Source organism: Paenibacillus sp. FSL M8-0228 (assembly GCF_038007385.1).
Taxonomy (GTDB): Bacteria; Bacillota; Bacilli; order Paenibacillales; family Paenibacillaceae; genus Paenibacillus; species Paenibacillus polymyxa_D.
On the sequence record NZ_JBBOXA010000001.1, the window covers coordinates 3,228,676 to 3,286,346 of the forward strand.

A 57,671-nucleotide genomic window follows, 5' to 3' on the forward strand; every position below is an offset into this window, starting at 1 on the left:
CCGGTCGCCGAGTTGACCGGAGAAGGGGACTATCAGGATGTGAAGGAAGCAGAGAGTCTGGATGTCTTCAAAAAAACCTCGGCCCCGCTCAAACTGGCATTGACTAAATTGGCGGTATTCCAAAAAGGAAAGCTCAAAGGGTTTCTCAACAAGGAAGAGAGTCTGGGTGTATCTTATCTGTCTCAAAAGATTAACAACAGCGAAATTTCGTTCCCATGCAGCAAACAGCCCGGTAGGGAAATGTACTCTTCCATACTAGTAAACTCTGCTAATGTAAAGCTTACACCCAGAAAAACCAGTTCTCATTACACTATGCAGGTTGGAGTGAAAATTAATGGGACTTTAAATGAAACTACATGCACTAAGGATATTTCCAAGACGAAGACCATACATGATCTGGAAGAAGAGATTGCAAAAGAAGTGACCAGTACGATAAATAAGGGCTGGGCTAAACTTCAGGAACTTGGTGTAGACGCAACTGGTTTTGCTGACCGGATTCACCGGAGGTTCCCAAGGGAGTGGGGAACGGTGAAAAAAGACTGGGATCAGGAATTCAAGAAGATAGAACTGGACATTCGAGTGGATGCACGGATTCAGCGTCCTGGCCTCCTACAGAAGCATATCGGAAGTCAAACCTAACCCATTTTGTATAAAGGGGCTTAAAAAGTATGAATAAAACCGTCACCAGGGTATCCGGGTTAGCTATCGCTTTTTCCTTGTTTCAGGTTGGCAGTACAACCTTATTCCTCTTGGGAGCTACAGCCAAGCAGGATGCATGGCTAGCCATGCTGATCGGCGCACTTGTAGGCTTCGTCTTGCTAATCATGTATTTATACATGCATAAACTTGATCCACATCGAGATTTGTACGAGCTCCTATGCCATTATTGGGGAAAATGGATAGGTAGTCTGGGTGGTCTTCTGTTCATCAGTTACTTTGCTTATGAAGCTTCCAGGAGTGTCAGGGACATTGGTGAGCTCGGCGCATTGACATTACTTAACAGAACTCCTACCGAAGTTATTACGTTTATAGCGTTAATTGTCTGTGCCGATGTAGTGTGGTTTGGACCGAGGGTCTGGTTCCTTCTATGTCATATCTTCCTTCTTCTATTGGTTTTTGGTTATGGCATTTTATTATTGCTTACTCCTTTTACAGGACTCATTCACTTTGAATTTTTATTTCCTGTATTGGAGAATGGTCTAACTCCCGTAGTGAAGGCTGCCATTCCCGAGATCGTGTCTTTTCCCTTCGGGCAGACGGTTCTTTTTCTTGTGCTGTTCAAGATTGTTACGGATAAACGTAAATTACAGCGGTCAATCGTCATTGTTTACTGGATCACTGCTGTGTTCCTTATTGTAATGAATGAACTAACAATCCTGGTTTTAGGTCCGGAATGGGCAGCATCAAGCACCTATCCCTTATTTGAGGTTACACAACTAATTCAGCTACCGAAGATCGTTGAGAGAGCTGATGTCCTGTTTTCGATGATTCTATTTATTGGAATCGGAATCAAAACGGCTGGTTTTATGTTTGGTGCCGTCATTGGGCTTCAAACGATAACCCCCTTTAGATATAAGCCTGCTTTACTGTTGCTAAGTATCATCATATACGCCCTTACGTTTCTCTCCTCTAGGTTAACCGAATTTTTGTGGTTCGGTCTTCATGTAGCCTTGGTTCGAGTTTGGCCTATCTTTCAGATTGCTCTGCCTGTCCTCCTTTTCCTGACCATGCTAATTCGGAAGAAAAAGAGAAGGACTTATAGTTAGCTATAGCCTTCTCAACACTGTCTAATTTCTTCTTTGTCTTAGCCACATTGGATTCTCTAATGACTAATGTTGAAGAACTTACTGATGTTTTCGACAATTTGTCAGCAATCTTTAGCTTCATGATTCGATTGCCTTTGCTGTTTTACTATGCTGTGCCTTTACGCTTACCACTATGGCATTTTCAGAAAGAGAATTTCCATTTACCTTGAAGGTGTCTTGGTTTATCTCACCAATGGGCCATATCCCTTAGAGCCCCAAGGGGTTTCACTATTTAGTAAAGTACAGATATTGATCACGTTCCCACTGGTGAACTTGTGTGCGATACAGATACAAGTAGCTCCGGCAAATCTCCATTAGTGTGATTCAGGTCAATTATTTACGCCCGCTGATGCTTTTTTGACAGCCAGTTAAAAATGCCTCACTGATTGGAGTTACTTGGAACTGTTCGCCCTACCAATGTCCATCTTTGACGCTAACCGATGCCGGATGGACTACATTCGCAAACTACTATAAATACAGAATAACGTCTGACTTATCCAGATTTACTATTGATCTTCGTTCGAATAAATTTCTTTTTTAAATGCCACAACAAAAAGAAGGTAGGAAAAGTTTCCTAACCTTCTTAGCATTCATATTTCAATGTTTGAATAATATCATTGTTTTTTTTACAATGTTACTGCGGATTTACCATTTTAACTTTAAAGATAGGCTTTGGAGTAGTGATAGTGTTTAATGGATCTTATTACTGCCACTACGTTCTCTTGCCATGCTATACAATCCCTCCCCCATAAATTCGTCTGCTTACTATAAGTGAATTAGACAAACTGACGATATGAAATCGTACAGTCTTTTCTAAAGCGGCTACATATAATGTTCTATATATCATTAAAAATGGCTTAAACGGTCAACTTTAATATAGTAAGAGTAGTATTGGTAAAGTTATGAAGTTGGGCTGGGGTTGCATTTGCATTTACCAATTGAATAGTTGTAGGAACGACCCCTACAGTAATAATGACTTCTGCCGAAATTGGTCCGCCACCGTTACCCGTGAAGGGAACAGGAGTAACAGGGATTCCATTTACGGTAAGGTTAAAAGCAGCATCACCTTGGTTATGAATTGTAAAATCTATTAGATAGCTTCCCGTTTCGTTGATTGTTATCGTTGTAGATGGAGGAGTGAAAGTAAATGCACCACCAACATTAGCCAAAACTCCAGTAAAGGTAATTGGTGAGTTACCCGGAACTGTGTCCGTTCCCGTACCAGGATCTGCTCGGAAGACACTTAAGAAGTCTGATATCCCGCCGCCTGCTGGCCCTGCTGCCCCCGTTGCTCCTGCGGGTCCTACCGCTCCTGCCGGTCCCACTGGTCCTGCTGGCCCCACTGCTCCTGCTGGCCCTACTGCTCCTGCGGGTCCTGTTGGTCCGGGAATTCCTTGAAAACCTTGTAGCCCTTGCTGGCCTTGAGCACCTGGAACTCCCTGTGGACCCGGCACTCCCTGCGCTCCCTGCGGTCCCTGAGGTCCTTGAGGTCCTCGGATCCCTTTAACAATAACTTTCGGTAAAACTTTGACTTTTTTAACTACACATCTTCTAAATTTTCTCCGATGCATTTTCTTTTGCCAATAATAATGTCTAAACATAATTAATGATCACCTCCAAAGTCTAGTCAAAGTAGCTTATTGTGCAATTAACCAAAAAGATTGGGCTGTTGACTTGATCTTGGGAAAATAGGCATAGGTCTGACCCTATCGTGTTAGATTATTACTGCTTATCCTTCTAAAGCTTAATAGCCCTACTATCAACCGATCCAGCCCCTGCACAGTATGTATCTTTCTATTCCAGCTTGCAAATTCTTTACCCAAAAAAGGAGATGAGATAATGACTAGATTGTTAGATGCTCGAACATCTCAAAACGCAAGTTACGGTAATACGATCTCAATCTCCATGCCAGCCAATACTCCTGTTGCCATCGCAGAGCTTGGCTTAGACGTGACGGGCGCTGGGGAAAATATGCGTGTACAATTATCAGGGATTGCTGAGCTTTCATTTCCCACTACTCCACCTTTTGACTCCGTTATTGCTATTTCTATTGTTAGAGGCACTCTCGACTCTCCTGTTGCATACGCCCTTTACTCTGTTAGTGTCTCCGAAGCAAACCCAAACGCTGTACAGGTCGTTACCATTAATGCATCCGATTACAATGTCCCTCTACCACCATCAAATGAATTAGTGTATACCTTATATTTATTTTGCACAGCGGATGCCACCCGAATAGGAATAGAAAGTTTTAATGCGGTTGCCTATTCAGATTAACATTACACCATCATATGGAGGGCAAAGCCCTCTTTTTTTCCATCTATCCTTGAGGGACGACACTTTCCATCTGTCGTTCTTTTTTGGTATAGTTTACTTAAGGAGTTGATCAAATGGGATTCATGCTTATTTTTATCGCGATTATTTTTTTCTCACTTGGTATTTTAAGTAAACGAATTCCCACTTGGGGATGGCGTGCAAACGAAGCCTGGAAGATCAAAGGTGACTCAGAACCAAGCGACGCTTACATTGACGACATGAAATTTAGAGGCTCTGTATCTATACTCTTTGGGTCCTTCTTTTTAGTATGTGGACTTTTGGTTATCTTCCTATAAGTTCCACTACCTGTTACCAATCACCAAAACACCATATCGAAACGGAATTTGCTGTTTGGCTGATGCTCCTCAAATATCATTTAGCATATTTTCAAAACAGAAATCTGTCTCTCATCCAAAGCTTCCAGTAATCGAATTTCCTTAATCTTCAGAGACCGACCTGCCGCTGTAGTAAGTAGTAAAGATCATTTTTCTCGCATAGTATTTATTCATCAAACCAGCCATCCTATAAGGAAGAACAATGTAAAACTCGACTCGTCACTCTCGAGAGTGAGTGGTTTAGAAGTGCCAGTATACCCGGGTGTAATGACTTGTTTTCTTTCTAAGGCTTCAAGGCATCCAACACCAACACATATGGATTGTAAACACTAAACTAGACAATTTTTTTGTGGTGTCTCTGCTTGAACTCAGCTGGACTCAAGTAATCCAGAGAACCGTGAATCCGAATATGGTTAAACCAGTGTACATAGTCATGTAATTCTGTGGTTAGCTCAGCAAGACTTTCAAAATGACGTTTCTTCACAAACTCCGTTTTGAAAATTTTAAAAGTGGCTTCCGCAACGGCATTGTCATAGGGACAGCCTTTCATGCTCAAAGAACGCTCAATCTGAAAAGCCTCTAGCGCATCGTCGATGAGCTTATTCTTGAATTCATTGCCTCGGTCGGTATGGAAGAGTTGAATGTCATTCAGGTTGCCCTTAATTGAAGCCAAAGCACGGTCAACCAGCTTGGCATCCTTGTGAGGGCCTGCACTGTAGCCAATAATCTCGCGGTTAAACAGATCTACAAAGAAGCATACGTAGTTCCAATATGAACCCACTCGGACGTACGTCAGATCACTTACGACGACAGACAACGCTTGCTCTTGTTCAAATTTCCGGTCCAGTACATTCGCTTGCTTGGCTTCATTGCATCTCGTGGGATGAGGCTTGTACTGAGCAACCGTATACGAGGAAACCAACCCGTATTCCTTCATGATTCGTCCAATACTCCGCCTGGATACCGTAAAACCTTGCTGGTGTAACACTTTTTTAATCTTACGCGTACCGTAGTTTTGAGTGCTGCTTTGAAAAATGTCCATAATCAGGGAGGGAAGCTCACCCTCCGATGTCACTTCTACTTTGTTTGCTTCATAATAATAGGTGCTTCTCGGGAGTTTTAGGACGTCGCACATTGCCGATACCGAGTATTTATGTTTATTCTGGCGAATGACATTTACTTTCGTCCCATGATCAGCGCGGCTTGCTTTAAAATGTCATTCTCCATGAGCAGTTGCTTGTTCTGTTTTCGAAGTTCGATCAGTTCTAATTCCTCTGGAGTCCGGTTGTCTTTCTCTTTGAAGGATCCAGATGTGGAACTCTCTTTCACCCATTTATCCAACGATGAAGGATTCATATCATATTCTTGAATGATATCCTTTCGTGCTTTGCGATTTTGATAGAGCTGAACCATCTGCGCTTTAAATTCAGCGCTAAAGGTACGTCTTTCTTTTTTAGTCATGATCCGTTTGCTCCTTCTAGGTTGGTCTGTAGTCTACTATATTAGACCACAATTTTTCTGTCTAGAAGAGTGTAGCCGATCCATCCCATCCAAATTGCTTTCTAAGCGTCAGCACCTTGGAACAAGAAAAGACGAGCCAGTAGTAGCTCGTCATTGTTACTACTGATTTTAAATTGTTTGGCCAATTACACTGTACTCATAAAGTCGAATCTTCAGTAACCTGTGGCTGAGTCCTTTAAGCATTACAACCCCCAAGTATCATAAGCAGTATAAATAGTACGAGAATAACCCCGACACTGGTAAACATGCCGCCATAACCAACTCCATCAGTCCCACTATTTGTATGGGGATGAGTTTTTCAAATTGATTAATATCGGTAGTCTTTCTCATCTCCAGTATTTCCACTGTACCTATGGGCGTGAGGAATTCTACCGTTTACTGTTGTATACCCTTCAAAATGATGGTAATGCCCACCACCTGTCAAGTGAATGGCTGGTCCTGTAGTACCTCTAATTAGATGCGTATGTTGATCGTTAAATGATGTTTCTGCATAATAATTATGAACATGCGGAACACCACTTGGAGCTGGTTCTGTTACTCCAGCGTAATGGTGGTAGTGTCCTACATCAAGTGATGTATTCCCACTAAAAGGATGTACGTGAACATTAACTGGTCTACCGTCCCACGAACTAATAAAAAGCTTATGCGAATGGTTAGATTCGGAATCACGGGAATGAACAACAAAACCTGTTATTGGTATTTCCATCAGTAGCCACCTCTCTTTATCAACTGCCATATACTATGAAAGAGGTAGTGTAAATGTTCAAAAGGCTATTTGAGTTAGAGTTGGTTTCCACTATTCGGGTAGCAGGGCATCAGGATAACAGGCTGTCAGAGCGTATGTATGCCCTCTCTCTGCTCTTTGCTGTACTCTTTCCGGTAATTCGTCCGGATAACGGAAAAAGTGCTTAGAACAACTCACATATTGGCGTATAAGAGCAAAAGAAAAAGCACCTCAATGGGTGCTTAACATTCTACCACGATGGTCGATGACCACATAAGGAACCAGCAGGTCCGACCTCGTCAATGTTTTGTGTATTATTTGATAAAGAAACGAACTTTCCATCAATAATTCTTACATAAGTCATATCTCCATAGTCTGGTTGTGTTTTATCTGTCTGCGGAGACACATACGTAATAAAGACGTTACAAAGACGGTGTCCATTACTCATCCTCATATCAACGGCTTGATTCAGGTAATTTTTAACCTGATTTGGATTTATAATATGCTGTTGTGGCGGTCTACCTGCTGGGTAATACTGTATTCCCCCGTGGGTATAATACATTTTTGTCACACTCCTCAGTAAAGTTTTTACTTCCTGATAGCCTATGCATAGAAGTGTAACGTTGTGTAAGGCAAGATATTTTAGATGGGATTAATTCATTCTTTCACACAAGCTGTACGGGAACAAAACTGCTTAACTCCGTTCCACCTACCCCATAGACAACCTTTGCATTTTTTCGGCTGTTTTGGTGGGCCTTTCATGTATAGCAAAATTCCTTTCTTCTGCTTCTTCTTCAAACCAAAAATCCTTTCAAGGCAATAAAAAAGCCACCCAAATGAGTGACTTGTATCTGCCTATGTATTTAGAGCACCAAATGAACCGAGGCGCTTATTTAAAACCCGAAAAAAGAAACAGCGATAGGTTCTATTCCCGCAAGCGGGATGCAAAACGCTACGTTGTTGCATAAAAGCATTTGTACTTAGTAACAAACAAGACCATTTTACTGATATTAGAAAATGGCCGTCAAAGAACTAAGACCGGACAATACCGGAAAATGGGCAATTAAACCATTATAAGCTGGCTTTTGCTCACTTTCTCGATATTACTCGCTATTAAGTAAAAATAAAGTCTTAGACTGCCGCTGTTATCATTCTATTAACGTTCTTCGTTAGCGTAGCGCATACTTGACCAAATTCGATATGTTACCGGCCAATAACCTACGTTTTCGTATGATTACTCAGCATAGTGATGTGTAGGTGCACTAACATCAACAGTCTCTTAAATCAAAAGCTTCTTCTAGTGCGGCAGTATCTTCGAAGATTTGAAAAAACATTATCTTCTCCTGTTCTACTTCACAAATAATTGCCCAATCACTCTCGAACACTTTCCCGGTTACATTGACCTTGATGCGGAAATTCCCCCATGCACACGCTGCTTCCTTATTACCGATGAGTTTGTGAAGGACAAAACTCTCTATTTGTTCTGCTTCTTCTAATAAGTTTAAATAATTTCTAACACCTTCTTTTCCATGAAATGTGCCGTATAAAGGAATTTTATTAGAAGGCTCTTTTTTAAGAATAATAAATTTCGCTTCATCATGAACCAATTCGATCACTTTATCAATCTGTTTGCTTCCTAATGCTTGAAAATAATTTGTTAGCACCTGTTGAGCACTTTGCATTTCTACTAATCTCCCTTCGAATAGGCGGAATAAACTTTGCACAATCCAATAATAACATATTTTATCTACCATCCTGCCCGTTGGCTTAACGCCGCAGCTGCCAGTCTAGAACTATATTTTCACGGTCTAACACTTTATTTCCATCAAACACTCGTCCCAGACAATTCTCTCACCCAGTTTATCCTCATCACCGGACTTCATAGTTTCCCAGCACGTATTACAAAAGGATGCGCCCATTGTTGTGTTCTCCCGGTTCGGATTAGGGTCATTGCAAAGCATACATTTTCCTGTTTTCGGACTCTTTTTCACAATACCTCTCCCATCGATGGAAAAATAGAAGACACGCTGCGGAATTGAACCGCGCAAGGGTTCTGACCAGGCTGTTTCATGTTTCCGCTGGTTAACTGGTTCCTTGCCGCCTGCGCGTGCCATAAAACCCCGGAATAATCCGAGGAGTAATTCTGGAAACTGCTCAATTACAGAAGCTCTGCTGCGAGCTGCTTGAGCACTGGCGGTGTTGGGATAAGCTGACCATCTTTCTTGTTACCCTTAACATAAGCCTTATCATCATTGGCATAATACACAACGCCCTGACCCTCAACGACTGGATAGCCGCTCTCGTCGTCAGTCAGGCTTGTTTGTACGTACTTGCCGTGCTGCGAAGCGTGCTCCTCATCGTGTAAGTGCAAGATTCCCTCCTCACTCAAAAATGCGAAACGTGGTTTTGCAGACATGATCATGTCCTCCTAATATATTTTGTTGAAAAACCAAAAAGGCCGGCACATTGGCCGACCTGATCACCGAGGCTGAAAAGCTGCGGTTCGTTCCTTATTTGATTTTCCATGATACAACTTCACCATATCAATGGTCCAATGGCAGGTCATAAAGCCCTCAATTCTTGGTCAAATAACGGGCAATATTTTTAAAATTATCAGGTAGTTGAATCCTCTTTTTGTTGTAGTTAGCTTTCCTATCTTCTAATTGTTTTTGCTTAAGTTTCTTATCTAATTGCTCCTGTCTTTTCTGGTGGTCTTTAGCTTCCTTTTCTTCTCTTTCCTTTTCCTCATAACTTTGAGCAACTATATTCTCTAAAGAAGATAAAAATCTCGTTCTAACATAATAGTATGCTAATAAGATAATCATACATAAAGCCAAAAAATAAAGAATCCATGAATAAATATGACCAAAGAAGTAGCTGGCGGACAAATCATTAATTTTTTTCAACGTATACTCCCCAAATGTATTAACTTTATCTTGATGTGGATATTGTTCCGTAACAATATCCATAAATTTCATTCTTAAAGTATTCAATTGATTGTCTAAGCTTGTATTCAAGGTAGTATTGTTACTAAGCGTACTCACTAGTATTGTAATTACAATAGTTATCATTGGTATTGAACTTGCAAGAGATTTGTGCTGATCTAGTTCACTTTTTATATCAGATTTTATGGTGCCAAGTTCAATTAGAGAATGTTCTTTTTTTAAAGTTGTTTTAACAACTTCAAGTTTTTCTAGCGTAAATGTTTTTTGAAATCTCAGCCATTTCCTCTTTAATTCAAATCTTTCCTTTAAGTATTCCCTTGTGCTCGAATAATCTGTGTATTTCTTAAACATAGTATTCCTCCTTTTTTGTTATATATCGGAATTTTCCGCAAAAAAAGTAGACCGACATTATGCTATCTGCACAATATTAAAAAAGAGGGCACCTTAATAGGCACCCTCTGATATGTTAAAGTATGGAAGAAATTATTAATTCATTATTTTTAAATCTCTCCAAAAATTTCTTGCCGTCAATCAAACCTTTCTCTACCATCTCTTCATACGTTTCGAAAGTAGGAGTTATCGCTTTGTTTTCACAAACAAGCACGAATCCTCCATTGTAAGAAAGAAAGGCATACAACTTATCGCGATAATAAAACTCTATTTCCCTGTGCTGTTGAAAAAATTCTATAATTTCTTGATGGGTAATTTCATTCTCGCTCATTTTATATCTCACCTACATTCTTCGTCCGTTTACCCATTTGTGTCGATGTGGGAAGGTGTGTGATCCATCTGCATTCGAATGATCATAATCTATATCCTCATCTGCATTACCATTTTTATCATAATATCTTCTTTGTTTCAATCCTTTACTATCATACAAATCTTCAGAGGAACGAGATTTCCCGTTTATACCTAACTTATTAAAAGGAGGATGCTTTTCAGAATGTGTGCCAGCAGGAACGCCTCTTTGTTTAGCGTCTTGATAACTTTTTTCTTGCGCTGCTTCTTTTTCTGCTGCTTCTTTTTCTGCAAAGTAAACCCGAACCTTTTCATAAACAGCAGAACCAGCATAATAAGCTGCCCCTCCGACAACCACTGCTCCAGTAGCTATCAAAGCTACTTCACCAACACCAGGAATAAAGTAAATTCCTGCTGCCGCTGGTATGAACATTGGCTGAACTTCTCCAGGCTTTTGTTTCTTAGGGAAATACTTATCAGGTATGTACTGAATCTCTCCATAAGTCACAGACGTTACTGAATTAACATTAAATTCATTACTTTCGAGAACAATATCATTTTTTGCCTCAGAATCACCTAAATCATTCTCAGCAAATACTTGAGGACCTGCCAAACCTAGGGTTATAGCAAATGCAACTGATAAAGATATAATTTTTTTAAAATTCATACCCTCACTCCTCATTAATAAATTTCCATTAAATTGTAACATTTAGGAATTTCAATTTACATAGTCTATATTTCATAATTTACATAATATAATTACAGTATTAATAAGAGTGTCTTAAGTACCTTTCATTCGACAAACAGCGACACTGAAAATCGACAAGTTGACAATAAAGGTCGACATCAGCCGACCTCAACCGTTACACCTTTTATTTCCTGAGATACTGTCAGCTTTAAAGCAGCCGCTAATATTCCGATTGCTTCAGCCTTAATCCGGCTGAAGGAACTCTGGCTAATCCCCATCTCCCCACAACTGAAGTAATCAAATTCACCCTCATCGTCCAATTAGCTCGAAGAATTACCTTCTTCTGAATGCAAGACAGTTTACTCATGCTAGATCAATCAGTCGATCCTTAACTGCCAGCTCTGCTTCCTTGACCACGTTGTAAACGGCGATGTTCTCTGTTTACTGATTGCGTTAGTAGATTGATGCTCTCCATATGAACGCCTGTGTAACCGCTATCTTTTGTCTTATAAAACCGCTCTACCACATTATCTTTTTACTGCTACACTACCTATTGAAGGAAGCATAATATGTGTATGTGTATCTGGTTCCATCAAATATTCCCCAAATGTCTAAACAAAAGCGTCAGCTCGGTCTGGTGACTTGAGCCCACGCTTTTTCATATCCTTCTTACTTTCAAGCAGCATTTTACCCTTGCTGGTCATGTTCCATTTACGTGCTGTAAGTTGGGTTATTAGTACATCATCATCAGGCAATTGTAGAACGCTCACATCTCCATTTATGAAATTATTCATATTCTGTTCCAATTGATCCTTAATAGATGCCCACATTTCAGTAACTAGGTTCCCATAGTGCTCATCTAAAGATGAAGAACCATTGTTAATTGGAATGATTTCATATGGTAGCCCCTCTTCAGCTACGATTTCATTTAGTCGATCCGTTACACCTCCACCTACACCGCTATCATCAACTCTTATTCTGATTCGATTTAAATATGGATGAGCTATATGTAGCTCTTTAGCCAGACTGATTACCCAACCAGCAGTAACCATTGTGTCTTTCTTGAAATGATGGTGTTCCCCTACAACTCTTGGCCCTATACCAGCAAACATTGAGGTTTCATCATCACCAAACCGTGCAACGTCAACGCCTATGGTTAGCATTTCTCCGCTCGGTTCCAGCTTCACTTCTCTAGCTGCGAATTCCGCCACTTCCAACGAAATAAATGTATCTGATTCTCCCCGTGGGAATTCACCCAACATCCGAACGCGCCAAACATCACTACCCTCACCATATTTCGCCTTGAGCATTTCGATGCTCTCTTTACTGGTTCTCGGGCTGTCCAAGCAAGATACACGGTGTGTCCTGTATATCGCTCGATCTCTATTATGAGAATCAAAAAAGAACCCGCTCGTTTTAGTCGGGTTCCCGCACATGAAAAGTTTATTGTAATCTCCTGATAGCGTACCAAATATTGCAGCCATAATTCTGTCATCTACACCAGAAGCCTCGTCCACAATAAATAGCATATAATTCTTCGTGAAAACCCTGCATGTTCTCGGGCTTTGTGGCTGTACGTGCTGTTGCAAACCAGCGTTCCTCATAATTGTTCATGTATATCTTCGTTTTAGTCCATTTGAGGATACGTTTTAGTATCGGACTTTGGGACTGCCATTTACTGATCTCCGCCCACAGCACATCATTGAGTTGTTGCCTCGTTGGAGCTGTACAAACAACGCGCGGAAACGGGAAACAGCATAAAAACCATAGTGAGATTGCCGCTTCAAGCGCAGTCTTACCCACTTCCTGACCGGACCTTACGGAAACAAAACGATACTTTGCAATGTCATCTGAAACGTTCTCTTGCCACTTATCAGGGTTAAAATTCAAAATCTCTTTGAAAAATGTTTTAGGACTTTTTCGGTACACTGGCATCCTTTTCTTGAATGCCGCCATCCGTTTGGTCAAGCTCACCGTTTTCTTCGCCATCATCCATTATCGCCTCTACCCAATCATCAATAAGGTCTTCTTCCGAATCACCTTTTTCGTTTTTCAATTCTTCAATTTGAAGACGCGTTCTCGACCTGTGCTTGCATTTGATCAAGCTTCATACGACGTTCATCTTCCTCTGGAGCAATTGCTAGAAACTGCTTTATGGCACCTCGAAGTTCGGACATTGCTGCCGATTGAGCTTTCAGATAAGTAGCGTAACGGTCCCATGAAAATTGAAATTCATGTTCTTCTTTAATTGCTACTTGCTCAAGCTTCTTCTCTTTCCTAGTGCCTGTATTGTGTATTTCATATTCGACTTTTTTAAGTTCTTTAATCATTTCCCCCTTTATCCTCAACAAACATAATTCGTTGTGCCCATACGATGCCTTGGAATTGGGTTGTTATGTTGTACCAGATCATTTCAACTGGGTCCATTTCTTGAACTGCGTCCATGATTTCAAGAAACTCAGGATTCTGAGGCATAAATTTACGGAAGAATCCATGTGTGACTGCTTTGTCGTTCCCAGGAGGGCCACCACTTCCGCCCTTATTCCCTTTTGCATTCCTATTACCTGTTTGCCCCCCGCGTTTTCTTTTTTCGGGAAGCTCGCTCCACTTGTCCAGTGCCTTCCATTTGCGGATGCTGGAATCGCTCACACCCAGCTTTAACGCTATATCCTTAAGTTTCATTTCACGTCCGCTATCCAACCACATTTTCAGCGCCTTTTTCCGGTTTGGATTTCGTTCTCTGCTCACTTAATTTTCACCACCACCAAAGTATTCGAGTTGGTTTTAACGCGGAGGCCTAAAAATAAATCTAGCGCTCCACTTGCATTTATTCGTGATGTTGTTCTAACTACTAGAAAACTAGCACTTGTTAAACTAAATAATGTAAAACTAATTCACTATACTATATATTCTCGGTAACTCATAAAACACGTAGATTGCTTGGTGCTATTTGTTTTGTTGTCCTTTTCCCATTTTGAATTCACGGTTACCCTATTGTAGAGAATTGCTACAACTCAAAATCCTTCAAAACATCGTCTAAAGTGTCCTGAAGGATACCTACATAACGTAATGTCACCTTCTGTTCAGTGTGATTGAACAGATCCATTAGTAACGCTATATCCTTCGTTTCGTTATAAAAATAGTACCCGAATGTCTTTCTCATAGATTTAGTTTTGAATACGCCCTAACCCTCCGTCATGCGCTTGCCACTGCCGCCCTTATTGATGGGGTATTATGACTCTCTTTACGGCTGTCTCGAATTAGTTGTAGTTAGTTTCGATGTGGGCGAGGCATGTATCACGGCCTTGCGTCTATTCCGCCACCACGTTTAAATCTTAACGATTACAGAAGTTGATCAGCTAGTGTTTTAAGGCCACTTGGTACAGCAATTTGTTTGCCATCATGTTCATTTCCGTTTACATAAGCTGTGTCTTTGTCTACATAGTAAACTACACCTTCACCGCCGATAATCGGGAAGCCACTTTCGTCGTAATCCAGATTTGTACCCATATACTTGCCATGCTTAACTGCTTCATCTTCCAACGGATGGAGATGGAGAATTTTTTCCTTGTCCAAGTAAGCGTAACTATGTGCCATGTTTATTGCCTCCTAGAATGGATTTTATTTGTTCCTGAATAGAGTGTAAATCCTTTCTACTCCGTACCTACTACGGATATACATAGTTCTTACTATCAGAAGAAAATAAAGTAGTAGACTGAGCCTAGAAATTGAAACAGCGACAGCAAAGGACGAAAAAAAGTCCTAGACTGTCGCTGTTCCATTGAACTAACGTTCCTCGTTAGCTTAATCCCTAAATCCCTCGGGCAGACCGAGGGGCGTAGCCCAATGTTTGAATATGGTGTTATCTGGTGAATACGCCATCTAGGAAACACTAACATTTCTTTTACTTAATTTCTTAAAAATCGAGTATTCCTTATTGGACTTAATAAAACTTAATATCTTTTCGGCACATTCTATTGGATTCATCTCTTCAGTATTTACTTCGAGGTCATATTCATCAAAGCAATATATTTTGCTAAACTGTGAAGCTACTAGTCCAATCTGTCTATCTCCTCTTGTTTGCTCTCTTTTTATGAGTTCTTCTTCCGAGCATATGACACCTATAAATAACGTAGGCTGATCGAAAAATTGATCAAGAAACTCATTAAATCTCTTGTCATTGTCGATTATGGTATCTGCTATTACATTAAAACCCAATTCTAATAACAGTTTAATTGTCGAATGGTACACTGAGAATATGGAATCATCAAGGATTTGTGAGACAACTTGATGATCTATTTCTTTTGGAGGATCATCTGGAAATTTATTATTAATAAAATCATAGTAATTATTAAAAAAATCATCAATTGATAAATGATAAAAAAGGATCTCTTTCTGATTTATGAGTTCAGTCGATATGGAGGTCTTTCCAGAACTTGAAGTTCCATTTAGAAAAACTAATATCCCTTGCTTCAATTTAATCATCCCTTCAAAAAATAATTATTTCGTATCTTTCAGATAACGTTATATTCACAAAGTTCATTAAATTATCCAACTCAGAAAATATTCGAGAAACGATTGAGCTATCCTGTCAGTTAGTTCAATAAAAAGAACGCTCGCGCGCCTTCGCTTGGGCTAAGTCCTCCTCATTTATATTCCATTTCCAATCACCTATTAAAGTACGTACGCGGGTAGCATGTAGTGCTTAAACAGGGGACTTATCTTAACCTAAGCACTAAGAAAATACTTTATTTTTCAGTCTAGACTTTAGACATCAACAATAAAGACCGCAAAGGCTTAAGCCCTTACGGTCTAATTTACTTCTGGCATTCTAAGTCCAATTTCTCCTTCCTTATTACGGCCCCGTCCATAGTCGATGATCACAAAATCCAAAGTTCGGTTGACTTTAAGACTTTTCGCTAAATTTTCTATGGCCTTACGTCTTTTATCAGCGAATGTCGTAGCTGATATACCATGAATCCCTTTTTTATACTCTCTGCTCATATACTGTTGAGCTTTTAGATACTTCATCCCATCTAGGAACAAAAGTTTTGCAGCAAGCTTTTCATGCGCATCCCTAATGTTAGAGATTGCAAAACGGATATTGTTTGTAATGAGGAGATAAAACCTGTAATTTATGTGACGCTGATCCTTGAGCAAAACAGTATTTGCCGTCACGTCTGCCGTCAGTTCTTGACCTGTTACCCTTTTTGCTACAGAGCCTTCGGCTGAAAGCAAGTCATAAGCCGACATTCCGTTTTCAATTTGCTCTAATGAATGTTCATAGTTTTTGATTACATCAATTAAGTCAGTATATTTGTTTAGCAGCCACTTTGTTTTTCTTATATCTACTGCATCTATATCATCAAAGAAGATAACTGAAGTAACACTTAGTATAGAGGTATAAGCGTAATTCATGAGTCACGCTCTACTGAATCGCTTATATTCCGCTGCTCTTCTAGACTGTAGAAACATCTTGGAGGCGAGCTTTCAGCCTGGCTATCTCTGCATCCTTTTGTTGTATAAGGGATTCAGCCTCTTCCAATTTCTTATATACAGCGTCCCGATCTCGGAGAGCAGCCTCATGCCGTTCTGTTGCTTTGTCAGCTCGTCCTTCCTCATATTTAGCCCAGTTGTAATTGCCAATAGCTGTTTTCTTCCATTCTTGTATGCAATTCCTCAAGCTGTTCATACGTCAATTTTGGATACTGTTGTTGTTTATCTGTCATTGTTGTTCCTCCCAAATACGGTATCATAGAGTCTTCCCGGCTTTCTTTCATGGTTGTCCTGTATATATTTCCAAAGCTTGCTGCATCATGGGCAAAATTCAAGCCCGCCATAAATAACCATGCATTCCGTACACATTTGGTTATTGCATGTTTCATGTTTCATGTTTCATGTTGCATACCGATCATTCGTCCTTTTTCATCCTTAGCTGTTGTGAGGTAGTGGTCAATTATGAAATCACAAAGCTGTGTCGCCTTCGCTTTTTACAGAATGCACATGGATACTTCGGCATTTTAAATACTTCCGGCATGTCCTTGCCCCGTTCTATCCATTATAGGTATGGTTATTGGCGTCCAATGTGTATGATAATCCGGCCAGTCTGCATCCAATGGTGTACCGCAATATGGTGGTTCTTCAATCGGGAAGTTCCACCAAAGAACGTCTCCATAATACGTTGAATCTTCATGAGTACAACATTGAAAAGCACATAAAACCCCACTTCAAAAAAATTACATTACAAAAATTAAAGCCGCTCATGTATCAAAAATTCATAAATAAGCTTTCTGAGAGTAAAGGTAGAGGGGATAAAGTTTATAGTAGACGTACAGTAGAACTCATACATTCCACTATGCATGACGCGCTAGAAAAGGCTGTTACGCTCGGTAAACTGGATAAGAATCCGTGTGAAGGTGTGACTATCAGGGGGATTAAGAAATCAGATAAAGTAAAATTTATTGAGTCAGAGCACATTCCTGAATTTCTAGCAAATGCAAAAAAATACGGATATATTTATTGGTTTTTCTTTATGTTTATGTTAGAGACAGGTATGCGAAAAGGAGAAGTTGGCGCGTTACAGTGGCCAGACATTGATCTAAAAAATGGCTTGGCAACCGTTAGTAAAACTTTAGATTACGATCTCCCTGAGAATCCTGATGATTTATTTGGTGATACAAAGACATTCAACTCAAAAAGAACCTTAAAAATAAGTAACACCTTATTGGCTGCATTAAGACACCACCTAAATGTTCAAAATCAAAACAAGATCACTTTAGGCGAAATGTATAGGCATGATCTTAATCTAATTATGTGTCGTACAGATGGAAGTTCGATCCCGAAATCGTCTTTGTTCAATTCATTTTCTAGGATATTAAAACGAACGGCACTCCCCCCCTTACCTATCCATTCTCTTCGACATACGCACGCAGTATTGCAATTAGAAGCTGGTGCTGATATGAAATATGGCAGGAACGCTTGGGACATGGTAGCATCCAAGTAACATCAGACATCTATGCTCATATTTCAAAAAAAATAGAATCGAATAACATGGGGAAATATGAGTCTTTTACTGAGAATTTATTTCGATAATAAAAAGTTTGGGGGCAATTTGGGGGCGCTTTATAATTCAACTTCATAATATCCATATACTACCCCCAAAGCAAAAATCCCTCAACGCTTAGAGCGCCAAGGGATTTCCCATTTTAGTAAAGCGTCAGATATTGATCACGTTCCCATTGATGTACTTGGGTGCGATACATATCCCATTCAATTTCCTTAAGCTCATAGAAGTAGGCCAATGCATGGTCACCCAGTGCGTCAGAGATAACTTCGCTCCGAATAAGTTCAGACAAAGCTTCTTTCAAGTCTGCAGGCAGACTTGGAATGCCTTCTTCAATCCGCTCTTCTTCAGACATCACGTAAATGTTACGATCAATCGGAGCTGGCAGAGCCAACTGACGTTTGATACCATCCAAACCAGCTCTCAGCATCACTGCCAAGGCTAAATAAGGATTCGCCGCTGGGTCAGGGTTACGAACTTCGACGCGAGTACTCAGACCACGAGACGCGGGAATCCGAATCATTGGACTGCGATTGCTTGCAGACCAAGCCACATAACAAGGCGCTTCATAACCAGGTACGAGACGTTTGTAGGAATTTACTGTTGGATTCGTGATCGCTGCCATTGCACGTGCATGTTTCAGAATACCAGCCATATAGTGGCGGGCCGTCTGGCTTAATCCGAGTTCGTCCGTTTCATCATAAAATACGTTTTCATTGTCCTTAAACAACGATTGATTGCAGTGCATACCGGAGCCATTTACACCAAACAAAGGTTTTGGCATAAAGGTAGCATGCAAACCATGCTGACGAGCAATCGTCTTAACAACGAGCTTGAACGTTTGAATCTGGTCCGCAGCTTTAATCGCGTCTGCATATTTAAAGTCAATCTCATGCTGACCAGGTGCAACTTCATGATGGGATGCTTCAATTTCGAAGCCCATCTCTTCAAGCTTAAGTACAATTTCACGACGGCAGTTTTCACCCAGATCCATCGGAGCCAGGTCAAAATACCCGCCTTGGTCATTCAGTTCTGTAGTTGGCTCGCCTTTTTCATCCGTTTTGAACAAGAAGAATTCAGGCTCCGGTCCGACATTCATCGAAGTGTATCCCAGCTCTTCGGCTTCCTTAAGTACACGTTTCAAGATGCCCCGCGGGTCACCTGCAAACGGGACTCCATCCGGCTTGTAAATATCGCAGATCAAACGAGCTACACGATCCGAGGTTACCCAAGGGAATACAACCCAAGTGTCCAAATCCGGATATAAATACATATCAGATTCTTCAATACGCACATAACCTTCTATGGAAGATCCGTCAAACATCATTTTATTATCCAATGCTTTTTCCAGTTGACTAACCGGAATTTCAACGTTCTTAATAGTGCCCAGCAAATCTGTAAATTGCAAACGAATAAAACGAACATTTTCTTCTTTCGCAATCCGAAGGATATCTTCTCTGCTATAACTCACTCTAACCTCTCCCTTTCTGTAACGACTATATACGAATCCGTTGTTCTATAAATTACTTAAATGATGAGACCTGGTTTTAATGTAAGGCGACCTTATACCAAGAGTTAAGTCAAGCATTATCTCTTATTAAAGAACCGTGATAATTCGCCTTGGATCAGGGATACCTGTCCTGGTCTTTTGCCTGCAACAAGTTGTTGTTTCAGCAAGCGGTGAAGCTGAGTATCAGACATTTCACGGCGTTTGACTTCCGTATCTGCAGTAATAACCGTAGCTTCCTCCGATTCCTTGGTAACCGGATTCATGACTTGTTTAATTCCCGCAATGTTAACACCTTTCTCGATCAACGCCTTAATTTCAAGCAGACGCTCTACGTCATTAAAAGAAAAAAGACGTTGGTTTCCAGATGTACGGGCAGGAACTATCAAGTTGTGCTGTTCATAATAACGAATCTGACGTGCTGACAAGTCCGTTAGCTTCATGACAATACCTATTGGAAATAAGGCCATATTTCTGCGAATTTCGTCGCCCATTTGTCATCAACCTTCCAGTGATCTATTATACACCTTATTGTACATTTAGCTGATGCAAAGTGTCAATGACATGTTAGAAAAACTCACAATAATTTACGTTCTTTCATCGTTTGCAGAGCCATAAGCACTCCAAATTTAACATGAGAGTAGGTTAACCCCCCTTGCATGTAACCAATATAAGGCTCACGAATAGGAGCATCTGCGGATAGTTCCAAACTTCCCCCTTGTATGAACGTACCTGCAGCCATGATAACTGGATGCTCATAACCCGGCATATCCCACGGTTCCGGCACCACATGGCTATCCACGGCAGCCGCACGCTGAATGCCCTGTACAAAAGCAATTAGATGCTCTGGTCCACTAAAAGAAATAGCCTGAATCAAATCCGTACGCTCTTCATGCCAGGCAGGTTTGGTCTCAAATCCCATCTCTTCAAAGACCGCAGCTGCGAATACGCTCCCTTTAACCGCTTGCCCAACCAGTGTTGGAGCAAGGAATAGTCCCTGAAATATGCCTCGTGTAGTACCTAGCATGGCTCCTACTTCTCCACCAATTCCAGGTGCAGTTAATCGGTACGATGCCAGCTCTACAAACTTTTGTTTGCCGCAGATATATCCACCCGTTTCTGCAATGCCACCACCGGGATTTTTAATTAACGAACCTGCCATCAAATCGACACCGACTTGAGTAGGTTCCAGCTTCTCGGTAAATTCACCGTAGCAATTGTCAACAAAGACAATAACGTCAGGTTTTATTTCCTTCACACGTGCTGTCATTTCTTCAATATCTGCTACACTAAAGGAAGCTCTCCAATCATAACCGCGTGAGCGCTGAATACCGATTACTTTGGTATTGTCATGGATCGCAGCCTTCACTGCTTCCCAGTCCACTTTACCTTCCGCTGTCAGTGAGGTTTCTCCATAAGTAACGCCAAAATCCTGCAATGATCCTGTTCCGTCGCCGGGCTTACCAATCACTTTATGCAGGGTATCATAAGGCCTCCCAGTAATGTACAACAGTTCATCCCCTGGACGCAGCACACCAAATAAAGCAGTGGCAATTGTATGAGTACCCGAAGCAAAATGCGGACGCACCAACGCTGCCTCCGCACCGAACACTTCCGCATAGACTTCTTCCAGCACCTCACGTCCCCGGTCATTGTAAGCATATCCCGTCGAACCCGCAAAGTGGAAATCGCTCACTTGCTTCCGCTGGAATGCCTGAATTACCTTCCACTGATTTGAATCTACAATATGATCTATGTGCTGTATACGTTCTTGTATTTTATGTTCTGCCGTTTCCTGAATTTGCTGTATTTCTGGACTAAAAACTACCATTTACTTTCTTGACCCTCTCTCTTACGCAGCCTTAGGCTATTCATGTTATATTATTGTTCACTTTGAACGATGAGCATTATCATTTTATTGACCCAAAAACATCATTAGATGTTAACCTTCTGTGAACTCGCTGAGCGCATGACCATACTTTTCGTACTCGCCTCTTTGAATTTCAACTTCATAAATGACATCATTGCCATCATACTCTGTCAGTAGTACATCTCCAATTCGATAAAGCACCGATGTTAAATCTCCACGTTCCGCAGGAATACGAAATCTCAGCGTATCACCACTCAGATGCTCTTGAATCAGTTCGCGAATGCCCAGCAAATCCCCTTCATCAAAAGCGCTGATTTTCAAATAACCCTCCCCGGAAGGAAGCATTTCGAGTTGCTCAGGAGTACAGGCATCTTTTTTGTTAAATAATACGATCTGAGGCTTGTCCGCAGCCCCTAGCTGCTGCAAGATCGTCTCTACAACTTTCATCTGTTCGTCTCGCATATCCGAAGACGCATCCACGACATGCAAAATGAGATGTGCCTCATTCGCCTCCTCCAAAGTAGCCCGGAAGGAAGCCACCAAATCATGAGGAAGATTTTGAATAAAACCGACCGTATCCGTAAGAATAACTTCTTTTCCACTCGGAAGTTCCATTGTTCTGGAGGTAGGATCCAGCGTCGCAAACAGTTGGTTCTCAATATATACATCGGCTGCTGTCAGTTGCTTCAACAGCGTCGATTTGCCCGCATTGGTATAGCCAACAAGTGCAACCTGAACAATACCGCTCTTTTGTCTGCGCTCCCTGTGCAAATACCGGTGACGGGTCACTTCCTCCAATTGGCGTTTCAGATCACTGATTCGGTCACGGATATGACGACGGTCTGTCTCCAGCTTGCTTTCACCAGGACCACGTGTTCCGATTCCGCCGCCAAGACGCGAGAGGTTTTTGCCATGTCCAGACAAACGGGGGAGTAAATATGACAACTGCGCCAGTTCAACCTGAATAATACCTTCCCGGGTTTTTGCACGTTGAGCAAAAATGTCCAGAATCAACTGTGTACGGTCAATAATTTTGAGATCCAGACTTTCTTCCAGATTCCGTACTTGGGCCCCCGAGAGCTCCTGATCAAAAATTGCTGTATTCGCTCCCAATTCTTCAGCAACTGCGCGCAATTCCTCTACTTTTCCTTTGCCGATAAACCATTTTGAGTCCTTGGCTTCCTTATTCTGTGTCAGAACGCTCAGTACTTCAACCCCCGCTGTCTCAGCCAGTTTCACCAGCTCATCCAACGAGTATTCCGTATTAATGCCAGATCGTTTGACTTCATCCGTAATCAGACTGACCAGCACCGCCTTGTCCTGCATTTCGGTTTGTGTATCATGAGTGGAGTTCGCCATATTGTTTGCTCCTTTATTTTCATGTCAACTCTCGAACAGAGACCGACCTGATGTTCAGGCCGGCCCCCGCTCGATGTCATACAATTCGATATGATTCAGATTCCTATTATCGCCTATCTTTTGTCCATTTTCAAATCCTCTGGACGCAGCGTCATCAATTCCTGTTTGCCAGGTTGCCCGCTCCGGTACTGATTGAGCAACCTGACAGCTTGGTGCCGAATCGCTTTTTCAATCACGTTACGAACATATCGTGCATTACTAAATGCATGAAGACTGTCATTACGCTCGTTTAGCAAATGCTCTTTCATTTTAATTATGGACTGAGGCATGAGAATATAATCCCGCTCCTTGGCCATCATCTCGGAAATTTGGATAAGCTGATCCACAGTATAATCAGGAAAATCCAACTGGATTGGAAAGCGAGAAGGAAGACCAGGATTTGTTCGTAGAAAAAAGTCCATTTCCCCCGAGTATCCAGCGAGAATCAAAATAAATTGATTTTTTTGATCTTCCATGGACTTTACCAAGGTATCAATCGCTTCTTTTCCAAAATCCTTTTCCCCTCCGCGTGCCAAACTGTAAGCCTCGTCAATGAACAACACGCCGCCAAGAGATTTCTTTACCAGATCTCGCGTTTTTTGTGCCGTGTGGCCAATATACTCACCGACCAGATCAGCCCTCTCCACCTCAATCAGATGACCTTTGCTCAGTACCCCCATTTTTTGCAGCATTTTAGCGATAATGCGGGCTACTGTCGTTTTCCCCGTACCTGGATTTCCTTTGAAAATCATGTGATATACGTGTGCATTACTCAATAATCCCGCATCCGTGCGCATATGAGCGATTTGCAAAAAGGCATATACCTCAAATACAAGGTCTTTGATGTTATCCAAGCCGACGAGATGATCGAGTTCTTTCTGAATTTCCTGATAAAGACTGAGATACTGCGGTAGCGCCTGTGACTTGGTTGAAGCCACTGCTTCCGTCTCGTCCACAGTCACCGAAGCTATCGGCTCCGGGCTACGCAGCACGACATTAATTTGTCTGGAAGGTCTCTCCTCCGACCGCTTGCCCGCGGCGATTCCCCGTCCGTTCATGCATCCATCACCTCAACATTTCTTCAGGCACAGCTTACCCTATTAATGTATTCGGTCTGGCATGTCCTTATTAGCATAAAAGCAACGGGAACGTGCACAAAGCCTTTTCTTTAATTCAGGCAACCCAAGTTTGAGCGCTGATCCACCACCGTTGCAGCGTCCATTTAGCGTATGCCAATACTTCTCTTGATTGATGAATTGGCATATTCAGCACTTTAGATTCCGTCAGAGCCATCTGAGGATGATCAAACTTTAAGAATTGAGCAATCTCCATCGCCCGAGGGCCATGATAGCTATGTGTGATGATCACGGTAGAGGTCCATCCATATTCCTTCATAATGCGCTGGCTATAGAGCAGATTTTCGTAAGTACTGGTCGCATGGTTTTCCAACACAATATGCTGTACAGGGACCCCTCTATCTACCAAATAGCGTTGCATGCCCTCAGCCTCCGTATACGGAAAATCGGGTTTATCCAGTCCACCACTTACAATTAGATGCTGTACCGTCCCGTTGCGGTATAAGCGCAAGGCTTCTTCCAGCCTTTCCTTCAATCCAGGACTGGGCTCAGCCCCCCACATAGAAGCACCTAATACGATACCAATTTGCACTTGCTGGAGCGGAGTGGTAGAGGCGGCCGTATTCATGTTCCACACTCGGATTCCTGCCCATACCAATCCGATCAAAATGAAAATTATCAAAGAAAGTACAAGACGCTTGGTTACCATAGATATTTTCTTAAGGCGACTCTGCCTGCTTTTCAACTCAGGGCGTTGGGGCCCGATGTCTTTAATCCACTGCAAAACTTTCACCGTTCTCTCTTGAAATCACCGTTGTGAAACCATTCTGATCGGTGTTTCAGCGACATTTTAAAATAAGGGAACACGTGGGCATCTATCTGATGTAACACATCAGCCGCTGTACGGTTAGCCAATTCTGCCTCTTGCGTTGAGATATGCCCCCGTTGTAATGCCTCCTCCAATTCATCCTCATCCACCAGGAAGATTTCACCGTTTTTAAGCACCACAACATCCAAATACAGATCGTCAAACCAAGGGACTCCTTGATCAGTCACACCCTGATTTCGGCAGGTATCAATATACCATTCAACGATTTGCTCCCGATTGTCAAACATAGCAGTCACCACATAGTGCTCACCTTTTGGATAATATTGCAGCCAGGAATATCCTTTATCGGCTATGCAAAACGTATGACCACCGTAACTCTTCCATAACGGCTCCTTGAGACTCAAAATGGTATACAGGGTCATATATCCTGTAAACGCGTCACTTTCTACATACCGGCAAGCAAACTTGCGATTGGTGATTCTGCGCCAGTTGGCCCGGTCTCCGAATTTGCGCTTCATAAATGATGTTCCTCTCCAACATTGGTAAAACCAGCTTACCATATTTAAACTGTACACTCAAAAAGAACCCCTGTATTACAGCAAAAAAGGTATTTTCAGACTGTCAAAACAGTCCGAAAATACCTTTGATTTGAAGCCAATATCATCTTACATAAAACATATTTGCTAATCCCGGTTGTGACGTCCACGATTGGAGTTTGAATGACCGTTGGATTTGCTTTCCTGACTTCCATCCATAATAGCACCTGTGGTAGATGCATCTGTATTTTCTGGATTGGTCATAGTATTTTCATCAGTTATACCTGAATCCGGCGTAGTCGTCTGACCATTCCCCGTATTTGTATCGTTTCCGTTCCCAAAATTGTCGTTACTGTTGCCTGTGCCTCCAGTACCATTTCCATTGTTACCTCCAGGAGACGTTGGTACTTGGTCAGAACCAGTACCGTTATCAGTACCTCCAGGAGTCGTATTCCCCTGGTCTGTGCCGTCCTGACCATCTATATTCTCGCCATTATCCGGTACAGTTCCATCCTGATTAGGATCATTTCCTAGCTGCGGATCTATCGGAGTAGTCTCTGTCGGAATTTCTACACTAATCGTATTCGAAGCTGCGGATTCTTTACCATCCGTTCCATAAGCTACGACATAGTATTGATACGTTTTTCCAGCTACAGGAGACGTATCTTCGCCACTCGTGCCTCTCATCGCCTCCATAATCGTCCTGAAGCTTCCTTCGGAAGACTCTTTACGATAAACACGGTATTGTACATTGTCTCCCTCTGCCGCATTCCAGGACAACGATACAATTTGGGTGTCCTGACTATAAGACCCGCTCAGTCCGCTTGGAGCGGTAGCCTGAACCGGCTCTTCTGGCTTCTGCTCAACTGGTGGTTCATATCCCTTCGGCTCGCTGAATTGCGTAACCGGATGCCCCTTGAGAGCTTCACCCATGACCCTTCCGAAAAAGGCTGCCGACTGCCCACTATAGTTTCTGAGCATATGTTTACTGTCCGGCTTATCATAACCCATCCATACTGCTCCGGTATATTCTGGCGTATAACCGACAAACCAGATGTCCCGGTTACCACTATTACCGCTAATTCCACTTTGGGTCGTACCCGTTTTACCGGCTACAGGCCAGTCAATGCGTGCTTTGCGACCTGTGCCGCTATTGACTACATTTTGCATCATTTGTGTCATTTCATAAGCCGTTTTTTCACTCATTACAGATTTAGTTTCCTCTTCATGAGTATAAACAACTTGATCATCACTATTGTTAATTTGCTTAATAGAATAAGCTTTTTGGAATTGTCCTTTATTAGCAAAAGCGCTGTACGCCTGCGCCATTTCAAGGGTATTCGTTCCTTTGCTTAATCCACCCAATGCGATAGCAAGTGAGTGATCGTTTTTGTCCATCGGAATGCCTACGCTCTCGGCAAATTGAACCCCTTTTTCCACACCGATTTGGTTCAGCAACCATACAGGTGGAATATTTTCAGACTTCGTAATCGCGTCGAGCATGCTGATGGTCGACGAGTAACCATGCAAGTTTTTCGGACTGTATCCGTTAAAGCTCTGGCGTTCGTTACTCAAAGGAGTATCCATCGTAAATTTACCGGATTCGAGAGCTGGCGCATAGGCTACAATCGGCTTGAAGGCCGATCCTGGCTGTCTGCGGCTCTGTGTCGCACGATTGAAGGTTCCCTTTTTGTAATCCCGTCCGGGTGCCATCGCGGCAATTCCACCTGTCTGGTTGTTAATAATGACCATCGAAGCTTGAACTGGCTGATCGTCAGGACTTTTTTCGAACATGTCATCATCTGCCATCGCCTGATCCAGCGCATTTTGAGCCTGGGCATCCATTGTGGTATGAATTTTGTAACCGCCAATAATCAGATCATTGCCGCTAACTCCTGGCAGTGCATCCTCTGCCTCATCCATGACGTATTCCATAAAATTTTGATACTTTTGAACTTTTTCTGGTTGTTTGTAATTGTAATTTACAGCCTTGGCCTCTTCCATCTCTTGCTTTCCAATCATCCCCTGCTCAAACATCAGCTGGAGAACCACCGCACGTCGTGCCTTCGAGTTCTCCGGGTTACTGATCGGATTATACTTGGAAGGCCCTTTCGGAATAGCTGCCAATGTAGCAATTTGCCACAATTTTAATTCTTTTAAGTTGGTTTGCCCAAAATAACCTTCCGACGCTGCCTTAATTCCAGAATAGGAGCGTCCAAACCAAATCCGATTTAAGTAGAGAGTAATAATTTCATCTTTAGTCAACCTCCGCTCCAGCGCCATTGCGATGGATACCTCTGTCGCTTTACGGAAAAAGGTTTTGTCACGTGTCAAAAACAAGTTTTTGGCCAGCTGCTGAGTTAGCGTACTGCCGCCCTCCACTGCCGAACGGGCCACGATATCCTTAACGGCTGCCCGACCGATAGACCAAATATCAACTCCTTGATGCTCCATAAAACGCTTATCCTCGGTTGCAATAAAAGCTTTTTTGAGCAAGTCTGGTATTTCTTCACTTTTGACAGGATCACTTTTTTGCACAGACAACTCACCCATGAGCACACCGTTGCGGTCATAAACCTTTGATGTCTCATTCACTGTAATTTTGTCCTTGTTCGCATCGTAAATTTTTTCGCCATTTACCATGACAAATAAATAGCCACCAAGTGCGCAAAATATAGCTACCGCCGCGGTAATAAACAGCGTCCATCCAATTCGCTTACCTGTAATTTTCTTTTTCTTGCCCTTCGGCTTCTCTTTAGATGTGTTTCTATTGCGATTGCCGGATCTGGACAATGAATCGTTTGGCATTCCCCTGACTCCCTTTCGCGAATAATCATATGGTACCTAACATAAGCTTAAAGCTTGCTGTCGGCAGCTTGAAAGTAAACGGAATGAAAAGAACAACCCTGATCAGGTTGCTCCCGGTCACATTCCTATACAGTTAGACGAGACGGACGCCTGAAAAGTTTCATGAACCCGGACGACCGTCAAGCCGTAATCAGTTATCGCTAGCGCTATCCTGCTGCTGTACAAGCGATACATTGCGTTGCGGTGTAAAGGTGGAGATGGCATGCTTGTAAATCAGCTGCTGCTTTCCATCCGAGTCGATCACAATCGTAAAATTGTCAAATGCTTTAATCGTCCCTCGCACCTGAAATCCATTGATGAGGTATACCGTTACAGGTATAGAATCCTTGCGCAATTGATTCAGAAACGTATCTTGGATATTAATGGACTTGTTCATTTTAGCCGTACCCCCAATAATCATTTGGATTGTTTTGAAGTATATTCAAGGTCTGTCCGGAACTTTCCTGCTATAATTTCGTGTATTTGGGCTGCATGAGCAGAAAAATTTCCGAAATCAGTGACATCTACCCACTGGATATCCTTCATATGGCGAAACCACGAGAGCTGTCGCTTCGCAAAATGACGCGTATCCCGTTTTAGCCAAGTCACCGCCTCTTCCAAAGACACCTCTCCCCGCAGGTAGGAGGATATCTCTTTATAGCCTAGACCTTGCATGGAGATGGCATCGCTTCGCACTCCCCGTTCCATTAAGGAGGTTACCTCAGCCACAAGCCCTTGATCGAGCATCCCGTCAATTCGGTCTTCAATACGTTTATATAGCATTTGCCTATCCATTGTCAAACCTACGATGCAGAGTTGGTAGGGAGATTCCTTTTTTTGACTGGCAAGTTGAGAGCTAAGTGTCGTTCCGCTAACATGGTAAATTTCCAGTGCCCGAACGACACGACGACGATCATTAGGATGCAAACGAAGTGCACTTTCGGGATCAACCGCCTGTAGTCGCGCATGAAGCGCGTCAGCTCCAAACTGTTCGGCATAGTCCAGCTGCTCCTGACGAAAAGCTTCGTCAGCCCCTACCTCGGAAAACTGGTATTCATAGCAGACTGATTCTACATATAAACCTGTTCCGCCTACGATAAACGGTAGCTTTCCTCTAGATTGAATATCAGGTATGAGACGACGACAGTCCTCCTGAAATTGGGCTACTGAATATGGGTATTCAGGCTCATGAATATCAATTAAATGGTGCTTGATTCCTTCCATTTCCTGTTCGGAAATTTTGGCAGTTCCAACGTCCATATGACGGTATACCTGCATGGAATCCCCGGAAATAATTTCCGCGTCAAATTGTCGAGCCATCTCAATGCTTAGTTTCGTCTTGCCAACCGCAGTCGGGCCAACAAGAACGAGTAGTTTAGGCTTAGGTGCCACTGTCAATATCGATCACTCCGTACACTGTTTTCGTTGTGCCCCGCTGCTCTACACGGAAGCCGAGGCGGGCAAATTCCCCGCTACCCCGTTTTTCTTTTAATACAATTGTTTTTCGTGCAATCCGTTTCGCATGAACAATACTTTCCTCACTCAACGCGTCTGGATTTGCCAACCCTCTCAATGGACCAATTGCGCTGGAATCGAGCAACGGATCACGAAACATAGGGTCAAAATAAATAATATCTATACTGCGATCCGGCAAACTACGCAAATAGTCCAAATGATAACCAAAACGAACGTCAATGTTGGAAAAGGCTTTATCTACTTCAGCGTTGCCGGAACGGTAATGCCTCATTCCATCCTTGATTAAAGCGTAGACGGGGAAAGAACTCTCCACAGCCGTGACTTGTCCAGAGCTTCCCGTTCCAATTGAAAATAGAAGAGAATCCGTACCAAGTCCTGCAGTGCAATCCAGCACGGTATCACCCGGGACGATCCGGGCAGCCGTCAACATCGGGTCAGGTTCACCCTTTAATACCCGTTTGGCGCGAATGAAGCCCATACTGGGGTGAAAAGCCATCGGTGGTTGTTCTGGGCTAATCAGCCTTACTCCGCCCTGCACCAGAACCAACGCTTGACGGACTCTGTGAGCCGCAATTAGCTTAGCTACCGATATGCCACGACGAGGGGCATACAGCGCCCCTAACTCGGCTGCAAGCAACTTCGCTCGCTCCACAACCTCAGCCGAGGGGGAATCCCCTGTCGTGACGAGTAATTCGACTTGCTTTTCCCGTAGGCTCGACTGCTCTTCTTCACGGTTTTCCCGATCCTGCAACATATATATACTCCCTTACATTACTCTTTTAAACAGCTTCTCTAAATCATATGTGGAAAAGGAAACCACAATAGGTCGCCCATGAGGGCAAGTATAAGGTTGTTTGCACGCTGCCAAACGCTCTAGCAGCACAATAGCCTGCCGATCAGTCAGCTTCTGGTTTGCTTTAATCGAAGCCCGGCAGGAGCACATGATTGAGGCTGCTTCCCGCAGCTTAGCAAGATCAATGGCTCTTTCCTCCAGCACCCATCCGGCCATTTCCTCAATGACATCCGCTTCTTCCCCTTGGGGAAGCCAGTACGGGTAAGAGCTGACACGGAAGGTTTGACCGCCAAAATGCTCCAGATACACCCCTGCCTGTTCAAACCAGTGCAGCCTTGTTTTCAACTTTTCCGTTTCGGAAGGCGTAAAATCCAGTGTAATTGGCAGTAGCAGCTCCTGCGATACTGACTCGGGATTGCCGAATTTTTCATAATAAAATTCATAATTGACTCGTTCATGTGCGGCATGTTGATCAATTAAATACAAGCCCTGGTCGTTCTGCGCAATCAGATATGTCCCATGGTGCTGACCGATTAAATTCAGTTCAGGAAAAGTAGGCAGCTCTGGAACTTCTCCCGACACTGCTGCCAATTGCTCCGCATCCAGACGTTGCTGGCGCGGCTTCTGATCCGCGAAATGACGGGAATCTGTAGCTTGTCCTGCAATCGGCGGCATAGAAGATGGGTAAGCAGCAGAAGCAGCTGTTTCCTGTATCCCTCCGCTGTATAAGGTAGTTGTGCCTATTGCGGCATTATCTCCTTCGGACGACTGTACGGTCGCCCCATCAGGAAGCGGCACTTCCCCTTTAACTTCACTCCCGTTGTTTTCTTCCACAAAATCTGCATCCAGTTCATCATCATTAATACTTTTACCTGAAAGATTGTTTGCCCGTCCAATGGCTGAGAGACTATCCCTGCTCGGACGTTGCTCACGCTCCTGGCTACCCCTGTTATTCTCTTCGTTCCTGTTCAAGTAATTGGATTGGCGCGATTCCTGGCTCTCCGGCGAAGTCACGGAAGGTGGCAGTGCTCCCCCCCGGTCTTTGCCGGAAGGAGCATCCCCTTCCGCACCATTTCCCTTCGAGAAGTGAAACTGCTCCTGCACAAACGAGCCACTGTCCTTGCCACCGATCTCGCGCTTGACTGCCTTCGGAATCAGCACTTGCTGCCCTAAGACAGCTTTTACCGAATCTTCAACCAGCTGAAACAGTTCAGCTTCTTTACTAAACCTTACCTCCAGCTTGGCAGGATGAACGTTAACATCCACCAAAGAAGGATGCATTTCCAGTTGGATCACAGCCAGCGGAAAACGATTGATCGGCAATAAGGTATGATATGCCTTGAGCAACGCCTGATTAAGCCCGTAGCTACGCACAAAACGTCCGTTCACTACTGTCGAGATCGCATTGCGATTTGATCTCGTCCACTCTGGGCGACTGACATAGCCACTAATTCGGTAATCCAGGCTCTCTCCTTCTAGCAGCAGCATGGATTTCGCCGCAGAAGTTCCGTAAATAGCGGCAATCACCTGCAGCAAATCACCATTGCCCAGCGTTTGCAGCAATGTATTGCCATTATGCCGCAATGTGAAGGCCACTTCCGGGTGCGAAAGCGCCATTCGGTACAATACATCCGAAATGTGTCCCAGCTCGGTCTGGATTGTTTTCATATATTTCAGCCTTGCAGGTGTATTATAAAACAGCTCCCGTACGGTAAAATCCGTCCCTTGCCTACTAGCAGCATCCTCGTGAAGCAACAGCTTACCGCCTTCAATCACTAATTTACGGGCACGCCCGTCATCTCCGGCTGCTGTAAGCAACTCTACTTTCGATACTGCCGCAATACTTGGCAACGCCTCTCCCCGAAAGCCGAGACTTGTGATCTGAAACAGGTCGCGACCATGTCCAATTTTACTTGTCGCGTGCCGATAGAATGCCGTTTCCACGTCTTCAGGCTCAATGCCACTTCCATTATCCGTCACCCGGATACTTTGCAAGCCGCCCTCTTCTACCCATACGTCCACCCGCGTACCGCCTGCATCAATCGCATTTTCCACCAGTTCCTTCACGACGGAGGCTGGACGCTCCACGACCTCACCGGCAGCAATCTGGTTCGCAATATGTTCATCCAGTACCCGAATTTTAGACATCCTTTTAACCTCCTCCTGACTTCAAAGTGCGATGAAAAATAAGAATAATGTCACTTATTTTTACTACAGGCCATTGGCCTTATTTTTAAGATCATTTAATAGCTGCATTGCCTGTAAAGGAGTCATATTCATGACATCAGCATTCTTCACCTTGCGCAAAATTTGGCGCACAATTGGATTCGTCTCTACTGTCTCTGCGTGGGGCTTGGAGGTGGCAAGCTCCTGCTCTCCAAAAATGGACAGCTGTACCACTTCGGTTGCTCCTTGCTCCAACCTGCTGGAATCCTCCACAGTCTGTAGAGTATCTTCTTTTACCAGGGTCGCCTGCTGTGATAAAGACTGAGCTGATGATGCAGTTTCTCCGCTTTCTCGCAATGTCTGGCCTGAATTATATTTGGTCAAAGAAGAAATATCCTCTGTCCCTGAAACTGTACGAAGATCAGTCCCTTCCTTCCCTCCTACTACTATCTCGGTACCTGCCGTTACTTGAGCCGCTGCCTGTTCAAAACCATTCAGCAGTCCATTCGCTCGCTCAATAATGTTATTGGGCAAGCCTGCAAGCCGAGCACAATAAATACCATAGCTACTGCTAGCCGCTCCCGGTATGAGCTTGCGCAGGAAATTCACTTTGTCGCCGCTTTCCTGCACGGCCATAGAGTAATTTCGCAGCGAAGACAGGCCTTGCTCCAAATGCGCCAGCTCATGGAAATGCGTGGATACCAGTGCCTTACAGCCGATCGTGTCATGGACAAATTCGATGACTGCCTGTGCAATTGCCATTCCTTCACTGGTAGACGTACCTCGTCCCAGTTCATCAATAATGATCAAGCTTCGCGGAGTTGCTTTGTCCGTCATTACTTGGATATCTGCCATTTCGACCATAAACGTACTCTGCCCGCCGATAAGATCATCCGCTGCGCCGATCCGTGTGAAAATGCGATCCAGCATCGGCACCTTGGCACGTGCAGCAGGGACAAAACAGCCAATTTGAGCCATAATTGCAATAAGTGCGACCTGACGCATATACGTACTTTTCCCAGCCATGTTCGGCCCGGTGATAAGTAGAATATGCGCATCCGCTTCCTCCAATACCGTGCTGTTGGCGATAAAACCGCCATCTTTCATTACAGCCTCCACCACGGGATGGCGACCCTGCTCCACTACGAAATCATATCCTGTAGTCAGCTCAGGTTTCACGAATCCCCGTTCCGCGCTAACCGATGCCAGCGACTGATACACGTCAATTTCAGCCACTTGCTCTGCCAGCTTTTGCAAACGGGGAATTTCAGCGTTTAGTTTACTGCGAAGCTCGGAGAAAAGCGTATACTCCAGATCAACCATTTTATCCTCGGCTTCCAGAATTAGAGATTCCTTTTCCTTCAACTCCGGTGTAATATACCGTTCCGCATTCGCCAACGTCTGTTTGCGTTCATATCGACCTTCTGGTAATGAAGCCAAATTGGATTTGGTCACCTCGATATAATAACCAAATACTTTGTTATATCCAATTTTAAGTGACCGAATGCCGGTTGCTGCACGTTCCTTGGCCTCTAGCTCAGCGATCCAACGTTTACCGTTCACACTCGCCTCGCGCAGTTCGTCCAGACGCTGATGGTAGCCTTCCTTAATAAGACCTCCATCCCTTACGGAAATCGGCGGTTCATCCGCCACCGCTTCCTCAATCAATGTACACAGGTCTGTACAGCTATCCAGCGTTTGTGCAATCTGTCTCAGCGTCTTCGAAGGAGATTCAGCGCACAATTCGCGTAAAGAAGGAATTCGGACCAGCGACAGCTTGAGAGCGATCAGATCGCGTGCATTAGCACTACCAAAGGCAATCCGCCCAACCAGACGCTCCAGATCGTAAATCTCTTTAAGCTGAGCACGTACATCCTCTCGGAAAATAAACTGGTGGTATAGCTTGTCCACCGCCTCCAAGCGTTCCTCAATAAGACTGCCGCTCAACAACGGCTTGTCGATCCAACGACGCAACAGACGCGCTCCCATGGAAGTCTCTGTGCGATCCAACAGCCACAGCAGCGAGCCTTTCTTGGAGCGTTCACGTACTGTCTCCACCAGTTCCAGATTTCTGCGGGTAAATGGATCCAGAATCATAAAATGGTTTGGCTCATATACGGAGATTTGGGTCAATTGGCCTAACGATCTTTTTTGCGTTTCATTCAAATAGGAAATCAAGCGTGATACGCACCGTCTGCGTTCCTCCGTAAGCCTTGCCCACGTGGCTTCGCCAAATTGATCCCGAACCAAATCATCCTTGGATTTGTCCCAGGCCGTATACACAACACGCCGTCCAACGGGGGACATACGGGAAGCCACAAAATCAAGCAGATGACCATCCCCCAACATTTCGGACGGCTCATAAATGTTTATTTCATCTAGTAGCCATTCTTTCGAATCAGGCACAGAGGTCACATACAATTCACCTGTTGACAAGTCGCACGCCGCAAGAGCCAGCATCCCGTCCGTCTCTGTGACACATACCATGTAGTTGTTGGATTTATCACCCAGCACCTTGCCTTCCATTACTGTACCCGGGGTCACAACGCGGACAATATCCCGCCGCACCATCCCCTTCGTAGCTGAGGCTTCCTCCATTTGCTCACAGATGGCCACTTTATAACCTTTCTCAATGAGGCGCTGTATGTAATTTTCCGCTGAATGATAAGGCACGCCGCACATCGGAATTTTTTCCGTGGCGCCACCCTCACGACCCGTAAGTGCAATTTCCAGCTCCTTGGATGCAAGAATTGCATCATCGAAAAACATCTCGTAAAAATCTCCCAGACGGAAAAACAAAAATGCATCTTTAGCCTGCTCTTTTATGGATAAATACTGCTCAATCATCGGTGTATATTTAGACATACCGTTTACTAACCCCCACACTTTGTTCCGTTTAAACTTATAATTATCTCTCATTATATCAAAAATGACAGTCGATAACATGAAACCATTCCTGGTGTCGACACTTGATTTTACGTAAGCTTCCAAAAGGGGCGCAAATCCCGTGATTCATCCCACTGCTTCCCCTTGCGGAGGCTGTCCAGCAATGGCGCTACATAAGCTTCATATTGCGAGTATATTTCCAGTGAAACCATATCCAAAATAAGAGGTTCCATATACTCCTTAAGCACAAATTGATTTCCTTCATAAAAGGCTCTGTGAGCCTCCTCTTCACCCAGCGGCCTACGTTGCAAACGCGGATATTGAGTAGCAATGAGAAACGCCATACCAATCACACCTTTCGCTAGCTGTGGCGAGATAAGAAAACTGGGCAGTGTACGATATTCAAAGCCTCCATACGACTGACGTCGAAAATCACCCAAATTGCCATAATGCGGTCTGCGCCGGGCCGCACGCTTGTCTTCCAGTAGCGCCAAAGGCAGTGCCAAATAGTTATCCAGTGCCCGGAGCAAGGCACCGTTTAGCGCAACCCCGCTGAAATGCAGATGTCCGCCCAGTGGAAAACCCGGTTGCGGCATCCCCCCCGCCTGCCAGATGAGTGTGCGGTCGGTAATGCGCCGGGCTGCGGTTGCAAAAGCTTGACGCAGGTGCTTCAGCAGACGGTCCGGATCTCCACTCGGCGCTGGACGAAGCTCAGCGACTGGATACAGCGTTCGTCCTCGACGCGTAACAGCATCGCAGCCGGCTATGCCGAGACGACCCAAATATCTTGAGGCCGGCACGACCCGTCCCTCTGGCATACGAATCAGCACAAATTCAGGGTCCATTCCGATGAGTAGTCGATCTCTCCCTCGTTGCGCTGAAAGATTCTCACCCTCAACATCCCCTTCGCGCGCAGCAATTTCATATAGCGTGGCCAAACGTCTATCATTTAACCATGGCTGTGCCGAGACTTCGCGCACCTGACAGCTGCGCTCCCCCAGCGGAGTCAGCATCACCTCACCACTGTCCAAACCCAGTGTATACAACGCACGTACAGCTAGCCGCTCCATCCGGACATAGAGCGGTGAATGTTGATCCAGTTCAGACAGATCGTATGCGGGGACTTTGGAAGGGCCTTCGATGGCACGCCTACGAATCTCCAATACTCGCAGTTGATGGATTTGCACCGCGTAGCCTATCGCAAAATCTGCTATACTGCTATCCATCCACTGCACCGCTATGCCTGAACGCTCCAGTCTACGCTTTTTTTCATCATTTGGCATCTGCCTGAAGCGTATGAGCGCCTGTCCTGGCTGCTGCATTATATCCCCCCTACGAACTACGTACGGATTTCAATCCAATTTCAACCCGCAACAACAAAAAAGGAGGGCCTTTGCCCCCTGCGCAGAATCAGCCGGCGCAAGAGTAAAGCGGCCCTCTTTTTGGTTGCTTCTGTCAGAGCTCGTCGTCAATGAGGTCGGGGTCGAGCTCCTCATAGTCCCCCTCTTCCGCTCCAAAATCAAAGTCTTTGTCAAAATCATCGCTGCTGCCATTCGGGAATACTTCTACAACAATCTTCGTTTCCGCTACCAGCTCCACCGCAAATTCCCGCTCGACCCGGATCATTACGCTGCCACCTCCAGAAGACACACTGGCCTCGACGCAACTCGGCTCCTGTGTAGCTTCGGCGGATACTTCCACTGTAGACGCCCGGTGCTTCGGATCAAGATACGAGAGCGGCACATTTTCTACGTACGACACCGTTTCCTTGGCAACATCGGTCTGCGAGTTTTTATCGTATGAGTACCAAATATTGATATCATACGTCCCGACGACCTCAATGCCGTCCCCCGCCGCCACAGCTTCATACTGGTGGTTAATAATCCATGCCCCTAAAATGCTCGTCGGATTATTCGGCGGAGTTACGGTATGGGTTACGGTAGAGAATCTGCGACCTTTACCACAGATCGCTTTGGTAATAATCTCTCTACGATTTTTATGACTTAATGCCATTCTTGAACCTCCTCCATACAATCAATCATTCCATACATATGTATGCAGGTTGTGGGCGAATGTTGAGTGAATAGGCGAAAAGGAAAAAATATTATTTGTATAAGCATATGCCGTGATGGCTTGAACTCATGCACGCCAATGTGTTACATGCTGCTCAACGATCTGTAAAAATTCGCTAAGAGCCGGGGATTTCCACTTTTTCGTGTGATAAGCGACCTGAGTAGCCACCTGCTGTTCACTGTCATCCCAGGCTAAACGCGCCATTTTACCTTCTCGCAGCTCATTTTGTACCGTTACTAGCGGGAGCAACGCAATACCCAGCCCAGCCATGACACACTGCTTGATGGCTTCAATACTCCAAAATTCCAGGCTAGGGTCTGAAAAAATACCGTGTTTATTCAGATACTGCTCAAAAAGGATACGGTACGTACATCCTGCCTCTGTATGCAAAATGGTTTCATCCTTCAAGTCGGCAGGCTCTACCTGGGTATAGGTAACCAGCGAATGCTCGAGTGGCGCAACCAAGGCCATCGGCTCGTGAATAAGCGTGGTGACATTCAGTTCTCTATCCTCTGTCTCGGGCTGAAGCAAAAAAGCCAAATCCAGCTCACCGGAACGGATCAAATCGCGTAATTCCCAGCATTCGCCGGGTTTGAGGACAATTTTAACCTTCGGATACCGCTCCCTGTACTCACGGATCAAACTCGGTAGACGAAAAGCGGCCAGAGACTCTGGTGCTCCTATTTTCAGCGTGCCTGCCAATTCCGTTTCTGAACGAAGCGCATCCTTAGCCATAGCATGCATCTTGGAAATTTCCTGCGCATAGGGCAGCAGACGTCGCCCGGCATCCGTCAGCATGATTTTCTTGCCAATGCGATCAAAAAGCGGCGTACCCAACTCAGTCTCCAGCGTTTGAATTTGAGCAGTGATACTCGACTGTGCATAATCCAGTATACGCGCTGCTCGCGTAAAACTGCCTGCCTCAACTACATTTAAAAAGGTAAACAAATGCCGCGATTCCATAATCCGCTCCTTCAATCGTTTTTTTCGATGCAAGCAATCGTTATATTCCGTTTTTCCGATAGATTGATTATCTGATAAGCTGGAGAAAATAACAATAGAAAGAAGGCTTTTCTGCATGACAAGTGAAAGTAAACTTCAATCCACCATTGGTCTTCCACAGGCCATTGCACTCTATATCGGAGCTGTACTGGGTTCGGGAATATTGATTGTGCCTGGTCTTGCCGCCCAAATGGCGGGACCGGCATCGCTGCTGGCATGGGGTTTTATGACCCTGCTCATCTTGCCAATGGCACTTTCTATGGGTCTTCTATCCGCCAAATTCCCGAATGCGGGTGGAGTATCGCATTTTGTCACGTTGGCCTTTTCACCACGTGCCGGTGCTTATATCGGGTGGTTTTTTCTCATGTCAGTTCCGATTGGGGCTCCTGTTGCCGCACTCACCGGAGCCGGCTATATGACCGCAGCCATGGGCTGGGGAGAGGAAAGCCGCATGATGTTAGCCGCTGCTATGCTGGCGGTGGGCCTGATCATCAATTGGATCGGCATGAAGGTCGCGGGACGTATTCAGATCGCAGTCGTCATAGCTATCGTTGCTGTCCTTATATTCGCCATTGCCGCAGCACTTCCTCAGATGAAAACAATCCACTTCACCCCGTTTGCTCCACATGGCTGGCTCTCCGTCGGTCAAGCGGCCGCGATTCTGTTTTGGTGCTTTATCGGTTGGGAGGCCGTGTCCCATATGTCAGAGGAATTCACTAATCCCCGGCGGGCGGCCGTTAGAGGTGTGACCATTGCAGCCGTCATTGTTGGTTTGCTTTATTTCTTAACAGCGCTGGCTACTGTGGGCACACAAAGTTACCTTGCAGGGGGTTCGGATGCTTCGCTCGTATGGGTGATTAGTCGGGCTATTGGGCCATGGGGCGCGATAATTGCAGGCTTGACGGGTATCTTTATTTGTACCGCTACTATTATTGCTTATGTGGGTGCCGCTTCACGTGTCGCTTATGCTTTATCCCGGCAAGGACAGGCCTTTCGCTGGATGGGCATGTTATCCCAACGATTCCACACCCCTATCGGAGGCATTGCTTTTCTTAGCGTCTGCTTCGTGATCATTATGGTGTTGTACGGTAGTGGTACTGTTTCACTCACTAACCTGATCCAGTTCCCGAACGCCACCTTTATTCTGACCTATCTCGGCGGTTGCGCAGCAGGAATTAAACTTCTACGTGGTAGTCGCTGGGGCGTTGCCATTAGTTGGATATCGTTTATCTCTACAGCGGTCGTTTTCCCCTTTGTCGGATGGGCTATGCTGTATCCTTGCCTGATCACCGCTGTCTTATGGATCACAGACCGAATTCGGCACAAACGGACTTTAAACCATCCGGCTTCTACCGACACTGAACAAGAAAAGGCTACTGTCCGTCATGGATAGTAGCCGCTCAAGGCCTTTACTCTAATTTCTTACTGGAGTAGGGGCCTTGTCCTTTTTCGCAATTTTCAAATACTGATGAAGCTCATGTGTAAGCTGTAATAATGCCGAACGAATCTCAAATTCCTCCCGGGTTGCGGGAAGCTCCATGGCTTTAAATTCTTCACGAACCTGCTCCAGCAGCTTCTCGGTCTGTCCCGTATAATGTCCAGCCAAAACGTCATTGCTAAGCTGGTCGAACAGCTCAGCCAGAAGCTTGGCCTGCGGCATATGCTGATACATTTGTGCGATCAACTGCATCATGTTTTGGATCGAATCCAGCTGTTCTTTTCGCATATAAAAATACACATTCCAGCCCTCTTGGGGACGAAGCATCTGATTTTCCAAGGAACGCCCCGCCTCAGTGACCCCTTTGGCTATCACGCTGTTCGCTTCAATAACTTCCTTGCCATCCCATATGTATGCTGGACTACGCAGCGTATTGGCCATATTTCTGAATATAACAGAAAATGTCCGATCTACCTCCTGCCGAATTTGTTGCATGGTATTATCAGAACCCGGCATATAGGCTAAATTGACAATCATTGCGGAACCCAGTCCAATCACTAGCAGACCTAGCTGGGTCAGCAGTACCTCCATATCAATCACGCCGCCGCTGAATACGCGAAAAACCACGACCGAACCGGTGACAATCCCTTCTTTAAAGCCCACCCGTACAATGACTGGAAACGCCGTTAAAATATATAATGCCAGTACCCAATCATGGAATCCGAATACTACAAACAAAACACAAGCAAAAAGAAGCCCCACGACGGATGCAAAAAATCTCGCCGAAATAGTACGGAGACTTCTCTTGCGTGTGACATCCACCCCCAAAATCGCTAAAAGCCCTGCTGAGGTAGCACCATGAATGCCAAAACCCTCCGCAATAAGTACGGCCATTAATGCGGCAATAGCCGTTTTAATCGTACGAAAGCCCATGAAAAAATTCTGTCCTCTCTGGATGAAATCTGTTTTAGCATTTTCATAAATTTTAAGTATTTTCATTTTTCATGGTACTTTATTTTCACGTTTTACACAAATGTTCAGAACTTTTATTATTACCGATGAGGACGACCCGAAAGCAGGCGATGCTCCACATACACGACCGCCTGATACATCAGAGTAGCTACGACAGCAATGATCAACAAACTGGACATAACCAGCGTGAAATTGAATACCTGAAAACCATAGATAATCAAATAGCCTAAGCCGTTTTTAGCCACCAGAAATTCACCAACAATCACGCCAACCCATGCCATACCCACATTCACTTTCAGTGTAGAGACAATTGCAGGAAAGGATGCAGGCAAAATCACCTTTTGAAACGTATCACGGCGTGATCCGCCAAACGTGCGAACCACTTTGATTAGATTCGAATCGACTTCCTGAAAGCTGTTGTATACGACTAGTGTCGTAATGATGACCGTAATGGAGAGGGTTGTCATTAGAATAGCAGTAAATCCCGCCCCAAACATAACGATAAAAATTGGACCTAGCGCCACCTTAGGCATACTGTTGAACACGACCATATAGGGGTCAAGCACCCTCGACAAAAACGGTGACCACCAAATAAGTACAGCCAGCAACGTACCTAACAGTGTACCGAGTAAAAACCCCGCCATCGTCTCTCCCACGGTGACACCTACATGTCCCCATAATTCACCACTGACCGCATCCTTACCGATCTGGGTGAAAATTTTGCTCGGATAGCTGAACAACAGTACATCAATCCACTTCAATCGACCTGCAATTTCCCATAATACAAACAAAAGCAGTAAAATAGCTGTCTGTACCCCTGTCACTAACCATCGTTGCGAACGCCTGCTGCGTAAATACGCCTGATGTAGTCCTTGAATCCAACGTTGCTCAAGCTGATCCGCTTCGTCCTTCATACGTTAACTCACTCCTTTGCTCCCGAAGCCTCCAGTTCACCCCATATTTCATGAAAAAGCTCATTAAAACCCGGCTGCTCGCGTGCATAAAAAGGCTGAGCTTCTCGGATGCAACCCGGAATCTCGAAGGTACGTCGGACATGACCAGGATTTCGACCCATCACTATAATCCGGTCACTGACCGCAATGGCTTCGGCCAAATCATGTGTGACTAAAATAGCCGTCTTCCTCCGCTCGCGCAAGGTTTCCGCAATCAGATCTTCCAGCTGTAGCTTGGTTTGATAATCCAGCGCGGAGAACGGCTCATCCAGCAGCAGCAATCCCGGATTGGTCGCCAGCGTCCGTACCAGCGCCACGCGCTGGCGCATTCCCCCAGACAACTGGGATGGATGCAGATGCTCCTTCCCTCCCAGACCCATGCCTTCCAGTAACAGCCTTGTCTGCTCACGTGCAGCTTCATCTACTCTGTTGGCTAGTTCCAGACCCAACAATGCGTTCTCCATGATCGTCCGCCACGGGAACAGATAATCCTGCTGCAGCATGTAACCAACTTCTGGACTCGGCCCACTTACCGGCTGACCTTGCAACATGACTAGGCCTGCCGCTGGACGCAGTAGCCCTGCGATCATGGACAGGATCGTCGTTTTGCCGCAGCCGCTTGGGCCGACCAAGCTGACAAACTCCCCTGTCTCTACGGAAAAATCAATATTCTCAACCGCCAGCGAAGCTTCACGATCCGTTACATAGACATGCGTCACTTGCTCCAGTCTCACCATCGGTCTTGTCGCGTCCGAAGTTAGATCACTCCGTTCCTCCATCATGACGAACCTCCAGCATCGACACCTGCATCCGTAGATTCAGTTGTGCTCTTTTTCACAGGCGGTTCAGTATTTCCGGTAGAATTTGACGAAATCGCTTGTTGGGCAAAACTTGGGTTCACTAGCTTATCCAGTGCAACTGGACTTTTAAGCTCCCCTGCCGAGGTCATGACATCCTGTAAGTTCTTCCATTCCTTTTCCTCAATCATCGGGTTCAAAGCATAGGTGCTCTGTTCCTTATATCGCTTGATACTACTCGTCAAAATAGCTAAATCTGTATCTTTAAAATAGGGCGTGATTGCTTCGGCAATCTGTTCAGGTGAATGCGTAGCAATCCACTGTTGTGCCCGATATACAGCATTTGTAAATTTCTGTGCAGCCTCGCTATTTGCCTTCAGGTAGCTTTGCTTAGCCATATATACCGTATACGGCAATTCGCCGCTCTCCACACCGATAGAGGCAACTACCCGCCCACGACCTGCCTTTTCAAAAATAGATGCCTGTGGCTCAAATAGCTGTACATAATCCCCTGTACCCGAGCCGAAAGCAGAGGCAACATTAGCAAAATCAATATTTTGAATCAGCTTCAGATCCTTATGAGGATCAATGCCGTGTTTGCGAAGCGTAAATTCAAGTGACATTTGCGGCATTCCTCCCTTGCGTTGCCCCAAAAAATTTTGTCCTTTCAGCTTTTTCCATGCAAAGTTATCCTGCGTTTGACGGGCAAACAAAAAGGTTCCATCCTTCTGTGTCAGTTGGGCAAAATTAATGATAGGGTCCTCTGCTCCTTGCTGATACACATAAATAGATGTTTCCGCGCCGATGAGCGCGATATCCGCCTGGTTGGACAACAACGCCGTCATCGCCTTGTCCCCCCCGGGAATCGTTGCCAATTGGACATCCAGTCCCTCCTGAGCAAACATTCCCTGGCTCAAGGCTACATACTGCGGCGCATAAAAGACCGTACGGGCTACCTCGCCTAGTCTGATCTCAATTGTCTGCTCCCCCCCTTTGGGGGTGCACCCACTGAGCAACAGTAATCCGAGTAGTGCCGCAGCCACCACAGCTTTGAAACGAGCGCCGTTTTTCATCCTTATTCCCTCCCCACCTTTTTACATCCGTTGACTTCATATATTGTTATGCGGTTGTCGATATATTGGTTAATTGCACAAAAAAAAACCACGTTCGCCCGGGAACGTGGGGAAGATGGCATATGATTTACAGCTTGTATATGGAGGTATATTTCTCTTCCAGGTAGTCGGCGAGATAATCCGGGTTCAGATCTTCACCTGTAATGGCTACAATCAACTCGGAAGGCGTCCGGCTCTTGCCGTAACGGTAAATACGTTCGGTCAGCCATTGCTTGATCGGCTCAAGTTCTCCAGCAGAGATTAATTCATCTAGATTTGGTAACTCTTTGCGTAATGTCGCCAAAATTTGTGCTGCATACATATTGCCAAGCGAGTAGGAAGCAAAATAGCCAAAATCACCACCGGACCAGTGAACGTCTTGAAGTACGCCCAGTCCATCATTCGGTGGAAGTAACCCTAGGTATTCCTTATATTTCGCATTCCACACCTCAGGGAGACGCTTCACATCCAGCTTTTCATTAAACAACATTTTTTCAATTTCATAACGGATAATGATATGTAAATTATATGTTAGCTCATCCGCTTCAATACGAATCAGTGAATTTTCCACACGGTTGACTGCCCGATAGAATTGATCTGCCGTAACCTTTGCCAAGCGATCAGGAAAATGCTTTTGCAAATCATCGTAATACCGATCCCAGAAAGCACGACTGCGTCCGATTTTATTTTCCCACAAGCGGGACTGGGATTCATGAATCCCCATAGAGGTTCCTCCCGACAGTAGTGATCCTGCTAGCTCAGGAGCAATATTTTGTTCGTACAGCGCATGGCCTCCTTCATGCAACGAACTGAAAATAGCACTGGTTACATCATCTTGCAGATAATGTGTTGTTATACGCACATCACCTGGATTTAATCCTGTTGCGAAAGGATGTACGCTCTCATCCAAGCGGCCTGCGTCAAAGTCATACCCCATCTGACCTAATATGAACAGGCTGAACTTCTCCTGCTGCTTCACATCAAACACACCATCTAAAAAGCTCTTATCCGGCTGGTTCGGTGAAGCCTGAATTTTAGACAGCAGTGGCACAAGGCGCTTTTTGAGACGATCAAACACAGCATCCAGTTTTTCAACCGTCATCCCCGGTTCATATTGATCCAAAAGCGTGTCATACTCTGTATCCTTAACCCCCCAGTAGCCGATAAATTCGCGCTTCATGTCTACGATTTTAGACAAGTAGGGTTCAAATCCGACAAAATCGCTATGTCCCTTTGCGTCCTCCCACTTGCTCTCTGCCTGCGCTGCAAGAATGCTATAATCCCGGTATCGGTCTGCCGGAACCGAACGATTAAGGTCATAATTTTTACGGCATTCCTCCACCAATCTGCGATCGTTGTCTTCCAGTTGCTCCAGCTTATCTACTGTGGCAAAAAATTGCAGCAATTGTCCCATTTCATCCGAGATCATCAGCTTGAACATTTCAGTGGACAGCATACCCAACGTCTCCGACCGAATGTCAACACCCTTGCGCGGAGCACCAGTTCGTAAATCCCAGTGCAGCAGACCTACTGCTTCGCCATAACTACTGATTTTGTGTGAAAGCTCCTTTAAAGCCGTCAATTGATCCAACGTCTGTTGCGCCATATTTGAGGTCACCTCTTTAACTTAAAATGGATAAAACTTTACAATACCTATACTTGATGATACTTATATTAAAAAGTATAATCAACTCACAACATGTACGACCAGCTCCTAAGACCTAAAATAAACGTTGGGCTGTACATATCAAACTTTAATAGAATCTGGAGGGAACAATCGTGAATCACATCAAAGAAATTTTAGAGTACAATCGTGTTTTCGTAGAAAACAAAGAATACGAGGCCTATAGAACGGGCAAGTTCCCCAATAAAAAAATGGTCATTATCACTTGTATGGATACACGGCTAACGGAGTTACTCCCGAAAGCCATGAACCTGCGCAACGGTGATGTGAAAATCATCAAAAATGCGGGTGCTATTATTTCACAGCCCTTTGGAAGTGTAATGCGCAGTGTGCTAGTCGCCCTGTATGAGCTGGGAGCAGACGAAGTCGTCGTTGTAGGTCATTATGAGTGCGGCATGGCTGCATTAAATGCAGACCACATGGTCAATGAAATGCTCGATCGCGGAATTTCTCAGGAAGTGCTGAATACATTAGAAAATTCAGGAATTAAGCTAAATAAATGGTTAAAAGGTTTTGACAACATTGAAGAAGGGGTAAGAACTACCGTGAAGCTTATTAAAAATCACCCGCTTCTCCCTCCTAATGCCCCCGTTCACGGCATGGTTATTCATCCAGATACAGGAGCGTTAACACTTCTCGTTGATGGAAATGAACAGTAAATAGGATACGCTTCGGCAGAAGGTTACCAGGGTAGTTTAAGCTCGTACATACGAGCTTAAACTACCCTTTTTTATGAAAAAAAGCACATATACGTGGAGAATGACAAGAATCAATTTTGGCTAACCTGTGAACGACCTGACTGAAAGTTGTCAAACCATACAGTTTCAGTGTACACTTTTCATGAAGCTGCAGAATAGCTGCCGCAGTGCTGTTACAACCGTTACTATGATGGATGAAGGAGATAAGATCTATGAATTTACTATCGTATGGTCTGTTGGGGCTTCTCGCAAGAGAGGAATCCTCCGGCTATGATCTGATGTTGCGTATCCAGCCTTTTTGGCAGGCCAAGCACAGTCAGATCTATCCGCTACTGGCCCGTATGGAGAGCAAGGAACTGCTAGCCTCCCGTTGGATTCAGCAGTCCGACAAGCCTGATAAGAAAATGTATACCATTACCGACAAGGGAATCCATATGCTTCAGCAATGGTCCCAGGAAGCGTTAGCTGCTCCGGTTACACGGGATGAATTAAGTCTTCGACTGTTCTGTCTTTGGTTAACGGACAAAAGTAGTGCCAATCGTATGCTGGAGGAACGCAAACGTCATTTTATTCAGAAAATCCAGCATCTTGAGGATATCCTGAACGATATTCCTGCAGAGAATTTACATTTTGGCAGTAAGAACTTTGGTGACTATATTTTAGTACAAAAAGGACTTTTGAATGCTAAAGCAGGTCTGGAATGGTGCCAAATGGTTCTGCGTATGCTGCTTGCCGGTGATGTCAGTGCTGACACTAATCCGTTTTCACTTAAGCCGCAAAGCTGAATGTTTTAGCCAATCCATGCATAGGATTTATGGGACGTTATTATTTAATTTTTTAAAAATTAAAATTCTTTGAAACCCTTTTCCATGCCATTCGTATTACTGGTAAGCGGTTGTTTGACCTATAAACAAATTTACTAAGGGGGATTATATTTACATGAAAAAAACATTCACTTTGAAAAATATGATGATGCTGATGATGGCTTTTACCCTACTCATTGCTATGATCGCACCATCTACAGCTGACGCAAGGCGAGGCGGCGGGTTTAAATCCGGACCTAAATCATACCAATCTACACCAAGCAAGGCGAATGACAGCAATGGAATTAATAAGTCAGATAGCGGAGCCAAGTCAGGGGCAACTGCTGGTAATACAAGCAGAACCGGTGGATTCCTTGGCGGTGGCGGCGGATTTCTGAAAGGTATGATGCTGGGCGGTTTGGCAGGTATGCTCTTCGGCGGATTGTTCGGCAACATGGGCGCATTGGGCAGCTTGCTTGGCCTTGCCGTTAACGTTCTGGCCATTTACGTCCTGATCATGATCGGAGTAGGTATCTACCGTGCTATTAAAAATCGTCGCAGACCAGATGATTCCCGTGGAGGACGTTACTAAGCTATGATTTTGAGTATGGATGAGATTGTCAACGCTATTTGCTTGCATATGGCTGAACGTAAAGGTGTCCAGCCCACGGATGTGACAGTAGAACTAAGCTGGGAAGAGGATACAGGTTATTCAGCAGAAGTCCATGTACAGGGCCGCAGTCAATATCTGGTGGAAGCCAATATGATTGAAGCCATTCTGAGATACCTATATTCCGAATACAATATTCGTGCCTATCGCGAACAAATCAGATTGGATCTGGATGAAGAAATTACTGCTATCATCCAAACTTGATTATATCGCATAGAACAGTCGTATAGAGTTATTGTCGTATAGAGTTATTATAAAACAAATGAACCGACCTTTGCTTGATGGCAAGGGTCGGTTTTTTGTTGATCGTTTTTCTAATAGATCAAGGTGCTATAGTATTACATTTAGATGTGGACACCCCTTGTTATATGGATTCATTATCTCTATGAATAGCCTGTCTGCTAAATGATGGAACCGGAGATACCTGTACTTGCGGCACTCTTTCGAGTAAGCTACTACCGTACATTTCCCAAAACGGCTGCTCTTCCATATGAATATAGCCGATATAGCAGCCGCATTCTTTCATCCGGCACGGACGTTTGCCACTCAGACCCTTAAGACCATCTCTATATAAGTGTCCAAGCACCCGTCGATCCTGATAGCAGTGTTTTACTCTTCCGTCACCCTGGACATAAAATACATCTTCACCGGCGCGACATGCCCGTCCCTGACTGCTATAATCCTTTAAATTCCATTGAAAATAGGGGTCGATCGCAGTTAATTCAGTAACTTCAGCATCTGTATAATAATGGGGTCGATCCTTGTAAGCGTTGATCCACAAATAAACATCCCTTGGAAGTTGCGATCTTAAGGAACGAATAGCTGGGAAGGCTTGTCTTAACCCGACGGTACCGACACTATAGGAAATACCAAGTTCATATATCTTCATAGCCTGCGATATAAAAACTTGCTCTTTCGTCTCTCCAGGGTGATATGTAGCCCACAGCGCAGCAGTCTCCGCGTTCAGTTCTTTCGTCCAATCCAGCTTCGTCGAGAGATTCGTCTGTACCGCCACTTTTTCCACATGCGCCATGTGGGAAAACTCAATCATGGTCTTGCGATACCAGGAATGAATCAAGGCTTCTCCATACGGATTAAAAAAAATAGAGAGACGATGCCCCAAAACGCCCTGTTTCCGTACCCAATCAGCAAAACGTTCCAACTGGACCCGATCCTTGTTCAACGTTTCCCGACTATCAACGTTTTTACTGAACGGGCAATAAGGGCAAGCATAGTTACACGAGGTCAACGAACCACGATAATATAAGGTCGCTCTCATGCGCCTACATATCCTTCCATACGCTCACGTACTGACGTGGAGATCATCCAGTCCCCAATCGCATCGGAATAGGCCATTCCTTCCTCTGTAAGTCGCAGCGTGCCCTCCTCGACGACAGCCATACCGGATTCCAGCAGCAACGACATTCCTGTAAAATCGTCCGACAGGGATACACCGAAGCGCTCTGCATAGGCTGATAGCTCCAAACCTTCCCGATGAAGAAGCGCCTTTAAGATAAAGCGTCGCTTACTCTCATCCACATTTAAAATAAAGCCGTAGTCAGCCAGATCATGACGTTCCGCAGCAACATAATCTGCGATAATGCTACGGGTAGCTGCTGCACTAACCCCATAACGGCTGGCATAGTGGACATTGCGTGTATAGGAGCGTGCACCACACCCCAGACCAGCCATACCTTCCTCCTGGCAACTGTAGGGTAAAAGCTCTTTGTTGGATATACCATCATTTTTAGCAAAACGGCGCATGGAGTATTGTACATATCCTGCTTGTTTGAGCCGTTCGCGCGCCACTTCATACAAGCTAAGGCGAATATCATGATCCAGCCCGGTATAGCCTGGCTTTAAAATCGTATTTTCTCGAATATATAACGGATAAAGAAATATTTCTCCTGGCGAGTAAGACAGGGCTTCCTCTAAAGAATACAGCCAGGTTTCCACCGTTTGACCAGGCAAGCCATAGATCAGATCTACGTTCAGCAAAGGAAAGTTGTATTCCACCAGCCGCTCAAGTGCTTCTCTAACAAGTTTGGGCTTCTGAGGTCGGTATATGGCGGCACTTTCTGATTCCACAAAGCTCTGAATTCCCATACTGACACGATCTGTCCCGCGGCGCTTGAGCACCTCCAACCTGTCTTCAGTCACAGTATCGGGAGAGGTCTCCACCGAAATAGAAGCTCGCTTAGGGTCCAGTCCCATAATATTTTCCGCAATGTCAAACAAGCGCTCCACCAAAGGAGCCTCCAGTAAGGTCGGTGTACCGCCGCCGATCGCAAAACGTGAAAAAGGTCGACGCCCCATAATGGGTGTCCATTGCTTGGCTTGTCTTTCTAGTGCATCCACATACTCCTTATGTACATCCAGACGCTTGTCCGGCAAAGTGAACAGGTTACAAAACCCACAGCGAGCCGCGCAAAATGGAATATGCATATACAAAAAATAGCTTTCTAACTCCTCCTTCTCCCACAACTCCTGTAATGAGACTGGTGTATCAAACGGACGATAGGCCGTTTTATGCGGGTAAGAGTACAGATAGGAGCGGTAAGGAGCTTCACGGATTGTGCTTGCCCATTCAGCAGGAGTTTCAGGCCACTGAAACCTAGACGGTGCTAAGTTTGTGTCTATCTCCGGGGCTGGCGCATCCGCTGGATGCGAGTGATTCAGATTTATGGCTTTCATTTCTGCTCCTTCCTCACGCTGGATTGATTTCTTGATATTTTACCAGTGCAATCTATACTTCTATTTGCTCTATAAAATAAATTCGCGGTAAGGCACATTCCAGACTACCTCATGCGCCAGACGATGTCCTTCATAGCCGTCTTCCCCATAAGCTGTACCATGATCGGAAAAAACCATGCAAAACGTCTTGCCCCGATTTCGCAAAGCATCAAACAAACGTCCAAGTTCACCATCCACATACCGCAAGGCTGCCCGTTGAGACTCCACTGAATCTTTGGCTGCGCCCTTCACAAAATAATGATTAGGCCCATGGATCGCTGATACATTCAGAAATAAAAACAAGCGCTGTGACGGGTCTGCATTTTCCAACAGTTTCAGAGCATGATTCACCTGATTCTCCGTCGAACGGGGGTTGGTAACACCAAAGTTCATACGCCAGTAGCTTTCTTGGAAATATCCAGGCAGCACCTTGGCAAGCTTATTTTTCTTTGTGAAAAAAATAACGCCGCCGATACAGATGGTCCGATAACCTTCACCCTCTAGCCCGGACACAATATCCGGGGCATCGAACAGCCACGTATGTGAATGCGTACGCAATCCCGTATCCTTGGTGTGGAACAGACGAATATGTGAAGTCTTATCTGTATTCGCTGGAGTCGGCAAAAATCCGCCAAAAAAAGCATGATGTGCAGCATAGGTAAAGCTACCCGGTGTATGGCGTTTTTCCCACGACCCGGAGCCGCACAAATTCGGACAGTTCTCTTCTTCCAGCTTTGCTACGTCATAACGCAGAGTATCAAGCGTAATCATGACAATATCATGAGAGCCGACAATTTGATTCATATCAGTCATATCTGTTTTTCCTTTCCGTACCCACGCTCCTATTAGCGAGGTGCTGCATTTCCCATTCATACGGATTCCAACCCTGATGCTCAACTCGGTACAGCAAATCACCGAACGGATTAACATCCAACACATAGGGATGACCACCATGAGCCGGAACCAGCACATCCAGTCCAGCAACCATGGAGGCTGGAAAAACACTCATAGCGGCTTTCGCCGTAAGCTGGACCGATTCCACCGTATTCTGCGGTAATCCGGCTTCCTTCAGCGAGAGCCGCTCATTACGCAAATGCAAATTCGTAATAGGGCTGTGGCTCAAACGTAAAACCGCATGGCAAGCTTCTGATCCGCACACGAGTTGGCGCACATCATAAACACGCCCATTCAAGGTCGCTTTGGGAATCCAGCGCTCCACATGTACCCCTTCCAGGCATAGCCAGTTAAGGATAGCATGAATGTCCTGCTTATCCGTATAACGACGCAATCGTCCGGCATTATAATACACGCGCTGTCCGTGTATGATTTCCGTTCCAATCGTGGTCACTGCCAGTTCCGCGTGTGTGTGGGGATGTACCTGATAGGCCATGACACCAGAAGCACCGGACCCACAAAATATTTTCACAAATACGCGGTGAAACCCGCTCTCCTTCATTGCCGTGTGCAGATCGACAACATCACGAAATGCACCACCTGAAGATGCAAGCACTGGTGGAACCCTTATATCTGCCTTGCCTAAATCGGCGCTACAACGCCGTTTGTCGAACATCACGGCAACTTCCGCCGGGTCGTTCATCCAGTGTGACGAGGGCCAGAGCAGAGCCACTTCATCCCGCAGCCAGGCCAGCAGACGGCAATAGCCCCGGAACCATTGTGCCGGGTGCCAAATACGACCGTGCTGCTCCTGCAGACATCGCGCTTCTGCCGCCGATATACCTGTGCCTTGTGTCCATTCGGGCCATGGCAACAGAGAATCGTCTCCCTCACCATCCGAGGCACCCAGAGCAATCAACTCACGCTCTACCTCAAAGCTTTCGCCCGGTGCATCCAGACGAAGCAGCGGACCACTGTCCATCTGCCCCGCCAGTAACTGATCAATGCTCTCTTGCACAAAGGAACTGCCATTCACGCTATCTTGCGTAGCTCGTGCAGCTATTCGCAACATCAGCTCGCTCAGACCTTGTTTCTGCCGAATAGCTTCCAGCACATTCTTATAGGAAACCTCCAGAGCGGGCGGAAGCATTAATCTGCTTCTCGCCTCCTGCAGCCCAGTAGTTCGACGATTTCCCGGATTACCGAACAAGATAAACGGCTCGCTGACATTACAGTCTGACATCCTAACCATAGAGCCGCCTCACTTTAGATCAATTTAATTTTGAAAACAGTCCGTTTTAGAAATCCATTTGTACAAATTACTCAGTCAGTGATGGATAGCGCCAATCATCTTCCTCATCCGCTTCTTGTTGATCTTCCACGTTCACAGATAGACCTGAGCTTTTCCAACGTTGCATCATTTCACTAGACATATAATGATAGCTCAAATCCAGATGCTTCAGCCCTTTTATACTTTCACTAGCCAGTAGCGCTTCTGCACCTTTATCAGACAACGTACCTTGTGAGAGATCCAGCACTTCCAATTGTCCAATCACAGGGGCATTAGCTGCTGCAATAGCAATTTCATCCTGTATTTCACTATCTTTGAGTCCCAAGTATGTAAGTTTGGGAAAAGGATTGCTGTCTAAAAACGGCAAAACATCTTTCAGGCTACCGTCAAAGCCATAGTTCTCGACACCCAAATACAGTTCCAACTTGCGCAGTTCAGGCAGTTCAGCATTACGTATTTGCTCAAGAACGCTCACAGGCAGACCACCACAGATAATAACCAATTCTTGAAGATGGTTATGACGAAGCGGCTCCAAGCTCAGGTCCTGGCTACCTTTGATATGAAAGGACTCCAATGCTGGAAACGCTTCTAACAATGGGGACAGATTCGTCTGGTTAATCCAGGAAACCTCACACTCATCGTATTCCATATCACCAATAAACAGTTTGCGTATCTTAGGGAATTGATCTTTGAGTTTCACTAACACTGGGATAAAATCCTCTGGTGAACTTTCATAGGCGCCGCCCCAATCTCCAATGATGAGATCTGTAACTTGCGCGCTCTCCGGCTTGGCTGCCAGTTCCTCAATAGATTTAGCCATCGTTTGGCCATTCTCATAAGCTTCATAATCCACTACCAATTTCACTTCCATCTTACAATTCCTCCGATCGCTTGTCTGAGATCTCGTAAACTATCTATTTCCAATTTAGTCTATCCTATTCTACCAATGTTCGTCAAAAATAGTCCCATATCGACATTAATCCTATGTAAAATTTGCTGAATGAAATAAAAACAAGACAGCCCCCTAAGCAGGCTGTCTTTGCATATTCATAATAAACTTCTACTATTATATAGTACGTAAGTTTAGAGCCTAATTATTGGCTAATTGTAATCGGTGAGTTATCGGACAGCAATGCCAGATTATTCACGATCACATTCTCCTCATTGCTCAAGCCACTGGTAACGAGTGTTTGTGAACCTGCCGTCTGAACAGTCTTCACTTCCTTACGTTTCGCATGGTCTCCGTTTACAACATATACATATTCTTTACCTTGATCCTTTTGAACTGCCGCAGTAGGAACCACAATTCCTTCTTGTGCATTGGCAGCGACAAAGCTGATATCAGCCAACATGCCGGATTTCAGTTTCGTGTCTGGATTCGCTACTGAGATTTTTACAGGATAGCCTTTTCCACTTGCATCCAACGGGCTTACATTTTTAACTGTACCTGTTGTTACAATGTTGGAAGCTGCAACACGAACCTGTACCTTGTCACCTGCTTTTACATTGTTGATCTGCTCCGCTGGAACATAGATCAATGTATTGACCGTACTCAGATTAGCGATGACCAGCGCAGGAGACTGAGCGGATACCATTTCGCCCACTTCTGCATTTTTCGTGCCCACAATACCATTGATCGGTGATGTAACAACGGTGTCATCCAATGCATCCTGAGCAATGTTCACATTCAGCTGAGCCTGCTTAAGAGATTGTTGGCTGGACTCGATAACCGCAGTATTTTGAGATACTTTGAGCTGATTTTGCGCATTACTGTAACCGCTATTTGCATTACTGTAGCTATTTTTTGCTGAATCATAGCTGTTGCGAGCTGTAGTTAGAGCCTTCTGCGCAGCTACCAGCTGATCTTGCGCGTTAGCCTGCGCATTTTGTGCATTATTGTAAGCCGCTTCCGCATTCACGACTGCTGTTTTGGCTTGTTCTAATTGAGCTTGGGTGCTCGCACCTGCATCAAATAGACTTTGTGTACGTGTTACATTCTTCTGTGCATCTGCCAAAGCTTGCTGCGTTTGTTTCACCGTATTGGCTGCCGAGGAGACACCATGTGTTGCTTGTTCTACGGCTGTAGTGGCTTGATTAATAGCTCCCTGTGCCTGATTGATTGCACTTTGGGATTGAATCACGCCACTCTTGGACTGCACTAAGCCCGAGTTTGCCTGAACCATCGTAGATTCGTGGGATGCTTGAGCGGTGCTTACTCCGGCTGCTGCCGCAGCTGCTGCGGCGCGGGCTTTCGCAACATTATTCCGCATGTCCTTATCATCAAGCTTGAACAGTACTTGACCCTTTTTAACCTCGGAGCCAATATCCACAGGCAGTTCAACCACTTTACCGCCCACTTTAGGCACGATGTTCACCGTCTCCGATGGTGTAACCGTTCCTGTATAAATATTCCCCTGTCCGATAATTCCCTGCTGTGCTTGGCTGATTTTAACCGGAACGACCATATCCTGAGCCGCCCCGCTATTACTGGAGCAGCCTGCCAGCACTGCGCCGCCGAGCACTAAAGCCGCTAATGTACTTTCTACTCTCAATATTTTCATGATAATTCCCTTTCTTTCTGTCCGTGGAAATAATGTAAGTCATCCAGTCGTATTTTATAGTTCCTTGATTAAGCTTCCGGCTGTGTCTTTGCTTTCTTCCTCTGAATAAACAAAAAGATTAGTGGAATCGTGCAAAACAGCGGTATGGATGAAATGAGGAACGTATCCCCAATCCCTCTTGATGTGGCATCTAGTGTGATTAAACTACTTATGGATGACATCCATGAGCTGCCCAATGTCGCTTGTAGCGTATGAGCCGAGTCTGGTGTAATGGACTCCGAAATTTGCTGGGCATGAGCAGCCGAACGGCTTTGCATAATGGCGGTTAGCACTGCAATCGCCATAGATGCAGCTACAGTACGTACCAGATTGGATGCTGTAGATGCATTGGCTACCTTGCTCGGATGAACGGCATTCATACCGACCGTGGATAATGGCATCATGCAAATACCAATTCCCAGACCCCGTAATGCCATTACGGTTTCCAACCAGGCATGCGAAGTATCTGGCGTAAGCTGGTGAAGATGATAGGTCATAAAGCTGGTTAGCGTCAGGCCCACAAGCCCCAAAGGCACAATTCCGAACTTATCGAACAGCTTCCCGGCAATAGGCATCATAGCCGCCATGGCAATGGCCTGTGGAATGAGGATAATACCAGTATCAATCGGTGACACACGCTGGATATTTTGCAAAAACAACGGTGTTAGGAACGTTCCTCCGTACATCCCCATCATGACCAGACTAGAGGCAATAACACTAATCGTATACTTTGAATTCTTGAATAATGAGATTTCAATTACAGCATTATCCTTGCCGCTTTCTACATAGATCAGAAAAACAAGTGCCCAGAAAGCAATAAACAGCAGGGATACAATTCCAAAAGAAGTCCAGCCATCACGCTGGCCGTTGGTCAATGCGTACAAGAGTGTTCCGGCACAAGTTGCGGCCAGCAAAAAGCCCGGTAGATCAAACGGCTTCGGCTCTACTTTAGGCGGCTCTTTGATTAGAAGAATAACCATTAAAATTGCAAATAAAGCAACCGGCACACTGACAATAAACAAGAACCGCCAGTTAAACCACTCAATCAAATATCCGCTAAGCGTAGGCCCTACAGCCGGCGCTGCCATTGCGGCGATCCCCCATATACCAAGGGACATACCGATTTGTTCACGCGGCATAATTTTGTAAATAATCGTCATACTCAGCGGCATAATAACACCACCGCCCAGACCAGCCAGCACCCGTGCTGCGATCAGGGAAGAATCACTCCATGCAAAAATACATATTCCCGTTCCCAGCGAAAATACGCTGAGCGCTAGAATCAAAAACTTTTTGTATCCGAGGCGCTGCTCCATATATCCGGTAATCGGTACGATTACACCAGATGCAAGCGTGTAACCTGTAATAACCCACTGAATACGTGTCGTCGTAGATCCTAAATCCGTCGTCAATCTAGGAATGGCGACATTGATCAGACTGTTGTTCAGAATGGCGACAAAGGCGCCTAAAACGATAGCGAAAAAGGCAAGCCAGCGTTCTTTGGAAGAATCTGTCGAAGGAGCAGCAGCAATATCATTGGCAGCCACATGGACCCCTCCTTTTTAAGGTGTATGAATTTTTACTTCCACGTTCGTTCCAGGAATAAGCTTCAGATCCTTCGGCTTGTTCACAGCAATCTCTACAGGCACACGCTGAGTCACCTTGTTAAAATTACCACTTGTGTTGACTGCAGGAACGAGTGAGAACACGGCGTTGGAGGCTTCGCCTACTTTACGAACTTTACCCTGAATCACCTGGTCCCCTGCTGCATCAAGCGTAATGTCAACAAGCTGTCCTGGTTTAATGCGGTTAATGTCATTTTCTTCAATATTCGTGGATACATACAAGCTGTTCATATCCACCATAGTTGCAACAGCACTACCCGGCGATCCGATTTCATGCTCTTTCGAATAAATCTTAATGACAGTTCCATTGATCGGCGCGCGCAGTACGGACTTGCTGATCATGCTCGCATCCAGCCCCGATACATCCTGCTCGGCAATCGGTTCATTACGCTGAACAACATCTCCTTCTTCCACATCAATGTGGCTTATTTCTCCGGAGATTTGCGGCATTACCTTATATTGATCGGCTTGAATGCGCGCATCGTCACTTTTAACAAAGTGTGTTGCTTGATACCAATAATAGTAGCCAATAGCTCCACCGCTCAGAACGAGCAGTACAATGAGGATTGGCAATACAGTTTTCTTACTCACTTCTTCCACCCCTGTTGTCCAAAAAATTTTTATTATTCAACGCTAATATTTTAAAATTGAAATATTAGGCCATTAAACCAAATGGAGAACGTAAATAAACACATGGCAACGTGCCATGCAAAAGACAGGACTTATTTTATGTACATAGGACAATCTGATCCATGGTCCACAAACCGTCTTTTATATTTAAATATTTTCATATAACTATTGTACATTGAA

At 44.8% G+C, this 57,671-nt stretch carries 53 protein-coding genes and 1 pseudogene (1 of these 54 running past the window's edge); 11 read left to right on the top strand and 43 right to left on the bottom strand.

All coding sequences use genetic code 11. The features are described 5' to 3' along the window. Positions 1-639 carry the 3' portion of a Ger(x)C family spore germination protein gene (locus tag MKY98_RS14245; protein WP_029517852.1) on the top strand. 588 nt of this gene lie to the left of the window's left edge, so only the last 639 of its 1,227 coding nucleotides appear in the window; its start codon lies beyond the left edge, outside the window; its stop codon occupies positions 637-639. Positions 640-668: 29 nt separating this feature from the next. Further along, positions 669-1,766, top strand: a complete 1,098-nt coding sequence (locus MKY98_RS14250) for a GerAB/ArcD/ProY family transporter (RefSeq protein WP_029517853.1) — start codon at positions 669-671, stop codon at positions 1,764-1,766. Positions 1,767-2,662: 896 nt separating this feature from the next. On the opposite strand, the gene MKY98_RS14255 is transcribed toward MKY98_RS14250, so the two are convergent. Beyond that, the gene (locus tag MKY98_RS14255) at positions 2,663-3,406 is read right to left on the bottom strand and encodes a BclA C-terminal domain-containing protein (RefSeq protein WP_069010593.1); all 744 of its coding nucleotides are present in this window, start codon (positions 3,404-3,406) and stop codon (positions 2,663-2,665) included. Between the two features lie 238 nt (positions 3,407-3,644). Between MKY98_RS14255 and MKY98_RS14260 the strand changes: the two genes are divergently transcribed. Together MKY98_RS14260 and MKY98_RS14265 are read left to right on the top strand one after the other, a co-directional pair. Next, positions 3,645-4,079, top strand: coding sequence for a hypothetical protein (locus MKY98_RS14260; protein ID WP_029517855.1), 435 nt, complete (start codon positions 3,645-3,647; stop codon positions 4,077-4,079). A 113-nt stretch (positions 4,080-4,192) separates the two neighbouring features. Next, complete coding sequence (locus MKY98_RS14265; RefSeq protein ID WP_069010594.1) at positions 4,193-4,414, top strand: DUF6199 family natural product biosynthesis protein; 222 nt, start codon at positions 4,193-4,195, stop codon at positions 4,412-4,414. 373 nt (positions 4,415-4,787) lie between these two features. Here the strand turns inward: MKY98_RS14265 and MKY98_RS14270 are convergent. Further along, a protein-coding gene (locus tag MKY98_RS14270; protein WP_141695453.1) for an IS3 family transposase occupies positions 4,788-5,914 on the bottom strand; the annotation gives its coding sequence in 2 pieces (ribosomal slippage) (positions 4,788-5,665 and positions 5,665-5,914; 1,128 coding nt in all). A 367-nt stretch (positions 5,915-6,281) separates the two neighbouring features. Continuing rightward, positions 6,282-6,680 (bottom strand): YmaF family protein, encoded by a 399-nt coding sequence (locus MKY98_RS14275; RefSeq protein ID WP_081317533.1) that lies wholly within the window; start codon positions 6,678-6,680, stop codon positions 6,282-6,284. A 53-nt stretch (positions 6,681-6,733) separates the two neighbouring features. On the opposite strand from MKY98_RS14275, the gene MKY98_RS14280 reads away from it, so the two are divergent. Further along, entirely contained in the window at positions 6,734-6,886 is a 153-nt protein-coding gene (locus MKY98_RS14280) for a hypothetical protein (protein WP_176715691.1), read from the top strand. Positions 6,887-7,966: 1,080 nt separating this feature from the next. Here MKY98_RS14280 and MKY98_RS14285 read toward each other — a convergent pair. The 11 genes and pseudogenes from MKY98_RS14285 to MKY98_RS14335 all read right to left on the bottom strand — a co-directional run bounded on the left by MKY98_RS14285 (position 7,967) and on the right by MKY98_RS14335 (position 16,487). After that, complete coding sequence (locus tag MKY98_RS14285) at positions 7,967-8,380, bottom strand: nuclear transport factor 2 family protein (protein WP_069010597.1); 414 nt, start codon at positions 8,378-8,380, stop codon at positions 7,967-7,969. A 476-nt stretch (positions 8,381-8,856) separates the two neighbouring features. Next, positions 8,857-9,114 (bottom strand): hypothetical protein, encoded by a 258-nt coding sequence (locus tag MKY98_RS14290; protein ID WP_069010599.1) that lies wholly within the window; start codon positions 9,112-9,114, stop codon positions 8,857-8,859. A 157-nt stretch (positions 9,115-9,271) separates the two neighbouring features. Beyond that, on the bottom strand, positions 9,272-9,994 hold the full coding sequence (locus MKY98_RS14295; RefSeq protein WP_069010600.1) for a hypothetical protein: 723 nt from the start codon (positions 9,992-9,994) through the stop codon (positions 9,272-9,274). Positions 9,995-10,109: 115 nt separating this feature from the next. Next, positions 10,110-10,364, bottom strand: coding sequence for a hypothetical protein (locus MKY98_RS14300; RefSeq protein WP_069010601.1), 255 nt, complete (start codon positions 10,362-10,364; stop codon positions 10,110-10,112). A gap of 12 nt (positions 10,365-10,376) precedes the next feature. Further along, positions 10,377-11,048 carry a hypothetical protein gene (locus MKY98_RS14305; protein WP_341010978.1) on the bottom strand — a complete coding sequence of 224 codons (672 nt, stop codon included), beginning with the start codon at positions 11,046-11,048 and terminating at the stop codon, positions 10,377-10,379. 632 nt (positions 11,049-11,680) lie between these two features. After that, positions 11,681-13,025: pseudogene (locus MKY98_RS14310) on the bottom strand (terminase B). 104 nt (positions 13,026-13,129) lie between these two features. Next, entirely contained in the window at positions 13,130-13,399 is a 270-nt protein-coding gene (locus MKY98_RS14315) for a hypothetical protein (protein WP_069010603.1), read from the bottom strand. Then, positions 13,392-13,817, bottom strand: coding sequence for a phage terminase small subunit (gene terS / locus MKY98_RS14320; RefSeq protein WP_069010604.1), 426 nt, complete (start codon positions 13,815-13,817; stop codon positions 13,392-13,394). The genes MKY98_RS14315 and terS overlap by 8 nt, the downstream gene beginning before the upstream one ends. 594 nt (positions 13,818-14,411) lie before the next feature. Beyond that, the gene (locus MKY98_RS14325) at positions 14,412-14,666 is read right to left on the bottom strand and encodes a hypothetical protein (protein WP_069010605.1); all 255 of its coding nucleotides are present in this window, start codon (positions 14,664-14,666) and stop codon (positions 14,412-14,414) included. 285 nt (positions 14,667-14,951) lie between these two features. Beyond that, the gene (locus tag MKY98_RS14330; RefSeq protein WP_069010606.1) at positions 14,952-15,545 is read right to left on the bottom strand and encodes a chloramphenicol phosphotransferase CPT family protein; all 594 of its coding nucleotides are present in this window, start codon (positions 15,543-15,545) and stop codon (positions 14,952-14,954) included. A gap of 336 nt (positions 15,546-15,881) precedes the next feature. Continuing rightward, the gene (locus MKY98_RS14335; protein WP_069010607.1) at positions 15,882-16,487 is read right to left on the bottom strand and encodes a hypothetical protein; all 606 of its coding nucleotides are present in this window, start codon (positions 16,485-16,487) and stop codon (positions 15,882-15,884) included. A gap of 712 nt (positions 16,488-17,199) precedes the next feature. Here MKY98_RS14335 and MKY98_RS14340 point away from each other — a divergent pair. Then, positions 17,200-18,072 carry a site-specific integrase gene (locus MKY98_RS14340; RefSeq protein WP_049817008.1) on the top strand — a complete coding sequence of 291 codons (873 nt, stop codon included), beginning with the start codon at positions 17,200-17,202 and terminating at the stop codon, positions 18,070-18,072. A 202-nt stretch (positions 18,073-18,274) separates the two neighbouring features. On the opposite strand, the gene glnA is transcribed toward MKY98_RS14340, so the two are convergent. The 16 genes from glnA to MKY98_RS14420 form a co-directional block, all read right to left on the bottom strand. Continuing rightward, a complete protein-coding gene (gene glnA, locus MKY98_RS14345) occupies positions 18,275-19,603 on the bottom strand; it encodes a type I glutamate--ammonia ligase (protein ID WP_013310575.1) in 1,329 nt (442 codons plus the stop codon). Positions 19,604-19,719: 116 nt separating this feature from the next. After that, positions 19,720-20,133 (bottom strand): MerR family transcriptional regulator, encoded by a 414-nt coding sequence (locus MKY98_RS14350; protein WP_007430683.1) that lies wholly within the window; start codon positions 20,131-20,133, stop codon positions 19,720-19,722. A gap of 83 nt (positions 20,134-20,216) precedes the next feature. Beyond that, positions 20,217-21,470, bottom strand: coding sequence for a methionine gamma-lyase family protein (locus tag MKY98_RS14355; RefSeq protein WP_029517890.1), 1,254 nt, complete (start codon positions 21,468-21,470; stop codon positions 20,217-20,219). A 111-nt stretch (positions 21,471-21,581) separates the two neighbouring features. Beyond that, the gene (hflX, locus tag MKY98_RS14360; RefSeq protein ID WP_029517891.1) at positions 21,582-22,868 is read right to left on the bottom strand and encodes a GTPase HflX; all 1,287 of its coding nucleotides are present in this window, start codon (positions 22,866-22,868) and stop codon (positions 21,582-21,584) included. A 113-nt stretch (positions 22,869-22,981) separates the two neighbouring features. Continuing rightward, positions 22,982-23,965: an AAA family ATPase gene (locus tag MKY98_RS14365; RefSeq protein ID WP_025718768.1), complete on the bottom strand. Its 984-nt coding sequence runs from the start codon at positions 23,963-23,965 to the stop codon at positions 22,982-22,984. A 115-nt stretch (positions 23,966-24,080) separates the two neighbouring features. Further along, positions 24,081-24,776: a YdcF family protein gene (locus MKY98_RS14370; RefSeq protein ID WP_029518114.1), complete on the bottom strand. Its 696-nt coding sequence runs from the start codon at positions 24,774-24,776 to the stop codon at positions 24,081-24,083. Next, positions 24,773-25,330: a DUF402 domain-containing protein gene (locus MKY98_RS14375; protein ID WP_069010609.1), complete on the bottom strand. Its 558-nt coding sequence runs from the start codon at positions 25,328-25,330 to the stop codon at positions 24,773-24,775. The genes MKY98_RS14370 and MKY98_RS14375 overlap by 4 nt, the downstream gene beginning before the upstream one ends. A 165-nt stretch (positions 25,331-25,495) precedes the next feature. Then, positions 25,496-28,156 carry a PBP1A family penicillin-binding protein gene (locus MKY98_RS14380; protein WP_069010610.1) on the bottom strand — a complete coding sequence of 887 codons (2,661 nt, stop codon included), beginning with the start codon at positions 28,154-28,156 and terminating at the stop codon, positions 25,496-25,498. 190 nt (positions 28,157-28,346) lie between these two features. Further along, the gene (gene hfq, locus MKY98_RS14385) at positions 28,347-28,592 is read right to left on the bottom strand and encodes an RNA chaperone Hfq (protein WP_029518117.1); all 246 of its coding nucleotides are present in this window, start codon (positions 28,590-28,592) and stop codon (positions 28,347-28,349) included. 20 nt (positions 28,593-28,612) lie between these two features. Continuing rightward, positions 28,613-29,593: a tRNA (adenosine(37)-N6)-dimethylallyltransferase MiaA gene (miaA, locus tag MKY98_RS14390; protein WP_069010611.1), complete on the bottom strand. Its 981-nt coding sequence runs from the start codon at positions 29,591-29,593 to the stop codon at positions 28,613-28,615. Beyond that, the gene (locus tag MKY98_RS14395; RefSeq protein WP_069010613.1) at positions 29,577-30,425 is read right to left on the bottom strand and encodes a class I SAM-dependent methyltransferase; all 849 of its coding nucleotides are present in this window, start codon (positions 30,423-30,425) and stop codon (positions 29,577-29,579) included. The genes miaA and MKY98_RS14395 overlap by 17 nt, the downstream gene beginning before the upstream one ends. Before the next feature lie 12 nt (positions 30,426-30,437). Then, positions 30,438-32,612, bottom strand: a complete 2,175-nt coding sequence (gene mutL / locus MKY98_RS14400) for a DNA mismatch repair endonuclease MutL (RefSeq protein WP_029518120.1) — start codon at positions 32,610-32,612, stop codon at positions 30,438-30,440. Between the two features lie 63 nt (positions 32,613-32,675). Next, positions 32,676-35,495 (bottom strand): DNA mismatch repair protein MutS, encoded by a 2,820-nt coding sequence (mutS, locus tag MKY98_RS14405; protein ID WP_069010614.1) that lies wholly within the window; start codon positions 35,493-35,495, stop codon positions 32,676-32,678. Between the two features lie 110 nt (positions 35,496-35,605). Continuing rightward, positions 35,606-36,838, bottom strand: a complete 1,233-nt coding sequence (locus MKY98_RS14410; RefSeq protein WP_176715692.1) for a putative amidoligase domain-containing protein — start codon at positions 36,836-36,838, stop codon at positions 35,606-35,608. A gap of 133 nt (positions 36,839-36,971) precedes the next feature. Next, complete coding sequence (locus MKY98_RS14415; protein WP_013310588.1) at positions 36,972-37,529, bottom strand: outer spore coat protein CotE; 558 nt, start codon at positions 37,527-37,529, stop codon at positions 36,972-36,974. A gap of 126 nt (positions 37,530-37,655) precedes the next feature. Then, complete coding sequence (locus tag MKY98_RS14420; protein ID WP_029518123.1) at positions 37,656-38,552, bottom strand: LysR family transcriptional regulator; 897 nt, start codon at positions 38,550-38,552, stop codon at positions 37,656-37,658. 115 nt (positions 38,553-38,667) lie between these two features. Here MKY98_RS14420 and MKY98_RS14425 point away from each other — a divergent pair, with 115 nt between their 5' ends. Then, a complete protein-coding gene (locus MKY98_RS14425) occupies positions 38,668-39,984 on the top strand; it encodes an amino acid permease (protein ID WP_029518124.1) in 1,317 nt (438 codons plus the stop codon). Between the two features lie 21 nt (positions 39,985-40,005). Here the strand turns inward: MKY98_RS14425 and MKY98_RS14430 are convergent, their stop codons facing one another. From MKY98_RS14430 to MKY98_RS14450, 5 genes are all read right to left on the bottom strand, one after another. Further along, positions 40,006-40,962 (bottom strand): aromatic acid exporter family protein, encoded by a 957-nt coding sequence (locus MKY98_RS14430; RefSeq protein WP_029518125.1) that lies wholly within the window; start codon positions 40,960-40,962, stop codon positions 40,006-40,008. A gap of 119 nt (positions 40,963-41,081) precedes the next feature. Then, positions 41,082-41,915, bottom strand: a complete 834-nt coding sequence (locus MKY98_RS14435; RefSeq protein WP_013310592.1) for an ABC transporter permease — start codon at positions 41,913-41,915, stop codon at positions 41,082-41,084. An 8-nt stretch (positions 41,916-41,923) separates the two neighbouring features. Further along, the gene (locus MKY98_RS14440; RefSeq protein WP_069010621.1) at positions 41,924-42,736 is read right to left on the bottom strand and encodes an ABC transporter ATP-binding protein; all 813 of its coding nucleotides are present in this window, start codon (positions 42,734-42,736) and stop codon (positions 41,924-41,926) included. Next, positions 42,733-43,824, bottom strand: coding sequence for an ABC transporter substrate-binding protein (locus MKY98_RS14445; protein ID WP_069010623.1), 1,092 nt, complete (start codon positions 43,822-43,824; stop codon positions 42,733-42,735). Before MKY98_RS14445 ends, MKY98_RS14440 begins: the two co-directional genes overlap by 4 nt. A gap of 127 nt (positions 43,825-43,951) precedes the next feature. Further along, positions 43,952-45,469 (bottom strand): carboxypeptidase M32, encoded by a 1,518-nt coding sequence (locus MKY98_RS14450; RefSeq protein WP_069010624.1) that lies wholly within the window; start codon positions 45,467-45,469, stop codon positions 43,952-43,954. Positions 45,470-45,642: 173 nt separating this feature from the next. Between MKY98_RS14450 and MKY98_RS14455 the strand changes: the two genes are divergently transcribed. The 4 genes from MKY98_RS14455 (at position 45,643) to MKY98_RS14470 (ending at position 47,922) form a co-directional block, all read left to right on the top strand. After that, complete coding sequence (locus tag MKY98_RS14455; protein ID WP_029518130.1) at positions 45,643-46,206, top strand: beta-class carbonic anhydrase; 564 nt, start codon at positions 45,643-45,645, stop codon at positions 46,204-46,206. A gap of 251 nt (positions 46,207-46,457) precedes the next feature. Continuing rightward, positions 46,458-47,030: a PadR family transcriptional regulator gene (locus MKY98_RS14460; RefSeq protein ID WP_013310597.1), complete on the top strand. Its 573-nt coding sequence runs from the start codon at positions 46,458-46,460 to the stop codon at positions 47,028-47,030. Positions 47,031-47,184: 154 nt separating this feature from the next. Next, a complete protein-coding gene (locus MKY98_RS14465) occupies positions 47,185-47,640 on the top strand; it encodes a hypothetical protein (protein ID WP_069010626.1) in 456 nt (151 codons plus the stop codon). 3 nt (positions 47,641-47,643) lie between these two features. Continuing rightward, positions 47,644-47,922, top strand: a complete 279-nt coding sequence (locus tag MKY98_RS14470) for a YxcD family protein (protein WP_039271218.1) — start codon at positions 47,644-47,646, stop codon at positions 47,920-47,922. 160 nt (positions 47,923-48,082) lie between these two features. Here the strand turns inward: MKY98_RS14470 and MKY98_RS14475 are convergent, their stop codons facing one another. The 8 genes from MKY98_RS14475 to MKY98_RS14510 all read right to left on the bottom strand — a co-directional run bounded on the left by MKY98_RS14475 (position 48,083) and on the right by MKY98_RS14510 (position 57,452). Continuing rightward, the gene (locus tag MKY98_RS14475) at positions 48,083-48,997 is read right to left on the bottom strand and encodes an STM4011 family radical SAM protein (protein WP_069010628.1); all 915 of its coding nucleotides are present in this window, start codon (positions 48,995-48,997) and stop codon (positions 48,083-48,085) included. Then, positions 48,994-50,412: an STM4012 family radical SAM protein gene (locus MKY98_RS14480; protein WP_069010629.1), complete on the bottom strand. Its 1,419-nt coding sequence runs from the start codon at positions 50,410-50,412 to the stop codon at positions 48,994-48,996. The genes MKY98_RS14475 and MKY98_RS14480 overlap by 4 nt, the downstream gene beginning before the upstream one ends. Before the next feature lie 69 nt (positions 50,413-50,481). After that, positions 50,482-51,264 (bottom strand): STM4013/SEN3800 family hydrolase, encoded by a 783-nt coding sequence (locus MKY98_RS14485; protein ID WP_069010631.1) that lies wholly within the window; start codon positions 51,262-51,264, stop codon positions 50,482-50,484. Then, the gene (locus MKY98_RS14490) at positions 51,257-52,597 is read right to left on the bottom strand and encodes an STM4014 family protein (protein WP_069010633.1); all 1,341 of its coding nucleotides are present in this window, start codon (positions 52,595-52,597) and stop codon (positions 51,257-51,259) included. Before MKY98_RS14490 ends, MKY98_RS14485 begins: the two co-directional genes overlap by 8 nt. A gap of 67 nt (positions 52,598-52,664) precedes the next feature. Next, complete coding sequence (locus MKY98_RS14495) at positions 52,665-53,507, bottom strand: STM4015 family protein (protein ID WP_039271210.1); 843 nt, start codon at positions 53,505-53,507, stop codon at positions 52,665-52,667. A 223-nt stretch (positions 53,508-53,730) separates the two neighbouring features. After that, a complete protein-coding gene (locus tag MKY98_RS14500; RefSeq protein ID WP_039271208.1) occupies positions 53,731-55,197 on the bottom strand; it encodes an efflux RND transporter periplasmic adaptor subunit in 1,467 nt (488 codons plus the stop codon). A 68-nt stretch (positions 55,198-55,265) separates the two neighbouring features. Beyond that, complete coding sequence (locus MKY98_RS14505) at positions 55,266-56,783, bottom strand: DHA2 family efflux MFS transporter permease subunit (RefSeq protein WP_061831583.1); 1,518 nt, start codon at positions 56,781-56,783, stop codon at positions 55,266-55,268. 15 nt (positions 56,784-56,798) lie between these two features. Then, positions 56,799-57,452, bottom strand: coding sequence for an HlyD family secretion protein (locus MKY98_RS14510; protein ID WP_069010635.1), 654 nt, complete (start codon positions 57,450-57,452; stop codon positions 56,799-56,801). Positions 57,453-57,671 lie beyond the last annotated feature (219 nt).

Excerpts from the sequence above, each read along its gene's own strand:
- MKY98_RS14365 (WP_025718768.1), bottom strand. The coding sequence starts at position 23,965 with ATGAACGGACGGGGAATCGCCGCGGGCAAGCGGTCGGAGGAGAGACCT.
- MKY98_RS14480 (WP_069010629.1), bottom strand. The coding sequence starts at position 50,412 with ATGAAAGCCATAAATCTGAATCACTCGCATCCAGCGGATGCGCCAGCC.
- MKY98_RS14355 (WP_029517890.1), bottom strand. The coding sequence starts at position 21,470 with ATGGTAGTTTTTAGTCCAGAAATACAGCAAATTCAGGAAACGGCAGAA.
- MKY98_RS14340 (WP_049817008.1), top strand. The coding sequence starts at position 17,200 with ATGGTGGTTCTTCAATCGGGAAGTTCCACCAAAGAACGTCTCCATAAT.
- MKY98_RS14410 (WP_176715692.1), bottom strand. The coding sequence starts at position 36,838 with ATGCAGCAGCCAGGACAGGCGCTCATACGCTTCAGGCAGATGCCAAAT.
- MKY98_RS14285 (WP_069010597.1), bottom strand. The coding sequence starts at position 8,380 with ATGCAAAGTGCTCAACAGGTGCTAACAAATTATTTTCAAGCATTAGGA.
- MKY98_RS14490 (WP_069010633.1), bottom strand. The coding sequence starts at position 52,597 with ATGGTTAGGATGTCAGACTGTAATGTCAGCGAGCCGTTTATCTTGTTC.
- MKY98_RS14375 (WP_069010609.1), bottom strand. The coding sequence starts at position 25,330 with ATGAAGCGCAAATTCGGAGACCGGGCCAACTGGCGCAGAATCACCAAT.
- MKY98_RS14435 (WP_013310592.1), bottom strand. The coding sequence starts at position 41,915 with ATGAAGGACGAAGCGGATCAGCTTGAGCAACGTTGGATTCAAGGACTA.
- MKY98_RS14255 (WP_069010593.1), bottom strand. The coding sequence starts at position 3,406 with ATGTTTAGACATTATTATTGGCAAAAGAAAATGCATCGGAGAAAATTT.
- MKY98_RS14395 (WP_069010613.1), bottom strand. The coding sequence starts at position 30,425 with ATGTTGCAGGATCGGGAAAACCGTGAAGAAGAGCAGTCGAGCCTACGG.
- MKY98_RS14295 (WP_069010600.1), bottom strand. The coding sequence starts at position 9,994 with ATGTTTAAGAAATACACAGATTATTCGAGCACAAGGGAATACTTAAAG.
- MKY98_RS14420 (WP_029518123.1), bottom strand. The coding sequence starts at position 38,552 with ATGGAATCGCGGCATTTGTTTACCTTTTTAAATGTAGTTGAGGCAGGC.
- MKY98_RS14415 (WP_013310588.1), bottom strand. The coding sequence starts at position 37,529 with ATGGCATTAAGTCATAAAAATCGTAGAGAGATTATTACCAAAGCGATC.
- mutS (WP_069010614.1), bottom strand. The coding sequence starts at position 35,495 with ATGTCTAAATATACACCGATGATTGAGCAGTATTTATCCATAAAAGAG.
- MKY98_RS14445 (WP_069010623.1), bottom strand. The coding sequence starts at position 43,824 with ATGAAAAACGGCGCTCGTTTCAAAGCTGTGGTGGCTGCGGCACTACTC.
- MKY98_RS14275 (WP_081317533.1), bottom strand. The coding sequence starts at position 6,680 with ATGGAAATACCAATAACAGGTTTTGTTGTTCATTCCCGTGATTCCGAA.
- MKY98_RS14305 (WP_341010978.1), bottom strand. The coding sequence starts at position 11,048 with ATGAATTTTAAAAAAATTATATCTTTATCAGTTGCATTTGCTATAACC.
- MKY98_RS14380 (WP_069010610.1), bottom strand. The coding sequence starts at position 28,156 with ATGCCAAACGATTCATTGTCCAGATCCGGCAATCGCAATAGAAACACA.
- mutL (WP_029518120.1), bottom strand. The coding sequence starts at position 32,612 with ATGTCTAAAATTCGGGTACTGGATGAACATATTGCGAACCAGATTGCT.
- MKY98_RS14350 (WP_007430683.1), bottom strand. The coding sequence starts at position 20,133 with ATGGGCGACGAAATTCGCAGAAATATGGCCTTATTTCCAATAGGTATT.
- hfq (WP_029518117.1), bottom strand. The coding sequence starts at position 28,592 with ATGAACAAGTCCATTAATATCCAAGATACGTTTCTGAATCAATTGCGC.
- MKY98_RS14495 (WP_039271210.1), bottom strand. The coding sequence starts at position 53,507 with ATGGAAGTGAAATTGGTAGTGGATTATGAAGCTTATGAGAATGGCCAA.
- MKY98_RS14265 (WP_069010594.1), top strand. The coding sequence starts at position 4,193 with ATGGGATTCATGCTTATTTTTATCGCGATTATTTTTTTCTCACTTGGT.
- hflX (WP_029517891.1), bottom strand. The coding sequence starts at position 22,868 with ATGGCGAACTCCACTCATGATACACAAACCGAAATGCAGGACAAGGCG.
- MKY98_RS14280 (WP_176715691.1), top strand. The coding sequence starts at position 6,734 with ATGTTCAAAAGGCTATTTGAGTTAGAGTTGGTTTCCACTATTCGGGTA.
- MKY98_RS14260 (WP_029517855.1), top strand. The coding sequence starts at position 3,645 with ATGACTAGATTGTTAGATGCTCGAACATCTCAAAACGCAAGTTACGGT.
- MKY98_RS14500 (WP_039271208.1), bottom strand. The coding sequence starts at position 55,197 with ATGAAAATATTGAGAGTAGAAAGTACATTAGCGGCTTTAGTGCTCGGC.
- MKY98_RS14450 (WP_069010624.1), bottom strand. The coding sequence starts at position 45,469 with ATGGCGCAACAGACGTTGGATCAATTGACGGCTTTAAAGGAGCTTTCA.
- MKY98_RS14250 (WP_029517853.1), top strand. The coding sequence starts at position 669 with ATGAATAAAACCGTCACCAGGGTATCCGGGTTAGCTATCGCTTTTTCC.
- MKY98_RS14325 (WP_069010605.1), bottom strand. The coding sequence starts at position 14,666 with ATGGCACATAGTTACGCTTACTTGGACAAGGAAAAAATTCTCCATCTC.
- MKY98_RS14470 (WP_039271218.1), top strand. The coding sequence starts at position 47,644 with ATGATTTTGAGTATGGATGAGATTGTCAACGCTATTTGCTTGCATATG.
- MKY98_RS14425 (WP_029518124.1), top strand. The coding sequence starts at position 38,668 with ATGACAAGTGAAAGTAAACTTCAATCCACCATTGGTCTTCCACAGGCC.
- MKY98_RS14290 (WP_069010599.1), bottom strand. The coding sequence starts at position 9,114 with ATGTCTGCAAAACCACGTTTCGCATTTTTGAGTGAGGAGGGAATCTTG.
- MKY98_RS14465 (WP_069010626.1), top strand. The coding sequence starts at position 47,185 with ATGAAAAAAACATTCACTTTGAAAAATATGATGATGCTGATGATGGCT.
- MKY98_RS14475 (WP_069010628.1), bottom strand. The coding sequence starts at position 48,997 with ATGAGAGCGACCTTATATTATCGTGGTTCGTTGACCTCGTGTAACTAT.
- MKY98_RS14430 (WP_029518125.1), bottom strand. The coding sequence starts at position 40,962 with ATGGGCTTTCGTACGATTAAAACGGCTATTGCCGCATTAATGGCCGTA.
- MKY98_RS14485 (WP_069010631.1), bottom strand. The coding sequence starts at position 51,264 with ATGACTGATATGAATCAAATTGTCGGCTCTCATGATATTGTCATGATT.
- MKY98_RS14315 (WP_069010603.1), bottom strand. The coding sequence starts at position 13,399 with ATGATTAAAGAACTTAAAAAAGTCGAATATGAAATACACAATACAGGC.
- MKY98_RS14300 (WP_069010601.1), bottom strand. The coding sequence starts at position 10,364 with ATGAGCGAGAATGAAATTACCCATCAAGAAATTATAGAATTTTTTCAA.
- MKY98_RS14460 (WP_013310597.1), top strand. The coding sequence starts at position 46,458 with ATGAATTTACTATCGTATGGTCTGTTGGGGCTTCTCGCAAGAGAGGAA.
- MKY98_RS14335 (WP_069010607.1), bottom strand. The coding sequence starts at position 16,487 with ATGAATTACGCTTATACCTCTATACTAAGTGTTACTTCAGTTATCTTC.
- MKY98_RS14440 (WP_069010621.1), bottom strand. The coding sequence starts at position 42,736 with ATGATGGAGGAACGGAGTGATCTAACTTCGGACGCGACAAGACCGATG.